The organism is Streptomyces sp. NPDC088553 (assembly GCF_044752965.1).
GTDB lineage: Bacteria > Actinomycetota > Actinomycetes > Streptomycetales > Streptomycetaceae > Streptomyces.
Genome location: NZ_JBIVMG010000015.1, coordinates 1 through 55,277, shown reverse-complemented (window position 1 = coordinate 55,277; position 55,277 = coordinate 1). Strand labels below are relative to the sequence as shown.

General features: G+C 71.4%; 55 protein-coding genes (1 of these 55 running past the window's edge). 22 read left to right on the top strand and 33 right to left on the bottom strand.

The genetic code is table 11. The annotated features are described in order from the left end of the window. Window positions 1-4, bottom strand: the start of a protein-coding gene (locus ACIP8Z_RS35380) for a hypothetical protein (RefSeq protein ID WP_402090744.1). It extends 356 nt beyond the left edge of the window; only the first 4 of its 360 coding nucleotides appear in the window; the start codon lies at window positions 2-4; its stop codon lies beyond the left edge, outside the window. A gap of 150 nt (window positions 5-154) precedes the next feature. On the opposite strand from ACIP8Z_RS35380, the gene ACIP8Z_RS35375 reads away from it, so the two are divergent. The 5 genes from ACIP8Z_RS35375 to ACIP8Z_RS35355 all read left to right on the top strand — a co-directional run bounded on the left by ACIP8Z_RS35375 (window position 155) and on the right by ACIP8Z_RS35355 (window position 5,634). After that, on the top strand, window positions 155-439 hold the full coding sequence (locus ACIP8Z_RS35375) for a GntR family transcriptional regulator (RefSeq protein WP_402090742.1): 285 nt from the start codon (window positions 155-157) through the stop codon (window positions 437-439). 31 nt (window positions 440-470) lie between these two features. Further along, on the top strand, window positions 471-923 hold the full coding sequence (locus ACIP8Z_RS35370) for a nucleoside deaminase (RefSeq protein ID WP_402090740.1): 453 nt from the start codon (window positions 471-473) through the stop codon (window positions 921-923). Beyond that, window positions 916-1,875: an isopenicillin N synthase family dioxygenase gene (locus tag ACIP8Z_RS35365; protein WP_402090738.1), complete on the top strand. Its 960-nt coding sequence runs from the start codon at window positions 916-918 to the stop codon at window positions 1,873-1,875. Before ACIP8Z_RS35370 ends, ACIP8Z_RS35365 begins: the two co-directional genes overlap by 8 nt. 89 nt (window positions 1,876-1,964) lie before the next feature. Further along, complete coding sequence (locus ACIP8Z_RS35360; protein ID WP_402090736.1) at window positions 1,965-4,058, top strand: hypothetical protein; 2,094 nt, start codon at window positions 1,965-1,967, stop codon at window positions 4,056-4,058. Between the two features lie 4 nt (window positions 4,059-4,062). Continuing rightward, the gene (locus ACIP8Z_RS35355) at window positions 4,063-5,634 is read left to right on the top strand and encodes an ABC transporter substrate-binding protein (protein WP_402090734.1); all 1,572 of its coding nucleotides are present in this window, start codon (window positions 4,063-4,065) and stop codon (window positions 5,632-5,634) included. A 41-nt stretch (window positions 5,635-5,675) separates the two neighbouring features. Here ACIP8Z_RS35355 and ACIP8Z_RS35350 read toward each other — a convergent pair whose 3' ends face one another. From ACIP8Z_RS35350 to hemL, 8 genes are all read right to left on the bottom strand, one after another. Continuing rightward, window positions 5,676-6,209, bottom strand: a complete 534-nt coding sequence (locus tag ACIP8Z_RS35350) for an SRPBCC domain-containing protein (protein WP_402090732.1) — start codon at window positions 6,207-6,209, stop codon at window positions 5,676-5,678. 57 nt (window positions 6,210-6,266) lie between these two features. Continuing rightward, on the bottom strand, window positions 6,267-7,352 hold the full coding sequence (ccsB, locus tag ACIP8Z_RS35345) for a c-type cytochrome biogenesis protein CcsB (RefSeq protein ID WP_402090730.1): 1,086 nt from the start codon (window positions 7,350-7,352) through the stop codon (window positions 6,267-6,269). Next, the gene (locus ACIP8Z_RS35340) at window positions 7,349-9,244 is read right to left on the bottom strand and encodes a cytochrome c biogenesis protein ResB (RefSeq protein ID WP_402090728.1); all 1,896 of its coding nucleotides are present in this window, start codon (window positions 9,242-9,244) and stop codon (window positions 7,349-7,351) included. The genes ccsB and ACIP8Z_RS35340 overlap by 4 nt, the downstream gene beginning before the upstream one ends. Window positions 9,245-9,249: 5 nt before the next feature. After that, the gene (locus tag ACIP8Z_RS35335; RefSeq protein ID WP_030324331.1) at window positions 9,250-9,987 is read right to left on the bottom strand and encodes a cytochrome c biogenesis CcdA family protein; all 738 of its coding nucleotides are present in this window, start codon (window positions 9,985-9,987) and stop codon (window positions 9,250-9,252) included. Between the two features lie 4 nt (window positions 9,988-9,991). Then, window positions 9,992-10,597 carry a TlpA disulfide reductase family protein gene (locus ACIP8Z_RS35330; protein WP_319319495.1) on the bottom strand — a complete coding sequence of 202 codons (606 nt, stop codon included), beginning with the start codon at window positions 10,595-10,597 and terminating at the stop codon, window positions 9,992-9,994. 145 nt (window positions 10,598-10,742) lie between these two features. After that, window positions 10,743-12,029 (bottom strand): hypothetical protein, encoded by a 1,287-nt coding sequence (locus ACIP8Z_RS35325; protein WP_402090913.1) that lies wholly within the window; start codon window positions 12,027-12,029, stop codon window positions 10,743-10,745. 286 nt (window positions 12,030-12,315) lie between these two features. After that, window positions 12,316-13,044 carry a histidine phosphatase family protein gene (locus ACIP8Z_RS35320; protein WP_402090726.1) on the bottom strand — a complete coding sequence of 243 codons (729 nt, stop codon included), beginning with the start codon at window positions 13,042-13,044 and terminating at the stop codon, window positions 12,316-12,318. Next, on the bottom strand, window positions 13,041-14,387 hold the full coding sequence (gene hemL, locus ACIP8Z_RS35315; protein WP_319319497.1) for a glutamate-1-semialdehyde 2,1-aminomutase: 1,347 nt from the start codon (window positions 14,385-14,387) through the stop codon (window positions 13,041-13,043). Before hemL ends, ACIP8Z_RS35320 begins: the two co-directional genes overlap by 4 nt. A gap of 230 nt (window positions 14,388-14,617) precedes the next feature. Between hemL and ACIP8Z_RS35310 the strand changes: the two genes are divergently transcribed. Next, window positions 14,618-15,250 carry a hypothetical protein gene (locus ACIP8Z_RS35310; RefSeq protein ID WP_402090724.1) on the top strand — a complete coding sequence of 211 codons (633 nt, stop codon included), beginning with the start codon at window positions 14,618-14,620 and terminating at the stop codon, window positions 15,248-15,250. A gap of 80 nt (window positions 15,251-15,330) precedes the next feature. Here ACIP8Z_RS35310 and ACIP8Z_RS35305 read toward each other — a convergent pair whose 3' ends face one another. Continuing rightward, window positions 15,331-17,319 carry an APC family permease gene (locus tag ACIP8Z_RS35305; protein ID WP_402090722.1) on the bottom strand — a complete coding sequence of 663 codons (1,989 nt, stop codon included), beginning with the start codon at window positions 17,317-17,319 and terminating at the stop codon, window positions 15,331-15,333. Window positions 17,320-17,445: 126 nt separating this feature from the next. On the opposite strand from ACIP8Z_RS35305, the gene ACIP8Z_RS35300 reads away from it, so the two are divergent. Then, a complete protein-coding gene (locus tag ACIP8Z_RS35300) occupies window positions 17,446-17,865 on the top strand; it encodes a MerR family transcriptional regulator (RefSeq protein WP_402090911.1) in 420 nt (139 codons plus the stop codon). Window positions 17,866-18,090: 225 nt separating this feature from the next. Here the strand turns inward: ACIP8Z_RS35300 and ACIP8Z_RS35295 are convergent, their stop codons facing one another. Then, window positions 18,091-18,939 (bottom strand): ABC transporter substrate-binding protein, encoded by an 849-nt coding sequence (locus ACIP8Z_RS35295; RefSeq protein ID WP_402090720.1) that lies wholly within the window; start codon window positions 18,937-18,939, stop codon window positions 18,091-18,093. Between the two features lie 268 nt (window positions 18,940-19,207). Here ACIP8Z_RS35295 and ACIP8Z_RS35290 point away from each other — a divergent pair, with 268 nt between their 5' ends. Further along, entirely contained in the window at window positions 19,208-19,456 is a 249-nt protein-coding gene (locus tag ACIP8Z_RS35290; protein ID WP_402090718.1) for a hypothetical protein, read from the top strand. Between the two features lie 78 nt (window positions 19,457-19,534). Here ACIP8Z_RS35290 and ACIP8Z_RS35285 read toward each other — a convergent pair whose 3' ends face one another. Then, entirely contained in the window at window positions 19,535-20,155 is a 621-nt protein-coding gene (locus tag ACIP8Z_RS35285; protein WP_402090716.1) for a TIGR03086 family metal-binding protein, read from the bottom strand. 84 nt (window positions 20,156-20,239) lie between these two features. On the opposite strand from ACIP8Z_RS35285, the gene ACIP8Z_RS35280 reads away from it, so the two are divergent. Further along, entirely contained in the window at window positions 20,240-21,163 is a 924-nt protein-coding gene (locus ACIP8Z_RS35280) for a DUF6597 domain-containing transcriptional factor (RefSeq protein WP_402090714.1), read from the top strand. Window positions 21,164-21,177: 14 nt separating this feature from the next. Next, on the top strand, window positions 21,178-21,720 hold the full coding sequence (locus tag ACIP8Z_RS35275; protein ID WP_402090712.1) for a GNAT family N-acetyltransferase: 543 nt from the start codon (window positions 21,178-21,180) through the stop codon (window positions 21,718-21,720). Window positions 21,721-21,726: 6 nt separating this feature from the next. On the opposite strand, the gene ACIP8Z_RS35270 is transcribed toward ACIP8Z_RS35275, so the two are convergent. Further along, the gene (locus ACIP8Z_RS35270; RefSeq protein WP_402090711.1) at window positions 21,727-22,176 is read right to left on the bottom strand and encodes a GNAT family N-acetyltransferase; all 450 of its coding nucleotides are present in this window, start codon (window positions 22,174-22,176) and stop codon (window positions 21,727-21,729) included. A 123-nt stretch (window positions 22,177-22,299) separates the two neighbouring features. Between ACIP8Z_RS35270 and ACIP8Z_RS35265 the strand changes: the two genes are divergently transcribed. Next, a complete protein-coding gene (locus ACIP8Z_RS35265; RefSeq protein ID WP_402090709.1) occupies window positions 22,300-23,151 on the top strand; it encodes an NAD(P)H-binding protein in 852 nt (283 codons plus the stop codon). A gap of 51 nt (window positions 23,152-23,202) precedes the next feature. Beyond that, window positions 23,203-23,943, top strand: a complete 741-nt coding sequence (locus tag ACIP8Z_RS35260) for a Mut7-C RNAse domain-containing protein (protein ID WP_319319519.1) — start codon at window positions 23,203-23,205, stop codon at window positions 23,941-23,943. Window positions 23,944-23,966: 23 nt separating this feature from the next. Here ACIP8Z_RS35260 and ACIP8Z_RS35255 read toward each other — a convergent pair whose 3' ends face one another. Both ACIP8Z_RS35255 and ACIP8Z_RS35250 read right to left on the bottom strand, forming a co-directional pair. After that, complete coding sequence (locus ACIP8Z_RS35255; RefSeq protein ID WP_402090707.1) at window positions 23,967-24,458, bottom strand: MarR family winged helix-turn-helix transcriptional regulator; 492 nt, start codon at window positions 24,456-24,458, stop codon at window positions 23,967-23,969. Window positions 24,459-24,528: 70 nt separating this feature from the next. After that, a complete protein-coding gene (locus ACIP8Z_RS35250; protein WP_402090705.1) occupies window positions 24,529-25,089 on the bottom strand; it encodes a TetR family transcriptional regulator in 561 nt (186 codons plus the stop codon). Between the two features lie 115 nt (window positions 25,090-25,204). Here ACIP8Z_RS35250 and ACIP8Z_RS35245 point away from each other — a divergent pair, with 115 nt between their 5' ends. After that, window positions 25,205-26,683: an FAD-dependent monooxygenase gene (locus ACIP8Z_RS35245; RefSeq protein ID WP_402090703.1), complete on the top strand. Its 1,479-nt coding sequence runs from the start codon at window positions 25,205-25,207 to the stop codon at window positions 26,681-26,683. On the opposite strand, the gene ACIP8Z_RS35240 is transcribed toward ACIP8Z_RS35245, so the two are convergent. Then, the gene (locus ACIP8Z_RS35240; RefSeq protein WP_402090701.1) at window positions 26,671-27,129 is read right to left on the bottom strand and encodes a hypothetical protein; all 459 of its coding nucleotides are present in this window, start codon (window positions 27,127-27,129) and stop codon (window positions 26,671-26,673) included. The two genes, ACIP8Z_RS35245 and ACIP8Z_RS35240, sit on opposite strands and share 13 nt — an antisense overlap. 185 nt (window positions 27,130-27,314) lie before the next feature. Here ACIP8Z_RS35240 and ACIP8Z_RS35235 point away from each other — a divergent pair, with 185 nt between their 5' ends. Continuing rightward, window positions 27,315-28,079 (top strand): SDR family NAD(P)-dependent oxidoreductase, encoded by a 765-nt coding sequence (locus ACIP8Z_RS35235; protein WP_402090699.1) that lies wholly within the window; start codon window positions 27,315-27,317, stop codon window positions 28,077-28,079. Between the two features lie 125 nt (window positions 28,080-28,204). Here the strand turns inward: ACIP8Z_RS35235 and ACIP8Z_RS35230 are convergent, their stop codons facing one another. Continuing rightward, the gene (locus tag ACIP8Z_RS35230; RefSeq protein WP_402090698.1) at window positions 28,205-29,398 is read right to left on the bottom strand and encodes an RtcB family protein; all 1,194 of its coding nucleotides are present in this window, start codon (window positions 29,396-29,398) and stop codon (window positions 28,205-28,207) included. Between the two features lie 174 nt (window positions 29,399-29,572). On the opposite strand from ACIP8Z_RS35230, the gene ACIP8Z_RS35225 reads away from it, so the two are divergent. From ACIP8Z_RS35225 to ACIP8Z_RS35215, 3 genes are all read left to right on the top strand, one after another. After that, window positions 29,573-30,538: a DUF3558 domain-containing protein gene (locus tag ACIP8Z_RS35225; protein ID WP_402090696.1), complete on the top strand. Its 966-nt coding sequence runs from the start codon at window positions 29,573-29,575 to the stop codon at window positions 30,536-30,538. An 87-nt stretch (window positions 30,539-30,625) separates the two neighbouring features. Beyond that, window positions 30,626-31,363 carry a DUF3558 domain-containing protein gene (locus ACIP8Z_RS35220; RefSeq protein ID WP_402090695.1) on the top strand — a complete coding sequence of 246 codons (738 nt, stop codon included), beginning with the start codon at window positions 30,626-30,628 and terminating at the stop codon, window positions 31,361-31,363. Between the two features lie 145 nt (window positions 31,364-31,508). Then, the gene (locus tag ACIP8Z_RS35215; RefSeq protein WP_402090693.1) at window positions 31,509-32,738 is read left to right on the top strand and encodes a DUF2637 domain-containing protein; all 1,230 of its coding nucleotides are present in this window, start codon (window positions 31,509-31,511) and stop codon (window positions 32,736-32,738) included. Between the two features lie 79 nt (window positions 32,739-32,817). On the opposite strand, the gene lysS is transcribed toward ACIP8Z_RS35215, so the two are convergent. Beyond that, window positions 32,818-34,542, bottom strand: a complete 1,725-nt coding sequence (lysS, locus tag ACIP8Z_RS35210) for a lysine--tRNA ligase (RefSeq protein WP_402090691.1) — start codon at window positions 34,540-34,542, stop codon at window positions 32,818-32,820. Window positions 34,543-34,759: 217 nt separating this feature from the next. Here lysS and argS point away from each other — a divergent pair, with 217 nt between their 5' ends. After that, window positions 34,760-36,556: an arginine--tRNA ligase gene (gene argS, locus ACIP8Z_RS35205; RefSeq protein WP_402090689.1), complete on the top strand. Its 1,797-nt coding sequence runs from the start codon at window positions 34,760-34,762 to the stop codon at window positions 36,554-36,556. A 65-nt stretch (window positions 36,557-36,621) separates the two neighbouring features. On the opposite strand, the gene ACIP8Z_RS35200 is transcribed toward argS, so the two are convergent. After that, entirely contained in the window at window positions 36,622-36,891 is a 270-nt protein-coding gene (locus tag ACIP8Z_RS35200; protein ID WP_319319613.1) for a DUF1876 domain-containing protein, read from the bottom strand. Between the two features lie 110 nt (window positions 36,892-37,001). Here ACIP8Z_RS35200 and ACIP8Z_RS35195 point away from each other — a divergent pair, with 110 nt between their 5' ends. After that, the gene (locus ACIP8Z_RS35195; RefSeq protein WP_402090687.1) at window positions 37,002-37,778 is read left to right on the top strand and encodes a DUF4253 domain-containing protein; all 777 of its coding nucleotides are present in this window, start codon (window positions 37,002-37,004) and stop codon (window positions 37,776-37,778) included. Window positions 37,779-37,784: 6 nt separating this feature from the next. Here the strand turns inward: ACIP8Z_RS35195 and hemB are convergent, their stop codons facing one another. The 6 genes from hemB to ACIP8Z_RS35165 form a co-directional block, all read right to left on the bottom strand. Then, window positions 37,785-38,789 carry a porphobilinogen synthase gene (gene hemB, locus ACIP8Z_RS35190; protein ID WP_402090685.1) on the bottom strand — a complete coding sequence of 335 codons (1,005 nt, stop codon included), beginning with the start codon at window positions 38,787-38,789 and terminating at the stop codon, window positions 37,785-37,787. Window positions 38,790-39,037: 248 nt separating this feature from the next. Next, window positions 39,038-40,708: a uroporphyrinogen-III synthase gene (locus tag ACIP8Z_RS35185; RefSeq protein WP_055599618.1), complete on the bottom strand. Its 1,671-nt coding sequence runs from the start codon at window positions 40,706-40,708 to the stop codon at window positions 39,038-39,040. Further along, window positions 40,705-41,691, bottom strand: a complete 987-nt coding sequence (hemC, locus tag ACIP8Z_RS35180; RefSeq protein WP_402090683.1) for a hydroxymethylbilane synthase — start codon at window positions 41,689-41,691, stop codon at window positions 40,705-40,707. Before hemC ends, ACIP8Z_RS35185 begins: the two co-directional genes overlap by 4 nt. Continuing rightward, window positions 41,688-43,052 (bottom strand): glutamyl-tRNA reductase, encoded by a 1,365-nt coding sequence (locus ACIP8Z_RS35175; protein ID WP_319319549.1) that lies wholly within the window; start codon window positions 43,050-43,052, stop codon window positions 41,688-41,690. The genes hemC and ACIP8Z_RS35175 overlap by 4 nt, the downstream gene beginning before the upstream one ends. Then, complete coding sequence (locus ACIP8Z_RS35170) at window positions 43,049-43,840, bottom strand: redox-sensing transcriptional repressor Rex (RefSeq protein WP_319319551.1); 792 nt, start codon at window positions 43,838-43,840, stop codon at window positions 43,049-43,051. Before ACIP8Z_RS35170 ends, ACIP8Z_RS35175 begins: the two co-directional genes overlap by 4 nt. Window positions 43,841-44,112: 272 nt before the next feature. Further along, window positions 44,113-44,394 carry a glutaredoxin family protein gene (locus ACIP8Z_RS35165; protein ID WP_402090681.1) on the bottom strand — a complete coding sequence of 94 codons (282 nt, stop codon included), beginning with the start codon at window positions 44,392-44,394 and terminating at the stop codon, window positions 44,113-44,115. 93 nt (window positions 44,395-44,487) lie between these two features. On the opposite strand from ACIP8Z_RS35165, the gene ACIP8Z_RS35160 reads away from it, so the two are divergent. From ACIP8Z_RS35160 to ACIP8Z_RS35150, 3 genes are all read left to right on the top strand, one after another. Further along, a complete protein-coding gene (locus tag ACIP8Z_RS35160; protein ID WP_402090679.1) occupies window positions 44,488-45,447 on the top strand; it encodes an HAD family hydrolase in 960 nt (319 codons plus the stop codon). A gap of 435 nt (window positions 45,448-45,882) precedes the next feature. Continuing rightward, window positions 45,883-46,671: an ECF subfamily RNA polymerase sigma factor, BldN family gene (locus ACIP8Z_RS35155; RefSeq protein WP_055599624.1), complete on the top strand. Its 789-nt coding sequence runs from the start codon at window positions 45,883-45,885 to the stop codon at window positions 46,669-46,671. A 298-nt stretch (window positions 46,672-46,969) separates the two neighbouring features. Next, the gene (locus ACIP8Z_RS35150) at window positions 46,970-48,214 is read left to right on the top strand and encodes a DUF5667 domain-containing protein (protein ID WP_402090676.1); all 1,245 of its coding nucleotides are present in this window, start codon (window positions 46,970-46,972) and stop codon (window positions 48,212-48,214) included. A 68-nt stretch (window positions 48,215-48,282) separates the two neighbouring features. Here the strand turns inward: ACIP8Z_RS35150 and ACIP8Z_RS35145 are convergent, their stop codons facing one another. From ACIP8Z_RS35145 to ACIP8Z_RS35110, 8 genes are all read right to left on the bottom strand, one after another. Further along, complete coding sequence (locus tag ACIP8Z_RS35145; RefSeq protein ID WP_402090674.1) at window positions 48,283-49,350, bottom strand: lysophospholipid acyltransferase family protein; 1,068 nt, start codon at window positions 49,348-49,350, stop codon at window positions 48,283-48,285. Window positions 49,351-49,365: 15 nt separating this feature from the next. Further along, complete coding sequence (locus ACIP8Z_RS35140; protein ID WP_402090673.1) at window positions 49,366-50,478, bottom strand: NAD-dependent epimerase/dehydratase family protein; 1,113 nt, start codon at window positions 50,476-50,478, stop codon at window positions 49,366-49,368. Between the two features lie 138 nt (window positions 50,479-50,616). Beyond that, entirely contained in the window at window positions 50,617-50,715 is a 99-nt protein-coding gene (locus ACIP8Z_RS35135; RefSeq protein WP_003948845.1) for a 30S ribosomal protein bS22, read from the bottom strand. 164 nt (window positions 50,716-50,879) lie between these two features. Next, on the bottom strand, window positions 50,880-51,089 hold the full coding sequence (locus tag ACIP8Z_RS35130; RefSeq protein ID WP_015034391.1) for a helix-turn-helix domain-containing protein: 210 nt from the start codon (window positions 51,087-51,089) through the stop codon (window positions 50,880-50,882). 127 nt (window positions 51,090-51,216) lie between these two features. Continuing rightward, window positions 51,217-52,032, bottom strand: a complete 816-nt coding sequence (locus ACIP8Z_RS35125; RefSeq protein ID WP_383855663.1) for a phosphatase — start codon at window positions 52,030-52,032, stop codon at window positions 51,217-51,219. 96 nt (window positions 52,033-52,128) lie between these two features. After that, a complete protein-coding gene (locus tag ACIP8Z_RS35120; RefSeq protein ID WP_402090670.1) occupies window positions 52,129-53,304 on the bottom strand; it encodes an acetoin utilization protein AcuC in 1,176 nt (391 codons plus the stop codon). After that, window positions 53,273-54,478: an MFS transporter gene (locus ACIP8Z_RS35115; RefSeq protein WP_402090668.1), complete on the bottom strand. Its 1,206-nt coding sequence runs from the start codon at window positions 54,476-54,478 to the stop codon at window positions 53,273-53,275. The genes ACIP8Z_RS35120 and ACIP8Z_RS35115 overlap by 32 nt, the downstream gene beginning before the upstream one ends. A gap of 43 nt (window positions 54,479-54,521) precedes the next feature. After that, window positions 54,522-55,169: an HAD family hydrolase gene (locus ACIP8Z_RS35110; protein ID WP_402090666.1), complete on the bottom strand. Its 648-nt coding sequence runs from the start codon at window positions 55,167-55,169 to the stop codon at window positions 54,522-54,524. Window positions 55,170-55,277 lie beyond the last annotated feature (108 nt).

Sequence of the window (55,277 nt, the reverse complement as noted above, 5' to 3'; positions counted from 1 at the left end):
GCACGTCATCAACTCCGTTGGTAGTTGGTGGCCATGCCCCGGGAGGTCTAGCCACCTCGCCGGGGTCTACGTGTCTGACGACCTTATGAGGCATGTATAGCTCTGCATAGCTCAACACTGGTTAGCACAGGTCTTCGATGCCTACGTTGGTCGTGTGAACGACCACGGCGAGATCCCCGAGTTCAACCCGCAGGGCCCCCAGCTGCTCTACGTCGCGGTGGCCGACCACATCGCCGCCCGCATCTCGGCGGGAGAGCTGCCCCCGGGTGCTCGCCTGCCCGCCGAACGCGACCTGGCCGAGGAGTACGGCGTCGCCTACCTCACGGTCCGCCGCGCCGCCAGGGTCCTGCGCGAGCGGGCCCTGATCCTGACCGTGCACGGCAAGGGGACCTTCGTCGCCGATCCGCTGCCGACGGACGAGGGCCACCAGCAGGTGTGACGACCCGGCCCCGGCGGGGAAGGCTCCCCGCATGGACCAGGAACAAGCCCGCAGGTGGCTCGCGACCGCCGTCGCCGAGGCCCGCGCCGGGCTCGCCGAGGGCGGGATCCCGATCGGGGCCGCGCTGTACGGGGCGGACGGCGCGCTGCTCGGGCGCGGGCACAACCGGCGTGTGCAGGACGGGGACCCGTCGGCGCACGCGGAGACCGCCGCCTTCCGGGCCGCCGGCCGGCAGCGCTCGTACCGGGGTACGACGATGGTGACGACCCTCTCCCCCTGCTGGTACTGCTCCGGCCTGGTGCGGCAGTTCGGGATCTCGCGCGTGGTCGTCGGGGAGGCGGAGACCTTCCGCGGCGGGCACGACTGGCTGGCGGAGCACGGGGTCGAGGTCCTCGTGCTCGACGACCCCGAATGCACTGCGCTGATGCGGGAGTTCATCGCCGAGCGGCCGGCTCTCTGGAACGAGGACATCGGCGATGAGTGACGGGACGAGCGAAGGGACGAGCGGCGGGGCGAGCCGGGAGGATTCCCGTACAGCGGCCCTCCCCACCATCGACCTGACCCGCGACGCGGCCCCGCAGCTGCCCGCCGTCGACCGCGCCCTCCGCGAGGCCGGTTTCCTCCTCGTCACCGGCCACGGCGTCGACCCTGAGCTCCGGGCCGGGATCCGCGCGGCCGCCCGCCGCTTCTTCCACCTCCCGCCCGCCGCGAAGGAGCCGTACGCCGTGCGGGTCGGCGGCCGGGGCTGGCTGGGGCCCGGCGCGGAGGCCAACGGGTACGCGGAGGGTACGGCGACGCCGCCCGACCTGAAGGAGTCGCTGTCCTTCGCCGCGGACGAACCGACCGGCGATCCGGCCGTGGACGCCGAGTGGTTCCTGCCGAACACCTGGCCCGCCGAGATCCCCGAGCTGAAACCGCTGGTGGAGACGTATCTGGCACAGATGAAGACGCTCTCGGACCGGGTCCTCGACCTGCTCGGCGTGGCCCTCGGCGAGGAGCGGGACTTCTTCACCCGGCACACCGGACACCCCACCTTCGGCTTCAACATCAACTGGTACCCGGGGCGGGAGCGGACGGGCGAGCCGGAGCCGGGCCAGTTCCGCATCGGCCCGCACACGGACTTCGGCACGGTCACCGTCCTGGACCGGGAGGCCGGCAAGGGCGGACTGCAGGTCTTCACCGACGCGGGCGGCTGGCAGGACGCCCCGTACGATCCCGCCGCCTTCACCGTCAACATCGGGGACCTGATGGCCGGTTGGACGGGCGGGCGGTGGCGTTCGGGACGCCACCGGGTGCTGCCGCCACCGGTCGACGCCCCCACGGAGGAGCTGATGTCGCTCGTGTACTTCTACGAGTGCACGCCCGGGACGACGATCCACGGCATCGAGTCGCACGGATACCTGCGGGCCCAGCTCGACGCGATCGCCACGGACTGACAACAGGTGCGGAACAGACTCGAAAAGCCGACCGCTTTCCCAACACACCGTCGATATCCTTGAGTTGACTGTGACGGGGGTGGCAGGTCGTGGACAGGGAGCTGTACGGCCGCGAGGCGGCCTTGCACGATGCCGGACTGGTCGCGCGCCTCAGCGGCCTCACGAAGTACGGCACCTCCCGGGTGCCGTTCGAGCACGGTGACGATCCGCCGGTCACCGTCTTCACCGGCGGGCGCGGTACGGGCAAGACCGCCCTGCTCAAGGAGGTCCGCAACCGCTACAAGGGGTACACGCCACTGGCGCTCCTCGACTGCGCGCACATCGAGCCGCCCGCCGACCACGGCCCCGGCTGGACCCCGCTCACCGGGGCCCTCGCCGAGCTCGCCGTACAGCTGTCGCCGAAGGTGCTCGGCGCGCGGCCGGTGAGGTTCCCCCGGGTGTCGCTCGGGCTCGTCGCGGTCGCCTCGCTCGGCTGGTCGCAGGAGGACGACGAGCGGGCCCGGCGCGACCTCCAGCGGCTCGGGCCGCTGCTCGCGACCGTCGACCCGACCAGGGGCGCGGCCACCCACTGGGTCGGCAAGGTGCTGGCCAAGCTGGCCGCCACGTTCGCCGAGGCCACCGTCCCGCTCGCCGGACTCCTTGCCGAGGCGACCGTGGAGACCGTCCTCGAGGAGGTGTTCGGCCGCCTCCAGCGCACCTCGGAGAGCTGGTACGGCACCTATCGCAACGCGGGCGGACGCGGCAAGGCGGGGCTCCAGCAGCTCGCGATCGACTTCGAGCAGGGCGGCCGGCGCCGCGCCGAGGCCGAGGGCTTCCTCGTCGGCGCGCTGACCGAGGACCTCCTCCACCCGTACGTGGGGATCCGGCGCGGCGGCCGGATCGGCCGCCCGCTGGTCCTCCTCGACAACGCCCACGAACCGCTCGGCCGGCAGCTCGTGGAACCGGTCCTGCGCGCCCGCGCCGAGGGCCGCCGCGACCGGGTCGTCGTCCTCGCCACCTCCCGGGTCCGTGAGCACGAGGGGTTGCGCAACGCCACCAGGACCCGGCTGCCGGAGACCGCGCACCGGGCGCCCAGCCCGCGCGACGCCCGCGTCGGCTCCGGCATCCTCGCCGTGGAGCTCACACCGCTCTCCCCCTCCCAGACCCGCTCCGCCTTCGACCACCACGACCCGGCCGGCCGGACACCCACCGAACTCGCCCGCGCCGTCCACCGGTTGACCGGCGGCCGCCCGCTCGGTGTCGCCCTCCTCGGCCGGGCCGCCGGAGAGGCGCCGGCGCGGCTGCGGGCCGGCCTCACCCCAGGCGGGCTGCTCGACCTGACCGTGGAACTCCGCGAGGACACCCCGCCGGTGCCCGTCGCCCCCACCCTCCTCGCCGAGCTCCTCCCGGTGCGGCGGCCCGGCCCGTACGCCGTGCTCGCCGCCGCCCACGACGAGGAGTCCGCCCGGATGCTCGCCCACGCCCGGCTCCAGGGCGAGTCCCTGGACGGGGACGTGGCGCTGCGCGTCCGCGACCACCTGCGCTCCGAGGACTGGGCCGCCTCCGAACCGGGCTCGGGCCACTTCGTCGCCGACCCGCTCCTGCGCGCCCTGCTCCTGCACCGCCTCCGCTTCGAGGACGGCGACCATCCCCGGTACGCGGCCTGGCACGCCGTCCACGAGACCCTGCACCGGCACTACGGCCCCGAGCCCGGCCCGTACCGCCTCCATCACGACCTGGCCCTCGGCCGCACCGAGGAGGCCGTCACCCAGCTGCGGCTCACCTTCCCCGAGCGGGACGTCCTCGGCTGGCTGGGGCGGCTGCGGTTCATCGGCTCCGCCCCGTACCCCCGCGAGCACGGCAGGACCGGGCCGGACCCGCGCCGGGCGATCGCCCTCGGCCAACGGCCGCAGGAAGGAGCGGGAAGGGCGACGGCCGACGGCCTCCCGCCCGGACTCGACCACGACACCACCGAACTCCACCTGTCCGTACGGCGACTGCTGCACGCCGTATGGCTGCTCACCGATCCGCTCGCACTGCCCGACGACGAGGTGGCCGACCGCCTCGCGCACGAACTGCGCCGGCTCTCCGGCCGTCATCTGACGGGCAGCGGTTCGCTCTGGGACGCGGCCACCCACTGGCCGCGCGACATCCGTGCCTGGCGGGAGCTCTCGCTGCCGCCGGGCCGCGAGGACGGAGTCTGACGCCATGCCCGACCGCCCGACCGCCCCGCGCATCGGCCGACCGCTCGACCGGGTGCGGCGCCGCGTCCGCACCCCCCGCCAGAAGCTCGTCGCGTCCGTCGTCACCGCCGCCGTCGTCCTCGGTCTCGGCGGGTACGCCCTGGCCCGGCTCACCACCCCGGAGGATCGTTCCTGCGCGGCGGGGGTCGAAAGACCGGAGGGCAGCGACGAGTGCGTCGGCGTCAACGGCGACGGCCACGCCTTCGGCATACCCGAACTCGCCGAGGCCGCCCGGGCCATCGGCGCCGAGAACGCCACGCTCAAGCCCGGCGAGTACGCCACCGTCGCCGTCCTCCTGCCGCTCACCTCCACCGACAGCGGCATGCGGGTCAAGGTGCTGCACGAGGTCCAGGGCGCGTACGCCTACCAGTACCGGGCCAACCACGAGTCCAACAGCGAGACCCCGAAGATCCGCCTCGTCCTCGCCAACACCGGCAAGGGCAACGCCCACTGGCGCGGCACCGTCGACCGGCTGATCGCCATGACCGGCGCCCCCGACCGGCTGCGGGCCGTCTCCGGCGTCGCCACCTCCTCCACCGAGGTACGCGAGTCGGTGACCGCCCTCACCGGCGCCGGGATCGCCGTCGTCGGCACCACCATCACCGCCGACGACATCGCCAACGGCCCGGGCCCCGGACACAACCGCTACCCCGGCCTCGCCCGCGTCTCCCCCACCAACAACGACGAGGCCAAGGCCCTCGCGAACTTCGGCCGCGTCGACGCCGCCAAGGCCCTCCTCGTCCAGGACACCCGCAGCGGCGACCACTACACCGACACCCTCAAGTCCGCCTTCGCCGCGTCCCTCAAGGGCGCGCCCTACGAGCCGCAGCTCTTCACCTCGCCCGCCGACCCCACCGACGAGGGCACCACCGCCAACACCTTCCGCCAGATCACCCATCTGATCTGCGACACCCGCGCCGAGACGGTCTTCTTCGCGGGCCGCCACACCCAGCTGCGCCAGTTCATCAACGCGCTCGGCGCGCGCGGCTGCCTCGACCGCTCCTTCACGGTCCTGACCGGCGACGAGGGCTCGTACCTGGGCGCGGACGAGAAGCTCGACCCGAACGCCCTGAAGGCGAAGCTGACCGTGCGGTACGCGGCGCTCGCCCACCCGGACGCGTGGAAGCCGGCGGCGGGGCGGAAGGTCCCGGCGACGGGCGGTTCGGTGGTGGCGTACTCGACGTTCGTGACGGACATCGCCCGCGCCTCGAAGGAGCCGGTGCCGCTCGCGGACGGCCAGGCGATCGTCGCGTACGACGCGATGGCGACGGCGGTGCACGCGATCCGGCAGGCGACCCCGCAGGGCTCCCAGTACCCGGAACTCGCCGACGTGGTCACCCAGTGGCCGCAGGTCAAGGGCTCCCTGCGGGTGCAGGGAGCGAGCGGCTGGATCTGCCTGGACAACTACGGGAACCCGTACAACAAGGCGGTCCCGATCGTGGAACTGGCCCAGGACGGCAGCCAGCGCTTCGTCCAGATCGCCTGGCCGGAGGGCAAGCCACCGACCACGTCCTGCCTGCCGCCGAAGCAGGGGTAGCGGCGCCTACGGCCTGACCGGCGGATCGGGTCGGACAGGCCCTACGGCACCCACTTGGGCCAGGGCGCCTCGTCCCGCTCGTAGAGGTCACGCAGGTGCTGCCACCGCTCGGGCGACCAGGCGGCCCAGTCGGACGGACGCCCGTCCAGCGCGGCGGCGAGCCGCTCGAAGTGGTCGTGCCACCCCGCGAGACAGTCCAGCCGGTACTCCCGGTCCGCCCGCAGTTCGTTCATGAAACGCAGCACGGTCGACCCGCCGCCCCCGGGCGCCCCCGGTTCCAGATGGAACCGGATGCGTCCGTGCGTCGGATCGACCGTGTACTCGGCCACGTACTCGGGGTCCCAGGCGGTCACCCGCCCCGACACCACCGTGTCCCCGTTGAGCCAGCGGAGGGTGACCCGGCCGCCGAGCCGGGGTTCCAGCGGGTCCGCCGCGCAGAGCCAGCCCTCCAGGCCCTCGGGGGTGGCGACGGCCTCCCAGACCTCGGGCAGCGGATGGGACAGCTCCACGGCGAACCGCAGCAGCTGCGCGTCCCCGTCGTGGGTCTCGCACCTGCCCCGGGATATCTCGCTCATACCTCAAGCGTCACCCAGGGGCAGGCCCCGTGCCAGCTCAGACGGCCCGGTGCCGGCTCAGACGCCCGCGTACGAGTGCTTGCTGTTCACGAAGATGTTCACGCCGTAGTAGTTGAACAGGAAGCAGGCGAAGGCGATGAGCGCGATGTACGCGGCCTTCCGCCCCTTCCAGCCGGCCGTCGCACGCGCGTGCAGGTACGCGGCGTAACCGACCCAGGTGATGAAGGACCAGACCTCCTTGGCGTCCCAGCCCCAGTAGCGGCCCCACGCGTCGCCGGCCCAGATCGCGCCCGCGATGATCGTGAAGGTCCAGAGCGGGAAGACGGCCGCGTTGACCCGGTACGAGAACTTGTCGAGCGAGGCCGCCGAGGGCAGCCGCTCCATGACGGAGCGGGCGAAGGCGCCCGGGTTCCCGCCGGTCGCGAGCTTGTTCTCGTACGAGTCGCGGAAGAGGTACAGCAGGGTGGCGGTGGCGCCCAGGTAGAAGACCGCGCCGCAGAAGATCGCGGTGGAGACGTGGATCCACAGCCAGTACGAGTCGAGCGCGGGGACCAGCTGGTCACTGGGGGTCTTCAGCCAGGTGGTGGCCATGCCCAGGTCGAGCAGGACCGTGGTGACCAGCGGCAGGCCGAGCCAGCGCACGTTCTTCTTGGCGACGAGGAAGCCGAGGTACGCGCCGACCGCCACCGTCGAGAAGGTGGTGGAGAACTCGTACATGTTGCCCCAGGGGGCCCGCTGCACGGAGAGCGCCCGGGTGACCACGCCCGACGCCTCGACCAGGAAGGCGAGGACGGTCAGCGAGACGGCGATACGGCCGTACAGATCGCCCTTGACGGTGCCGCCGGCGGCGCCGGGGCCGTCCGGAACGTCCCGGGTGCCGGCCGCGGAACGGGTGACGACCTTCGGCTTCTCCAGGACGGCGGTGCCGCCGGCCGCCTGCTTGACCTGGACCGTCACGGCGGGGCCGGCGGCCGGGGCGCGGGAGGTGAGCGCGGCGGCGGTACGGCCGACCTTGCTGCGGCTGCCCAGCACCCACTCGGCGATGTGGGCGAAGAAGGCGAGGGTGTAGACGGCCATCGAGGAGTAGATGAGCAGGTCGCTCATCCGCGCCATGCTCTCGTTGGTCGTGGCGGCGAGGATCACTTGTCGGCCTCTCCAGAAGGGGCAGGGTCTTCTGCGGGTTCTTCCGCGGGTTCCGGTACGTCTTCCGGATCGGCGTGGGGTGCGGGTTCGCGGCCGGCCTGGCGTGCGGATTCCGCATCAGGGTGGGGTGCGGGTGCGGGGGCCGCATCGGCGTCCGGCGTGGCATCCGGATCGGCGTCCGGCGCCGGCGGAGCGTCCGCCGTGAGCGCGACCGCGAGGTCGCCCAGCTCCTCCGGCAGCTTCGCGGACTCGCTGCGGCCCAGGCCCGCCATCTCGACGACGGTCACGCCGTCCTCACCGCGTACGGCCCGGACCCAGACGCGGCGCCGCTGGATGAAGAGCGAACCGGTCAGACCGGCGATCGCGGCGATCGCGCCCGCGAGGGCGAGCCCGTTGCCGGGCTGCTGCGAGATCTGGAAGCTCGCCCACTCCTTGACGTCCTTCTCGAAGGTGATCGAGCCGGCGCCGTCGGGGAGCGTCATGGTCTCGCCGGGCAGCAGCCGCTCGGCGAGCTTGTTGCCGGACGCGTCCGTGAACTGCTTCATCTTGGACTTGTCGAGCTGGTACACGTTCTGCGGAAGACCGGAATTGACCCGCAGGTCGCCGTGGAGCCCGGTGAGCGCCATGACGGGGAAGTCCAGCGCCGGGAACTGGGAGAACATCGTGCCCGCGCCGGCGCCCGCGAACGTCGGCACGAAGAAGGCCTGGAAGCCCAGCTGCTCCTTCTTCCCGTTCTTGTCGCGGTAGCCGTCCATCACCTTGATGGCGCCGGTGGACGTGATGTTGTTGTCGATGGGGAGCAGCGGTACGGCGCCGTGGAAGACGACCTTGCCGCGGCCGTCCTTGACGGTGACGACGGGCGCGTAGCCGTGGGCGATCAGATAGACCTTGGAGTCGCCCACCTTGAGCGGCTCGTTGACCCGAATGACGGCCTTCTTGTCCGTGCCGCCCTGCGAGTAGGAGACCTTCGCCTCGAAGGTGCGGGGCGTGCCGCGCTGGGGGCCGTTCTTCTCGTACGTGCCGTCGAAGGCGTCGAGCTTGAAGCTGAACGGTTCCAGTTCGTCGATGCCGAACTGGGAGCCGGACTTGAAGTCGTCGTACTGGGTGAGCGTGTTGGAGAAGCCGTCGCCCTCAACGATCAGCTTGCCGCCCTCGGACTTGAAGAGCTGGCCCCAGGCGAAGGCGACGAGCATGACGATCAGGGCGACGTGGAAGGCCAGGTTGCCGGCCTCGCGCAGGTAGCCCTTCTCGGCGGCGATCGCGTTCCCGGTGGGGGCCCCTCCCTGCTCGAGCGAAGCCGAGAGCTTGGGGGAGTGGGCGCGGAAGCGGCGTCCCTTGAGGAGGGTGAGCGCGGCCGCGCGGACCTGCTCGGGCTCGGCCTCGGTGCGCCACGTGGTGTACGCGGGGAGCCGGTCGAGGCGCTTGGGGGCGCCCGGCGGGCGGCTGCGGAGCTGGCCGACGAACTGCCAGCTGCGGGGCACGATGCAGCCGATGAGGGAGACGAACAGCAGTATGTAGATCGCGGAGAACCACACGGAGCTGTAGACGTCGAAGAACTGGAGCTTCTCGTACAGCGGCGTCAGCGTCTTGTGGGCGTCCTTGAAGGCCTGCGCCTTCATCTCGTCCACGCTGGTCTGCGGGATGAGGGAGCCGGGGACGGCGCCGAGGGAGAGCATGAAGAGCAGGATCAGCGCGACCCTCATGGAGGTCAGCTGCCGCCAGAACCAGCGGATCCAGCCGATGACACCGAGGGTGGGGCCGCCGATGACGGGCGGCTCGGCGCGGTCGTCGAGGGGGGCGGTGGACAGCTGGGCCCCGGCCTCACCGAGGTTCTCCTGCTGCTCCGTCGCATCGGAGGTGTCCGTCGTGCCGGACGTGTCGGTCGTGCTCATGGAACTCAGATCCCCACCGTGAAACCGCTGGACCAGCCCTGCATCGTGGCGACCATGCTGTCCCACGCGCCCGTGAGGAGCAGGACACCGGTGACGAGCATCATGCCGCCGCCGATCCGCATGACCCACACATAGTGCTTCTTGACCCACCCGAACGCCCCGAGTGCCTTGCGGAAGGCTATGGCGGCGAGCACGAACGGCACGCCGAGGCCGAGGCAGTACGCGAAGGCGAGCAGCGCGCCGCGGCCGGCGCTGGCCTGCTCCAGGGCGAGCGCGTTGACCGAGGCGAGCGTCGGGCCGATGCACGGGGTCCAGCCGATGCCGAAGAGCGCGCCGAGCAGCGGCGCGCCGACCAGACCGGCGACGGGCTTCTTGTGGAAGCGGAACTCGCGCTGGGTGAACCAGGGCATCAGACCGAGGAAGAACACGCCCATGAGGATCATGAGCACGCCGAGGATCGTGGTGAGCGTCTCGCGGTACTCCTGGAGGGTCGACCCGAAGTAGCCGAAGAGCGCCCCACCGGACACGAACACGGCGGTGAAGCCGAGGACGAAGAGGACGGCGCCCGCGGTCATCCGGCCGCGGCGGCTCTCGGCGAGGTCGGTGCCGGAGACGCCGGTCACGTACGACAGGTAGCCGGGGACCAGCGGGAGGACGCAGGGCGAGAAGAAGGAGACCAGGCCGGCGAGCAGGGCGACGGGCAGCGCGAGGAGCAGGGCTCCGCTGGTGACGGTCTCGTTCACCGGCTCACTTCTCCTTGAGGAGGGGGTCGATCATCGACCGCAGCTTCTCCTCGTTGAGCGCCATGAGCGAGCGGGCCGCGATCCGGCCCTCCTTGTCGAGGACGACGGTGGAGGGGATGGACTGCGGGGAGAGCGTGCCCTTGGGGAAGCCGAAGAGGATCAGCTTGCCCTGCGGGTCGTAGAGGCTCGGGTAGGTGACCCCGTAGTCCTCCTCGAAGGCGAGGGCGGGCTGCTTGTTGGGGTCGCGGGTGTTGAGCCCGACGAACTCGACGCCCTTGCCCTCCAGGTCCTTGGCGACCTTCGCGAAGTGCGGGGCCTCGGCGCGGCACGGGGCGCACCAGGAGCCCCACACGTTGAGGACGACGACCTTGCCCTTGAGGTCGGCGACGTCGAGCTGCTTGCCGTCGAGGGTCTCGCCCGCGAGCTCCCCGGTGGCCGCGCGCTCGCCCTTGGGCGCGGTGGCGATCCCACCCGTGTTGGTCACGAAGTTGGTGTTGCCACCGCCGCCGGACTTGCCGTTGCTGTCGCCGCCGCAGGCCGAGAGCGTGAGGGCGGCGGACAGCACTCCGACGGCGAGCAGGGTGCGTCGAGGGGCACGGCTAAGGCTCATGTGAAAAGTTTCGCATGGGCGTTTGGGGGATCTTGGGCACCCCCCTACGTGCCCGTAAAGCCCCTTGTCAAGATCGCCTAAGCGAACACGGCGTACGACTGTGCGGACGGCTGCCGGACGACAGCGCGGAGGGCCGCGCGGACGGCTACGCGGACGGCGTCGACGAGGCGGTCGAACCGTTCGGCGCGGGCTTGAGGAAAGCATTCCAGCCGCCGGCCGGCTTCTGTCCCACCTCCAGCGAGCGGAGCTTCTGGAGGATCTTCGGGTCCTGGACGTCGAGCCAGTCGACGAACTGCTTGAAGGAGACGAGCCGGACGTCCTTCTTGCCGGCCATTCCCTTGAGCGCGTCCTCGACGGCGTCCATGTAGATGCCGCCGTTCCACTGCTCGAAGTGGTTGCCGATGAAGAAGGGCGCGCGGTTCGACTCGTACGCGCGCGTGAAGCCGCCGAGGAGCGCCTCGGTGGCCTGCTTGCGCCAGCCCGGGTAGCGCGAGGGCATGCCCTTCGTCGTGTTGTTCGACTGGTTGGCGAGCATGTTGTAGTCCATCGACAGGACCTCGAAGGAGTGCCCGGGGAAGGGCACGGCCTGCAGCGGGAGGTCCCAGATGCCCTGGCGCTTGGTGGGCCACATCTGCCGGCCGCCGGGCGAGCTGGCGTCGTAGCGCCAGTTGAGCCGCTTGGCGGTGGGCAGCAGGTTGTCCTGGCCGAGGAGGCAGGGCGTACGGCCGCCGATGAGCTCCTTCGAGTAGTCGAAGGGCAGCGGGTCGAGATCGGTCCAGCCGCTGTTCGTCTTCCATTCGGTGACGAACTTCATGGCCTGGTCGATCTCGCTCTGCCACTGGGCCGGGGTCCAGTTGCCGACGGAGCCGGAGCCGCCGCAGAAGTGCCCGTTGAAGTGGGTGCCGATCTCGTGGCCTTCGAGCCAGGCCTGCCGGACGTACTTCAGGGTGTCCTTGATGTGGCCGTCGGTGAGGTAGCCGATGTCCGAGGCGCCGACGCGGTTGTTCGGCGGGCGGTAGAGGTTCTTCTTCGACTCGGGGAGGAGGTAGATCCCGGAGAGGAAGAAGGTCATCGCCGCGTCGTGGTTCTTGGCGAGTTCGAGGAAGCGCGGGAACAGGCCGTTGCCGACCTCGCCGGCACCGTCCCAGGAGAAGATCACGAACTGGGGCGGGGTCTGGCCGGGTTCGAGCGGGACGGGGGCGTCGGGCTGGTGCGGCTGCTTTCCGGTGTCGGCGGTGGAACCGTCGCCGATGAGCTTGACGTCGTCCTTGGTCGGGGTGTTCGTGCTCGGCTCCGCCGAGACGTCACCCCCCTTGCCCGGTCCGGAACGTCCGGGCTTGTCCTGGTTTCCACTGCTACATGCGGCGATGCCCATCGCCGCCGCGGCGCCAACGCCCGCTCCGAGCAGCCCCCTTCGACTGATCCCACTGATCCCGCGCATGACATCCCCATTCGCGCTGACGTATTAACGAAACGTCATCCAAACCGACAATGAGTGAGATGCTGGGAGGAACACGGAGGTTCCGGAAAATCGCACAAAAATTTCAGGGCGACCGGTTGGCATGAACACCACCCGATCGCCCTGAACTGTGGACCTCGAACTCCCGCTCTGTCCAGCGGGGACGTAATCCTTCACCGAAGGACTACACACGGCTCCGGAAGAGCCACCGCGGCGCTGCGGAAGAACCACGCCCCGCTGACGTACCGCTCAAGAAGGATTACGCTCCGAAAGCCTTCGACTTCCCCTTGACCGGCTTCGCGCCGGCCAGCAGATGCGCCGGGACGAGGTCCCGGGCCGGCTCGCTGTACCCGACCGAGACGATCTTGTCGCCCTTGTACGTGAACGAGGTCAGCGAGGCGAGCGTGCACTGGCGCCGCCGCGGATCGTGCCAGAGCCGGCGCTTCTCCACGAAGCTGCGGACGATCCAGATCGGCAGCTGATGGCTGACCAGCACCGCCTCGTGCCCCCGGGCCGCGTCCTTCGCCGCGTCGAGCGCCCCCATCATCCGGACGACCTGCTCGACGTACGGCTCGCCCCAAGACGGCTGGAACGGGTTCGTCAGGTGCTTCCAGTTCGCCGGCTTGCGCAGCGCCCCGTCACCGACGCCGAACGTCTTGCCCTCGAAGACGTTCGCCGCCTCGATCAGCCGCTCGTCCGTGGCCAGATCCAGACCGTGCGCCTTGGCGACCGGCGTCGCCGTCTCCTGCGCCCGCTCCAGCGGGGAGGCGACGACGTACGTGATGTCCCGGTCGGCCAGGCTCTCCGCGACCCGGTCCGCCATCTGCCGGCCGAGCTCGGAGAGGTGGTAGCCGGCGCGGCGCCCGTAGAGGACACCGTCGGGGTTGTGCACCTCGCCGTGCCGCATCAGATGGACGACGGTGATGTCCTGGCCGCTCTCGGGGGTGATGTCCTGGTTCCTCTCGGGGAGGCCCGTGGTGTCGCTCATGCCGTCGCCTCCGCGGCGGCGCGGGCGGCGGCCGGCAGGGCGGCGGCGATCCGCTCGACCGCCCGCTCGTCGTGGGCGGCCGACACGAACCAGGACTCGAAGGCGGACGGCGGCAGGTAGACGCCGTCGGCCAGCATCGAGTGGAAGAAGGCGTTGAAGCGGAAGGCCTCCTGCTGCTTCGCCTCGTCGTAGTTCCGCACCTCGTCGGCGGTGAAGAAGACCGAGAACATGTTGGACGCGGTCTGCAGCCGGTGCGCCACGCCCTCCTTGGCGAGCGCGTCGGTGACCAGGCCCTGGATCGTCTCCGAGACCGCGTTCACCGTGGCGTACGCCGCGTCGTCGAGCAGCCGCAACTGCGCGAGCCCGGCGGCCGTCGCGATCGGGTTACCGGAGAGGGTGCCCGCCTGGTAGACCGGACCGGCCGGGGCGAGGTGCCCCATGACGTCGGCGCGGCCACCGAACGCGGCGGCCGGGAAGCCACCGCCCATGACCTTGCCGAAGGTCAGCAGGTCGGCCTTGACTCCGTCGACGCCGTACCAGCCGGCCTTCGACGTACGGAATCCGGTCATCACCTCGTCGGAGATGTACAGCGCGCCGTTCTCCCGGCACAGGTCCGCGAGGCCCTGGTTGAAGCCCTCGGCCGGCGGCACGACGCCCATGTTGCCGGGCGAGGCCTCGGTGATGACACAGGCGATCTCGCCCGGGTGCGCGGCGAACGCGGCCCGGACGGCCTCCAGGTCGTTGTAGGGGAGCACGATCGTGTCCCCGGCCTGGGCGCCGGTCACGCCGGGCGTGTCGGGAAGCCCCAGGGTGGCGACACCGGAACCCGCCGCGGCGAGCAGCGCGTCCACGTGGCCGTGGTAGCAGCCCGCGAACTTGACGACCTTGGCGCGCCCGGTGAACCCGCGGGCGAGCCGGATCGCGGACATCGTGGCCTCGGTGCCCGAGGAGACGAGCCGTACCTGCTCGACGGGCTCGACGCGCGCCACGATCTCCTCGGCGAGCGCGACCTCGCCCTCGCCCGGCGTGCCGAAGGAGGTGCCGCGGGCGACGGCCTGCTGCACCGCGGCGGTGACCTCGGGGTGCGCGTGGCCGAGGATCATCGGCCCCCACGAGCACACCAGGTCGACGTACTCACGACCGTCCGCGTCGGTGAGGTAGGGACCGGAACCGGACACCATGAACCGGGGCGTTCCGCCCACGGCCCGGAAGGCACGCACCGGTGAGTTCACGCCGCCGGGCGTCACGAGGGAAGCGCGGTCGAAAAGCGTCTGTGAGACTGGGGCTTCGTATGAATACGGCACTGTGATCCTGACCTGCGAGAACGACTTCGGGCACGACATCGGGGACAGAGGGAGGGTGTGAACATCCTGAGTATTACGCCGGGGCGTTCGCCCTCCGCGTCTGCGAAACTGGGGCGTCATAGGGATGGCTCACGGAATCCATGGTGTCAGAGGCCACGGCGTTCTTGCGGACAGGTGTTTCACCGTACGAACGCGGGGGAGGTCACTGACACGATGATCGGGTTGCGCGGCGGGGTCGTGTTGCCGAGAAAAAGCAGTCGGGTGGAGATATGCATCGCGGTGGCGGACCGGGCGAGGGGACGGACGATCTGGGTCCGGAGTCTGCCCGCCGGGGGAGGCACCGGCGCCGGCGGAGCGAGGACTCGGCCTCCGGAACCCCGAGCACTTCAGGCATTCCCGGCATCCCCGACACATCGGGCCCACCGGGAGATCCGGTCAACGGAAGCGCGAGCGGGAGTGGCCGGTTGGGGGTGACGTACAAGTACTTCGGGGCGCCCGACGGCGCCACGGCGGCCCGCGTCCCGATCTCGATGCGCCCGGAGGAGCTCGGCGGTGACGAGCTCGGCATGGGCGGCATGTTCACCAAGATCAAGCCGGAGACCATAGCGGCCATGGTCCTGACCGGGATCCAGGGCATGCCCCTGAACAAGGTGCCGCCGCTCGAGCTGGTCGTCCTGCACCCGGACTACGCGGTGGTGAAGCTGCCGATGACCGTGGTCGACCCGCTGCGCGCGATCGGCGAGGAGTCGGTCGGAGCCGCCGCCTTCATCTGGTCCACGGTCCCGGACCGCGGCGGCCCGCGCGACGCCTTCGACGTCTACCAGCTGCTCCACGAGTGGCAGGACTTCTCGGTCCGCCTCCACGAGGCGGGCCACCAGCCGTACTGCTTGGTGTGGCCGTAGGGACCGGCCCCGCGTCGGTGTGGCCGTAGGGACCGGCCCCGCGATCGGGTACGGGACGCGCACGGACGGATCAGGTCCGATCAGCTGCGGCCGGGGCCGGTCCGGTCCTCGGCCGCTCTCGCGGCGTCCGCCGCCTTCGCGCGCTCGGCGGCCAGCTCGCGGGCGGAGGCGAGCCGGTACGGCACGTCGATGACGACGACGTTCTTCATGAACAGCAGCCGGGTCTTGAGGCGCAGCGCGCTCTGGTTGTGGAGCGGCTGCTCCCACCAGTGGCCCACCACGTACTCGGGGATGACCACCGAGATCACCGCGTCCCCCGTCCGCTCGGGCGCCTCCCTGACGTGCCGCAGGACCGGCTGGACGATCGAGCGGTACGGGGAGCCGAGCACCCGCAGCGGTACGTCGATGCCGTGGGCCTCCCAGGTCGCGCGGAGCACCTCCGCCTCGGCCGGGTCCTCGGCGACCGTGACCGCCGTGAGCGAGGTGGGGCGCAGGGTCTTCGCGTAGGACAGGGCCCGGAGACTGGGCGCGTTGACCGAGGCCACCAGGACGAGGACGTGGTTCTCGGCGACGGCGTGGGGCCGCTGCCCGGGGGCGACGGCCACCTCGGCGGCGACGGCGTCGTAGTGCCGCCGCACCCCCTTCATCCCGGCGAAGAGCACCGGCATCGCGATGACGACGAGCCACGCGCCGTGGGTGAACTTGGTGATGAGGACGATGACGAGGACGACCGCCGTCAGACAGGCGCCGAAGGCGTTGATCGCGAGACGGCGGTGGATGTTGTGACGGTCGGCGGCGCCCGCGGGCGTGGCGAGTTCTCGCCGCCAGTGCTTGACCATGCCGGCCTGGGAAAGGGTGAAGGAGACGAAGACGCCGAGGATGTACAGCTGGATGAGGCGGGTCAGCTGCGCGTCGAAGGCGACGATGAGGAGGATCGCGGCGAGCGCGAGGAGGACGATGCCGTTGGAGTAGACGAGCCGGTCGCCGCGGTGGAAGAGCTGGCGGGGCGCGTAGCGGTCGCGGCCCAGGACGGAGGCCAGCATCGGGAAGCCGTTGAAGGCGGTGTTGGCCGCCAGGATCAGGACGCCCGCGGTGACGGCCTGGAGCGCGTAGAAGAGGATGTGCCAGTCGCCGAAGGTGGCCCGTCCGATCTGCGCGAGCGCGGTGGACGTCGGGGTGCCGGGCGGGAGCCCGAGTTCGGTGGGGTCCTCGGCGACATGGACCTCGTAGACCATCGCGAGCACGGTGATCCCGAAGAACATGGTCACCGACAGCCCGCCCATGATCGCGAGCGTCATCGCCGCGTTGCGGCTCTTGGGCTTGGCGAACGCCGGTACGCCGTTGCTGACGGCCTCGACGCCGGTCAGCGCGGTACAGCCGGAGGCGAAGGCGCGCAGCGCGAGCAGCACGAGCGCGATCCCCGAGTAGGTGGAGACCGCCTCGACGGGCAGGTCGGCGGACTCGGCCCGGATCGTCGCACCGGTCGCCATCCGCACCGCGGCCACCGCGAACATCAGATAGATGACCGCGATGAAGGCGTACGTCGGGACGGCGAACCAGCGCCCCGACTCGCGCACTCCGCGCAGGTTCAGCCAGGCCAGCACGGCCACGAAGAACACCGACATGGCCACGGCGTGCCCGTCGAGCGAGGGGACGGCCGAGGTGATCGCGGCGACCCCGGAGACGACGGAGACGGCGACGGTCATCACGTAGTCGATCAGCAGCGCGGAGGCGGCGGTGAGCGCGGCGGTCTGCCCGAGGTTCTCGGCGGAGACGACATAGGCCCCGCCGCCGCCCGGATAGGCGTAACAGGTCTGCCGGTAGGAGGCGACGACGACCAGGAGCAGGATCACGATGCCGACCGCCGCGTACCAGGCCAGATGGAGCACCGCGAGGCCGCCGAGGGCCAGGATCAGCAGGATCTCCTCGGTGGCGTACGCGACCGAGGAGAGCGGGTCACTGCAGAAGATCGGCAGGGCGACCCGCTTCGGCAGCAGGGTCTCCCCGAGCCGGCCGCTGTCCAACGGACGACCTACGAGCAGGCGTTTCGCCGCACTTCCAGCTCTCATAAGTGCTGAAGTTAGGACGAATGGTATGTAATGCGCGGAAGCCGCGCCCTGTGGGGACCCCGTACGCCCGGTGGGAGCCCCGTACGAGGAAGGACCTGACGCGTGAGCGGAGTACGAGGAATGCGGATGGCCGGCGAGCCCATGCAGATCGGTGAGGTCGCCGCACGGACCGAACTGTCCCTGCGCACGATCCGGCAGTACGAGGACAGCGGACTGGTCGTGCCGTCCGCGGCCTCGCCGGGCGGCTTCCCGCTCTACACGGACGCGGACGTGTCCCGGCTGATGGTCGTCCGCCGGATGAAGCCGCTCGGCTTCACCCTCGACGAGACCCGCGAACTCCTCACGGCCGTGGACCTGCTGGCCGCCGAGCGCGCGGGCACGGACACCGAGCTCGACCCGGACGAGCGGGCCGGGCTGGTGGCCCGCGTCCGCGGCTACGAGCAGGCCGCCGCGGAACGGGTCGCCGAGCTGCGGGCCCAGCTCTCGCGCGCGGAGGAGTTCGCCGACTCGCTCCGCAGGACCCGCCTGACGGCGACCCCGGCCTGAGGCCGACGGCCGCGCCGGCCCGGGGTTGATTGCCGCGTCGGCCAGAGGTCGACGCCGGAGCCGGCCCGGGGGCGACGGCCGCGCCGGCTCGGGGCCGACGGCCGCGCCGGCCTCCCGCCCTGGCCTGACATCGACGGCCGCGCCGGCCAGGGGTCGACCACCACGCCGGCCTGGGGTCGACCACCGCGGCCGGCCTGGGGCCGCCCCCCGCGTCCCCGCGTCGGTTCAGTCGGCGAGCGCCCCCGCCAGCGTGCGGAAGAAGCGCGCGTACGCGGCCGGGCTGGGCGGGGTCTCCGGGTTCCACGGCGTGAACCGGACGCCGGACAGGGCCTCGCCCGGCACCGTGGCGTGCGCCCTGCTGTCGAAGAGGACCAGGTCGGGCCGGAGCCCGGCGGCCCGGTCCCAGTCACCGGTGAGCCAGTTGGCCCCGGGCCCCGGGCCCGGGTCGACGAGCCGGACGCCGAGCTCGGCGAGCCTCGCCAGCTCGGGCCAGGCGAGCGGCCGGGCGAGGTGCACCTGGTCGGGACCGGCCCCGGAGAGGGCGAGTACCCCGAGCCCGGTCCGCGCGGCGACCTCCCGGAGCTCGTCCTCGGCGGCCCGGAGATCGGCCGGGGACCCCTCGGCGGCCGTCCCGTCGCCCGCCGCCGCCCCCAGGCTCACCGCCAGCGCGCCGAATCGGTCGAGGATGGCCGGCAGGCTGAGCTCGTTGCCGACGGAGAGCGCGACGAGCGGCACCCCGAGCCGTTCGGCGACGGCCTCGTCGAGCGCATAGGGGCTCTTGCCGTCGTAGGTGACATCGACGATCACGTCGGGCCGCAGCTCCCGCAGCAGCCCCTCGTCGAGGACCCGGCCCGGACCGAGGTAGGTCACCGCGGCCGCCGTCAGTCCGCCCTCCTTCGCCGGGTCGAGGACGTCCCCGTCGTGCCCGGAGCCGTACACCGCGACCGGCGTCACGCCCAGGTCGCACAGGGCGGCCCCGGCCCGCACGTACGCGACCACCCGCCGCGGCACGCGGGCCGCCCCCAGCTCCGTACCTCTGTCGTCCGTGAATCCCCATGTCTGCGTCCCGGACATACGGCTGCTCCCTCCCCGGCCGGAAATGTGCCTCTTCCGAGCACCTTGGAGCGGTTCCCCGGCCCACACAAGAGGGCCTGTCGGCTGCGCGGGCCACCGGGACGGCCGGGCCCGGGACCAAGGTCCCGGGCCCCCTGCCGAAAGTCCCCCAGGGTGGTGTTAACTGAACAGGTCGGGAGGAAGCAGTAGGAATCGTCGGGCCTTCGTGCCCGCGCGCCACCTGCCGGGGCGCGCGGCGACGGGCGGCCCTCACGCCCTGGAGTGAGTCATGTCGTTGCCCGGCCAGTTCTCCGATCCCCGTGTGATCACGCTCTTCGGCCTGCTCGCCGTCTCGACGGTGGTGTGGCTGTCGCTCGGTCTGCGCGCCCGCACCCGTGACCGCCGCGACCGGGCGCGGCGCCCGCTGGAGCGGGTCTGGCATCCGCAGGAGTCGATACCGCTGACGCCCGCGGAGGAGCACGCCTTCGGCCAGGTCGTCTCGCGGCTCTCCCCGGGCTCGGCGGGCCGCCTGCGCTGAGCGCCGGGTCCTCGGTCACCCACCGGCAGACAGGCCTCGGGCCGCGAGCCTCATGCCACAGGCCTCGTACCTCGGACCTCAGGCGCCCCAGCCGCGCGGATCGCGGCCCGTCGTCGCGAGCAGCCGCTCGAAGACGGTGGCATCACCGGGCAGGTCGACGGCCTCCCCGAAGACACCCATCTTCCGGGCCATGGGTGCCATCCGCTCCACCTCCTCGACGAGCCCGTCGACCACGCCCGGGTCGGGCGTGAAGCCCTGCCCGGTGGCGCGGGCCAGGTCCCAGGCGTGCACGGTGAGGTCGAGCAGCACCATGGACCCGACGGTCCGCGCCGGCATCGCCATGCCCCCGGTGGTGCCCTCCTCGGCACCGGGCGCCGACCAGGCCTCGACGAGCTTCCCGGTCTCGGCCTCGAAGCGGTCCCGCCAGTCCGCGTCGGCGAGCCAGTCCGTGGTGGCGGAGAGATCGGCGGGCTGCTTGGCGGCGAGCGCCTGGAAGTGCACGACGACGCCGAGAAGATGGTTCAGCAGGGCGCGCACGTCGTACTCGGCGCAGGGCGTGGGCGCACCGAGGGACGTGTCGGCGATGCCCCTGACCAAGGGCGTGGCCTGCGCCGCCGCGCTGCGGAGCAGGTCACCGATGCGGGGCGGGGCACCGATGCGGGGCGGGGCACCGGTGCGGAGCGGGTCCTGGTTCGTCATGGGGGCGACGTTAGGAGAGGCTGCCCACCCCCGTCTTGAAGAAACACGCCAGGACGGAAACGCGTCCCGGCCTAGCATCGGAGCATGTCCGACCCCGCTCCCCGCAAGGACACCCGCGGCATCGTCGACCCCGCCGAACTGCTCTCCCGCGTCCGTTTCCGCCGCCACGCCCCGGCGCCGGAGCTGCGGCCCTATCTGGAGCACTACTGGCTGATCGACTGGGAGCTGCCGGAGCCGTACGCGACCCATGTCGTCCCGCACCCGTCGATGAACATCGTCTTCCAGCGGTACGGGGCGCTCGGCGCCCCGGCGGCGGACGCGCGCGCGTCCGCCGAGGTCTCCGGGATCGGGCTCGGTCTGTTCACCCAGAAGCTGACGGAGACGGGCCGGGTCTGCGGGGTCCAGTTCCGCCCCGGCGGCTTCCGCCCCTTCGCGCCCGCGTGGCCGGTGTCGACCTGGACGGGTCGCCGGGTCCCCCTGGAAGAGGTCTTCCCGGACGCGGGCACGGACACGGGCACGGACGGGCGCGTCGGGACGGGCACGGAGGCCGAGGCGGGTCACGCGGGCACGGACGCCGGCGTCCTGTCCGCCGTCCTCTCCCCCGGCACCGACCACGCGCGCGTGGCGGCCCTCGACGCCTTCCTGCTCGCCCACGGCCCCGCGCCCGATCCGGCCGCCGACCGGGCCATGGAGCTGGTGGACCTGATCCGGGAGGACCGTACGGTCCGCAAGGTCTCCCAGCTGGTCGCGGCGACCGGTCTGTCGGCGCGTTCGCTCCAGCGCCTCTTCGCGAGCCACGTCGGCGTCGGCCCTAAGTGGGTGATCCTGCGCTATCGCATCCACGAGGCCCTGGAGCGCGCCGAGGCCGCGGGCGCGGCGGGCGGCCCGGACTGGGCGGCCCTGGCGGTGGAGCTGGGCTACAGCGACCAGGCCCATCTCGTACGGGAGTTCACCGCGACGATCGGGGTGCCGCCGACGGCGTACGCCCGGGGCGTGTCAGCGCCCTGACCTACCGTACGGAGATGGACACCGACACCACCTCGCCCGTACGGCTCGAACCCTGGTCCGAGGCCGACGCAGGCCTGCTGCGCGCCCTGAACGCACCGGAGTTGATGGATCACCTCGGCGGCCCGGAGACGGAGGAGCAGCTCGTCCGGCGCCACCGGCGGTACGTGGAGCTGAGCGCCGACGAACCGGGGGCGGGGCGCATGTACCGGATCGTGCTGCTGCCGGAGGAGGCCGTGGTCGGCAGCATCGGCTTCTGGGTGCGGACCGGCGACGGCGAGCCGGTGTACGAGACCGGGTGGGCCGTGCTACCGGGCTTCCAGGGCCGGGGCGTGGCGAGCGCCGCCACGCGCGCGGTGACCGAGGAGGCCCGGGCGGCGGGCCTCCATCGCTTCCTCCACGCGTTCCCGTCGACGGAGAACGCCGCGTCGAACGCGGTGTGCCGCAAGGCCGGGTTCGAGCTGCTCGGCGAGCGGGACTTCGAGTACCCGCCGGGGCGCCCGATGCGCTGCCACGACTGGCGCCTCGACCTGGAGGAGCCGGCCCGGGGAGCGCGCTAGGGGCGTTTAGGAGGCGTCGTCCGGTGCGGTGAGCGGCCGGGTGAAGTTGAAGGCCGTGATGTCGAAGCGCTCACGCAGGTAGAAGCGGTGGGCTCCGGTGCGGTGGGTGCCGGAGTCCAGGTTGAGCTCGTGGCAGCCGGCCGCGCGGGCGTGGCCGTCCAGGTGGGCGATGAGCGCGTGGCCGACACCGGTGGAGCGGGTGGCGGCGGCGGTCACGAGGTCGTCCACGTAGAGCTTGCGCAGGGAGCTGGTGCTGATGACGATCCGCCAGCCGGCCGCGCCGACGCAGCGGCCCTCCTCGGTGTAGGCGGCGCTGAAGCGCAGGCCCTGGGAGTGCCCGGTCTCGTACACCTCGCGGAAGAGCTCCGGGGTGAGGTGGGGGCGGAGTTCGGAGAGGACGGGCAGGAGGTCGTTCTCCAGCCGGGGGTCGCCGGGCTCGAGGTCGATGATCTTCATGCCAGGACGGTACCTCAGGGTTTTATCCGGGTTGACGGACGCGGCACGGGGCTGGATATTTATCTGCGTGACGCAGATGATGCGTCACGAAGGAAATAGGTCACCTCTCCGGAAGGAACTCCCATGACCGTTCTCGTCACCGGCAGCCGCGGCCGCGTCGCCTCCACCCTGCTCGGCCTTCTCGACGCCGCCGGCATCAAGGCGAAAGCCGCCTCCAAGAACCCCACGGACCTCTCACCACCGCCCGGCGTCGACACCGTGCGCTGCGATCTCAGCGACCCGGCCACCTTCGACACCGCCCTGAACGGCGTCGACTCCGTCTTCCTGTACGCCGAGGCCACCCACGCCGAGGCCTTCGCCGACCGGGCCCGCGCCGCCGGCGTCGAGCACGTCGTCCTGCTCTCCTCCAGCTCCGTCCTCGCCCCGGACGCCGCCGGGAACCCGATCGCCGCCTCCCACCTCGCCGCCGAGCGCGCCCTCTCCGCCGCCGCGGACGCCGGGGCCTTCGAGGCCACCCACCTCCAGCCGGGCGCCTTCGCCACCAACGCCCTGCAGTGGGCCCGGGCCCTCAAGGCAGGGCGGGGGCCCGCCCTCCCCCACCCGCACGCGTGCGGCGACCCGATCCATGAGCGCGATGTCGCCGAGGCGGCCTTCGCGGTCCTCACCGAGCCCCGGCTGCGCGGCTCCTCGTACCTCCTGACGGGCCCCGAGTCACTGACCTTCGTCGAGCAGCTGGCCATACTCGCCGAGGTGACCGGACGGCCCGCACCCCACACCGTCGTGACCCCCGAGGAGTGGAAGGAGTCGGTCACCGGCTTCATGCCGGAGCTCTTCGCCGACGCCCTGCTCTCCTACTGGGCCGCGCACGACGGCCGGCCGGCACCGCTGACCCGCACGGTCGAGGAACTCACCGGCCGGCCCGCCCGCACCTTCGCCGCCTGGGCCGCCGACCACGAGGAGGACTTCCGCCCCTGACGGCGCCGAATTGCCTGGCAGCCCGTCCCGCCCCGGTGCCATCCTGTCCCCGTGAACGGACCGGAGATCCACATCAGCTTCGCCCCCGACCTGGGGCTCTTCGTCTCAGCCGACCGGCGCTCGGGCCGCACCCCCGTGACCACCGACGGTGCCTCCTCACTCGGCCACGTCGTGGAGTCCCTCGGCGTACCGCTCACCGAAGCCGGCCGGCTTCTGGTCGACGGACGGCCCGTCGACGTCTCCTACGTCCCCGCGGCGGGCGAGACGGTCGAGGTGGAGGGCGTCGCCCGCCCTCAACCGGTACGCCCGGGCGCGCCGCTCCGGTTCCTGCTCGACGTGCACCTCGGCACGCTGGCCCGGCGGCTTCGGCTGCTCGGGGTGGACGCGGCGTACGAGAGCGAGGACATCGGCGACCCGGCCCTGGCCACGCTCTCCGCGCGCGAGCGGCGCGTCATGCTCTCCCGGGACCGCGGCCTGCTCCGCCGCCGCGAACTGTGGGCGGGGGCCTACATCTACAGCGACCGCCCGGACGACCAGCTCCGCGACGTCCTGGAGCGCTTCGCGCCACCGCTCGCGCCCTGGACGCGGTGCACGGCGTGCAACGGGCGGCTGAGCGACGCCGACAAGGACACGGTGCGCGAGCGCCTGGAGCAGGGCACGGAGAAGTCGTACGACGTGTTCGCCGAGTGCGTGGAGTGCGGCCGGGTCTACTGGCGCGGCGCCCACCACGCCCGCCTGGAGGCGATCGTCTCCGACGCGGTGCGCGAGTTCGGCGGCGCGACGGCCGGCTGAGCTCCGGAGCTCGGTCGCACCTACTACGGTCGGTCCAGGCCGCCGCCGCGCAGCCGCTCGATCTGCGCGGCGCTGATCTCGACGGTGCGCCGCATATGGGCGATGAGCAGGGCGAGTTCGGCGTCGCTGTAGACGTCGAACATCGTGCCCCACGTGCTGTTGAGCTTGCGCCACAGGGCGCCCAGTTCGGCGATGCGCTCGGGCACGAGGGCCACCAGGACCCGGCGCCGGTCCTCGGTGTCCCGTTCGCGTGTGACGTAGCCGGACCGCTCCAGGCGGTCGACGAGTCGGGTCGCGGAGCCGGTGGTGAGCCCGGTCAGCTCGGCGACCCGCCCGGTGGTCACCGGGGCCTCCTCCAGGCTGAGCAGGTTCAGGCACTGCACATCGGTCGGGTGGAGCCCCAGATGGTCGGCGACGGCCTGATTGAACAGGGCGTACGCCGCCATGTAGCGGCGGGCCTCCCCGTACAGCTCCGCCATCAGCGTCTCGCGCCGCCCTGAACTCTTCTGCGTCATGCAGAGATTGTACGGACCAGGCACCGGCCCGCACGGGGTGCACGATCGCACCGGCACACCCCGGCCGCCCTCAGGGCGCCTCAGCGGTCAGATAGCGCTGCACGGTCGGGCCCAGCCAGGCCACGATCTCCTCGGGCGTCATCTCGGCGACCGGCGGAAGCCGCAGCACATAGCGGGTGAGCGCCATGCCGAGGATCTGGGACGCGACGAGCGCCGCCCGCTGCGGCGCCTCCGCCGGGTCGGGGCAGACACCCCGGGTGACGGGCCCGAGCTGCTGGGCGAAGATCGCCCGCATCCGCTCCGCCCCGGCCTCGTTGGTGACCCCCACCCGCAGGAGCCCGGTGAGGACGTCGTCCCGCTCCCAGCGCTCCAGGAAGTGGGTGACCAGGACGGCCCCGATGTGCCGCGCGGGCAGACCGCCCAGCTCGGGCAGGTCCAGCTCGATCTCCGAGGCGGCGGCGAACAGGCCCTCCTTGTTGCCGTAGTAGCGCATGACCATCGACGGATCGATCCCGGCGTCGCGGGCGATGGCCCGGATGGTGGCGCGGTCGTATCCGTCGGAGGCGAAGCGCTCGCGGGCGGCCTCCAGGATCGCGGCTCTGGTGGCGTCGGAACGGCGGGCGGTCGTCATACCAACAACTGTAGGCCAACGGGCGTTGACATTCCATCAAAGCCGCCCCTACAGTTGCCAACAAGCGTTGACCAACGGCCGTTGGCAAACGGCCGCGGGCACCCCGGAGGCAGCCATGAGCACCGCGGAGACACCGAAAACCACCCAGCCCAGCCGGACCACCGACCCGACGGACACCCAGGTCCTCGTCATCGGCGCCGGCCCCACCGGCCTGCTCCTCGCCGGAGACCTCGCCACCGCCGGCGTCGACGTCACCCTCGTCGAGCGCCGCCCGCACGGCCTCGCCAACATGACCCGCGCCTTCGGCGTCCACGCCCGCACCCTGGAGCAGCTCGACGCCCGCGGCCTCGCGGACGAGCTCGTCGCCACCGGCACCACCCTCGGCACCGCACGGCTCTTCGGCCGGCTGGACCTCGACCTCACCCGGCTGCCCAGCCGCTTCAACCACCTGCTCGTCACCCCGCAGTACGAGGTCGAGCGCCTCCTGGAGCGCCGGGCGGTGGCCGCCGGAGTCACCTTCCGCTACGACACGGAGCTGCGCGGACTGCGCCAGGACGCCGACACGGTCACGGCGGAGTTCACCGACCCCGACGGAGCCCCGCTCACCCTCACCGCACGCCACCTGGTCGGCACGGACGGCGTCCGCAGCGCCGTCCGCACCGCCCTGGGCCTGCCCTTCCCCGGCGGCTCCGTGATCCGCTCCCTCGTCCTCGCCGACGTCCGCCTCACGCAGGAGCCCGCCGACGCGTTCAGCGTCAGCGGCTCCGGCGACACCTTCGCCTTCCTCGCCCCCTTCGGCGACGGCTGGTACCGGGTGATGGGCTGGAGCCGCACAAGGCAGGTCCCCGACACCGAACCCGTCGACCTGGACGAGGTCCGCGAGATCACCCGCCGCGCCCTCGGCACCGACCTCGGCATGCACGACCCCCGCTGGATCTCCCGCTTCCACAGCGACGAGCGCCAGGTCCCCTCGTACCGCGTGGGCCGGGTCTTCCTCGCCGGCGACGCCGCCCACGTCCACTCCCCCGCCGGCGGCCAGGGCATGAACACCGGCCTCCAGGACGCCGCCAACCTCTCCTGGAAGCTCACCGCCGTCCTGCGCGGCGACACACCCACCCCCGAAGCCCTCCTCGACAGCTACCAGTCCGAGCGCCACCCCGTCGGCGCCACCGTGCTCCGCACCAGCGGCGCCCTCGTACGTCTCGCGATGGCCCACACCCCCCTCACCCGAGCCGCCCGCTCCCTCACCGCCCGAATCCTGAGCGCGGTACGGCCCGCCTCCACCCGCGCCATGAGCATGATCAGCGGACTCGGCATCGCCTACGCGCCCCCGGCCGGCTCCCAGCGCCCCGCGGGCCGCCGCGCACCGGACGTACGACTGCGCGAAGGCCGTCTCTACGAACTGCTACGAGCGGGCGAGTTCGTACTGATCACCCCGGAGGGCGGACTCCCGACCCTGCCCGGAACCGCCCCGGTCTCCCCCGAGCACCTCATCCACGCCACCTGGACGGACCCGACACGAAGGACCGCGGTACTGGTCCGCCCCGACGGCTACGTCCACTGGACGAGCGACCGAACCCTTCAGAAGACGTAAGGATCGCCGGTGGCGAGCACCAGAACCCGATGCCGGTCGTTCCGCGGATTCCGGTCGGCCACCCCGTCCCGCCAGGCGGTGGTGATGTCCACGGTCAACTCGTCCGGAAGGCCCACGGTCCGCAGACCGAGCGCCAGCTCACCGGCACCCCCCGCGGCCGGCAGCTCGCCCGTCCGACAGGAGACCACCCGGTCGCTGCTCCACAGACAGGCCTCCGGCAGCTCCTGCCCACCCGCCATCGGCACGGAGAACGCGATCCGGACCGTCGCCTGCGCGAGATCGGCGGGACCGAAGTTCTCACTGACCAGCCAGACCCCGACCCGCCCGCCCCACAGGGAGGCATGACCGTGATGGGACAGATCCGCCTCGGGCCCCACCGGCCCCACCGCACCGGCACTCGCACCGGCGCCCATCACCACCGCGGCCGCGAGAGCGACCCCGAGCACAGCCTTCCGCAATCCACACATAGCCACAAAATACCCACAGACCATCAGATCTCCTGATAATCCATCAGTCAGCGTGTCTCCCCGAACGGACCGGCCCTCACACTCACCACGCCCCCGAGATCGACGCCGCCTATCCTGGCCGGGCGATCGACGTAATCGACCACCTGCGCGAGGAGCACGACGTCATGACTGCCCCCGGTACCCCCATCGCCGTCATCACCGGAGCGAGCAGCGGAATCGGCGCCGCCACGGCCAGGCAGCTCGCCGCCGCCGGCTACCGCGTGGTCCTCACCGCCCGCCGCAAGGACCGCATCGAAGAACTGGCCGCCGAGATCAACAAGGCCGGCCACCAGGCCACCGCCTACGCCCTCGACGTCACCGACCGCACCGCCGTCGACGAGTTCGCCACGGCCTTCCAGACCCTCGCCGTCCTGGTCAACAACGCCGGCGGCGCCCTCGGCGCCGACCCCGTCGCCACCGGCGACCCGGCCGACTGGCGCCAGATGTACGAGGTCAACGTCATCGGCACGCTCAACATGACCCAGGCCCTGCTCCCCGCCCTCACCGCGAGCGGCGACGGCACGGTCGTCGTCCTCTCCTCGACCGCCGGCCACTCCACCTACGAGGGCGGCGCCGGCTACGTCGTCGCGAAGAACGGAGCCCGCGTCCTCGCCGAGACCCTCCGCCTGGAGATCGTCGGGACCCCCGTCCGCGTCATCGAGATCGCCCCCGGCATGGTCAAGACGGACGAGTTCGCCACCACCCGCTTCCGCGGCGACACCGAGAAGGCCGCCAAGGTCTACGCCGGCGTGGCCGAACCCCTCACCGCCGACGACGTCGCCGACACCATCACCTGGGCCTGCACCCGCCCCCCGCACGTCAACATCGACCTCCTGGTCGTCCGCCCCCGCGCCCAGGCCTCCAACACCAAGGTCCACCGCGAGCTCTGAGCCGACCGAACGGTTCGAGCGGACCGGGCTGACGGACGGGAGAGGCCGGCGCACCGCGCCGGCCCCTCCCGCTGACTCCCCCTGCTTATCCGCTCCCGCTGCTCGCGCCCCCGTGCGGGAACGGCTCAGCCCTTCACGCAGATGACCTGCTTCAGTTTGGCGACGACCTCCACCAGGTCCCGCTGCTGGTCGATGACCTTCTCGATCGACTTGTACGCACCCGGGATCTCGTCCACGACGCCGGAGTCCTTGCGGCACTCCACACCCCGCGTCTGCTCCTCCAGGTCCTGCGTCGAGAAGCGCCGCTTCGCCGCGCTCCGGCTCATCTTCCGGCCCGCGCCGTGCGAGGCGGAGTTGAACGACGACGCGTTCCCCAGGCCCTTCACGATGTACGAACCCGTGCCCATCGAACCCGGGATGATCCCGAACTCCCCGGAGCCGGCCCGGATCGCGCCCTTCCGCGTGACCAGCAGGTCCATGCCGTCGTACCGCTCCTCCGCCACGTAGTTGTGGTGGCAGGAGATCACCTGGTCGAAGGTCACCCGGGCCTTGCGGAACTCCCGGCGGACGACCTCCTGGAAGAGGGCCATCATGATCGCGCGGTTGTACTTCGCGTACTCCTGGGCCCAGAACAGGTCGTTCCGGTAGGACGCCATCTGAGGGGTCTCCGCGACGAAGACCGCCAGGTCACGATCGACGAGCCCCTGGTTGTGCGGCAGCTTCTGCGCCTCGCCGATGTGGTGCTCGGCAAGCTCCTTGCCGATGTTCCGGGACCCGGAGTGCAGCATCAGCCAGACCGCGCCCGACTCGTCGAGACAGAACTCGATGAAGTGGTTTCCGCCCCCGAGCGTCCCCATCTGCTGCCGCGCCCGTTCCTGGCGGAACTTGACCGCGTCCGCCACCCCGTCGAACCGCGACCAGAAGTCGTGCCAGCCCGACGTCGGGAACTGGTAGAGCCGCCCCGGGTCGACCTCCGACCGGTGCAGACCCCGGCCCACCGGAATCGCCTGCTCGATCTTCGAGCGGAGCCTCGACAGGTCACCCGGCAGGTCGTTCGCCGTCAGCGAGGTCTTGACCGCCGACATGCCGCAGCCGATGTCCACACCGACCGCCGCGGGACAGACCGCACCCTGCATCGCGATCACCGAACCGACCGTCGCACCCTTGCCGTAGTGCACGTCCGGCATCACGGCGAGGCCCTTGATCCACGGCAGCGTCGCCACGTTCTGCAGCTGTTGCATGGCACCGCCCTCCACCGTGGCGGGGTCGGCCCACATGCGGATGGGTACTTTCGCCCCAGGTACCTCTACGTACGACATACTCCCTCGATTCCCCCGAAAAGTCTGATAACGCAAAAACCGGAGCCAAAGCCCGTACAGGTGACAGCGGACCGGCATCAACAGCTGCGTGTGCGATAGACATTGTGTCCATCGGCCGGGTTCGCGCGGCAAACAGTTTTCGGGAAAGACCTTGGGAGAAGGGAGCCTGGGAGCGTGCAGCGAAAGAGGTACACCCCCGGCCGCACCGGGTCCACGGCTCGTACCGCCGTCGTCCTCACACTCGGCCTCGGCCTCGGAATCGGCCTCACGGGCTGCTCGTCCGGCACCCCGGCCGACGACATCGCCGTCGACGCCAAGGCCGGCCCCGTCGCGCCCGTCGCGCCCCCGGGCCGCTACCGCACGCTCTTCGAGCCCTGCGGCGCCGTCCCGCAGGCGACGCTCAAGGACCTGCTCCCGGGCGCCGCGGCCCTCGCGGACGCCGAGCGCGACAAGGCGTACCGCGGCGTCGCGTCCGTGACGTACGACACCGATCGGCGGGTCGGCTGCACCTGGAAGGCGGACACCCCGGACATCTCGCACCGGCTGGTGCTCGACATCGAGCGGGTGGTCTCGTACGACACCGCCGTCAGCGACGACGACCGGGCGCAGGAGGTGTACGTCCGCAAGCAGCTCGCGGCGGGCATCCCATTGCCCCCGACCGCGCCCCCGACCACCGCGCCGTCGGCGACGACGACGACGCCCTCGGCCCCGGCGACGCCCGGCAGCCCCACGGCGAGCGGCCGGCCCCCGGGCGCGACGCAGGGCACGACCCCGCCGTCGGCCGCGACGGCGGGTGCGCCCAAGCCCGGTGACGCCGCCGACGCTCCGTCGGGCAAGCCTCCCGCCGGGGGCACCGTGCCCCCGTCCGGGGCCACCCCCTCGAACCCGTCCCCCACGGGCCTCGAACCTCGTGTCCTCGAAGGCCTCGGGAACGCCGCGTACCTCGACGACGCCCTGAGCACGGTGGGCGCGGACGGTCATCAGCGTGCCGTCAGCGTGGTGTTCCGCACATCGAACGTCATCGTGACCGTGTCCTACCGGGAGCAGACGACCGGTTCGGCCGAGGCCCCCGACAGCACGGAGCTGCAGGAAAAGGCCCGGAACCTGGCTCGGTTGCTCGCCGAGCGCCTGGAGGAGTAGCCGCTCGCATCCGCTCCGTGAGGGGACGGACACCACGTAACGTGTCGGCGTACCGGCCGGATCGTACGACAAGCGACTGAAGGAACCATGCAGCGAACAGCCCCGCGACTCACCCGCATTCTCGCCTGCGCCGCCGTCCCGGTGATGCTCGTCGTCGCAGGCTGCTCCTCGGACTCCGGCGACAGTGGTTCGGGGGCGACGGGTTCGAAGGACAAGGCGGCGTCGTCGGCCTCCGCGACCCCGTCGCCGTCGCAGACGACGAAGGCGGTCGAGCCGGCGAGGTTCGGGAAGCTGCCGGAGGCGTGCAAGGCGATCACCGCGAGGACGACGTCGGCGCTGGTGCCGAAGGCGAAGACCAAGAACGGTACGCCGGCGGTCTCCAGCGATCTCGGGAGCCGTAGCGGCTGCTCGTGGAACGGTCTGGACGACAAGGGCGTGAAGGGTTCGCAGTACCGCTGGCTCGACGTGTCGTTCTATCGGTACGAGTCGGACGCGGCGCTCGGCAGCGGTCAGGAGCGGGCGCAGGAGAATCTGGCGAAGGAGCTCGCCAAGATCGAGGAGACCCCGGGCGCGGCGAAGCTGCGTACGACGACGGCGACGGGTATCGGCGACGAGGCGAAGTCCGTCGCGTATCAGTTGCGCAAGACGAACGAGGATTTCGTCTACGGCTCGATCGTGGCGCGTACGGGCAATGTGCTGGTGCTGCTGTCGTACAACGGCGCGGGGTACGCGGGTGCGGTGACGCCGTCGGACAAGACGATCATGGATGGTGCGGTGGCGGCGGCCAAGGAGGCCGTGGCCGCGGTCGCCGCTGCGAACAAGTAGGCGCGGGTGAAGGCCGACAACTAGTCGCAAACCGACGCAGAGTGGCTGGTCGATGCGGAGCCCGTCCCTCCCCCGGGGGCCGGGCTTCGCGCACATGTGCCAGTCTGTGCGCGCGAGATGTCGATTGACGGGGAGGGGATCGCGGGTGGCCGCGATGCAGCTGACACGCACACACCGGATACTCATCGGCCTCGTCATCGCCGGTGCGCTGATCATCGCGGGGATCGGTTTCGCGGGTTCGTACGCGGCCGTGCGCGAGCTCGCGGTGCAGAAGGGCTTCGGCACCTTCTCGTACTTCTTCCCGATCGGCATCGACGCGGGCATCTGTGTGCTGCTGGCGCTGGATCTGCTGCTGACGTGGCTGCGGATCCCGTTCCCGCTGCTGCGGCAGACCGCGTGGGTGCTGACGGCGGCGACGATCGCGTTCAACGGCGCGGCCGCCTGGCCCGACCCGCTGGGTGTCGGGATGCACGCGGTGATCCCGATTCTGTTCGTGGTGGCTGTCGAGGCCGCGCGGCACGCGGTGGGCCGGATCGCGGACATCACCGCGGACAAGCACATGGAGGGCGTGCGGCTGACCCGTTGGCTGTTGTCGCCGGTGCCGACGTTCCGGTTGTGGCGCCGGATGAAGCTGTGGGAGCTGCGCTCGTACGAGCAGGTGATCAAGCTGGAGCAGGAGCGGCTGATCTACCAGGCGCGTCTTCAGGCCCGTTTCGGCCGGAGCTGGCGCCGTAAGGCGCCGGTGGAGGCGTTGATGCCGCTGCGTCTGGCGCGGTACGGGGTGCCGCTCGCGGAGACGGCGGCGGCGGGTCTCGCGGCGGCGGGTATCGAGCCGGCTGTGCTGCCCGCGCAGCCGCAGGGCGCGTCGGCGTTGTTGCCTCAGCCGCCGCAGCCGCTTCAGTCGACCCAGCAGCCTCAGCCGCCGGTGCAGCTTGCGCCCGCGCCGCAGCCGCTTCCCGATGCGGCGGAGGATCCCGAGGGCAGCCCTTGGTTCGCGGGCCAGGCGCGGCCGGACGGCTATCAGGGCTCGTACAACCCTCAGATCGTCGATGGTCTGGAGCCGATCCCGGTGCCGGTGCCGCTCGGCCCGGAGGACGTTCCCCCGTCGGGGCCGGAGGAGTTCGTCGAGTACCCGGAGTACGTGGAGGAGCAGCCGGAGCCGCAGGAGGTCGAGGAGTTCCGCGAGGTCGTCTACAAGCAGACCTGGGCGTACGCCGTGGAGAACGACCGCTTCCCGGAGACGCAGGAGCTCGAGCGGCTGGTGGCCGACGCCTATGGCGTCGAGCAGCTGCGTAACCCCGAGCTGCTCCATCGGATGATCCCGGGGATCCAGCAGCAGATCCAGCAGGACATGCAGGAGTACCGCACTCCCTGAGTGGCGCGGGGGTACGGGAAGGGGCCGCCGCCCGGCATCCGGGTGGCGGCCCCTTCGCGTGTTCAGTTCACTCGTGCGTTCACGCGCCGAGCAGCTTCCTCACCCGGTCCGCGCCCACGGCGAGCAGCAGGGTGGGCAGTCGCGGCCCGGTCTCGCGGCTGACGAGGAGCTTGTAGAGCAGGGCGAAGAAGGCCCGCTGGGCGAGCTTCAGCTCAGGGGTGGGCTTGGCGTCGGCGTCGAGTCCGGCCATGACCTTGGGGACGCCGTAGACGAGGGTGGTGAGTCCGTCGAGCGACCAGTGGGTGTCGAGGCCTTCCAGGAGGAGGCGGAGGGACTCGCGGCCCTCGTCGTCCAGGGTGCCGAGGAGCTCGGTGTCGGGCTCCTCGCGGACGATGGTGCGCTGGTCGGCCGGGACCTGGCTGGTGATCCAGTTCTCGGCGCGGTCGAGGCGCGGCCGGACCTCGTCGAGGGACGCGACCGGGTTGTCGGGGTCGAGTTCGGTCAGGATCCGCAGAGTCTGCTCGTCGTGGCCGGCGGTGATGTCCATGACCGAGGCGAGCGTGCGGTACGGGAGCGGGCGCGGGGTGCGGGGAAGCTCGCCGGCGGCCGTGCGGGCGGCCCGGCTGTGGGCGGCGGCGTCGGCGGGCAGCACGCTGCCGTCGGCGACCTTGGCCTCCAGCTTGTCCCACTCGTCGTAGAGCCGCTGGATCTCCTGGTCGAAGGCGATCTTGAAGGACTGGTTGGGGCGGCGGCGCGCGTACAGCCAACGCAGCAGCGGCGCTTCCATGATCTTCAGCGCGTCGGCGGCGGTCGGGACGCCACCGCGCGAGGAGGACATCTTGGCCATGCCGCTGATGCCGACGAAGGCGTACATGGGGCCGATCGGCTGGACGCCGTCGAAGATCTCGCGGACGATCTGGCCGCCGACGACGAAGGAGGAGCCGGGCGAGGAGTGGTCGACGCCGGAGGGCTCGAAGATGACGCCCTCGTAGGCCCAGCGCATCGGCCAGTCGACCTTCCAGACCAGCTTGCCGCGGTTGAACTCGCTCAGCTTCACGGTCTCGGAGAAGCCGCAGTCGGTGCAGGTGTAGGCCAGCTCGGTGGTGTCGTCGTCGTACGAGGTGACCGTGGTGAGGTCCTTCTCGCACTGTCCGCAGTACGGCTTGTACGGGAAGTAGCCCGAGGTGCCGCCGGAGCCGTCGTCCTCGCTCGCCGCGCCGGAGCCCTCCTCGGCTTCCAGCTCGGCCTCGTCGAGGGGCTTCTGCGACTGCTTCTTCGGCGCCTTCTTCGTCCGGTACTGGTCGAGGATGGCGTCGATGTCGCCGCGGTGCTTCATGGCGTGCAGGATCTGCTCGCGGTAGGTGCCCGCGGTGTACTGCTCGGTCTGGCTGATCGGGTCGTACTCGACGCCGAGCTCGGCCAGCGACTCGACCATGGCGGCCTTGAAGTGCTCGGCCCAGTTGGGGTGGGGCGAGCCGGCGGGGGCGGGGACCGAGGTCAGCGGCTTGCCGATGTGCTCGGCCCAGGACTCGTCGATGCCCTCGATGCCGTTCGGCACCTTGCGGAAGCGGTCGTAGTCGTCCCAGGAGATCAGGTGCCTGACCTCGTGTCCGCGGCGGCGGATCTCGTCGGCGACCAGGTGCGGGGTCATGACCTCGCGGAGGTTGCCCAGGTGGATCGGGCCGGACGGGGAGAGGCCGGAGGCGACGACGACCGGTTTGCCAGGCGCACGTCGCTCCGACTCGGCGATGACCTCGTCCGCGAAACGGGAGACCCAGTCGGTCTCTGTGCTGCTCTGAGCCACGGTCGGTACGTCCTTCTTCCTGGGTGGGTTCTGCCTGAGGGCCCTACGTGAGCCATTCTCCCAGACGGAAGCGGGCTCCCCGAGGTTGTCCACAGGCAGAGATCGCCCGCGTCCCCCGGTTGTCCACAGGCGGGGAAATCACGTTGCGCTCCCATGGGACACTTGACAAGCGATTTAGACGCACAGAACTCCCCGAACTCAACAGGAACGGAAGCTCATGGCCTCGGTCCCTTCCCTCGCTTCGACCGTGCAGCAGCGCCTCACGGACGGCCTCTCGGCAGCTCTGCCGGACGCCGCGTCCGCCGACCCGCTGCTCCGACGAAGCGACCGGGCCGACTTCCAGGCCAACGGCATCCTGGCGCTCGCCAAGCGGCTCAAGGGCAACCCGCGTGAGCTGGCCACCCAGGTCGTCGCGGCGATCCCGGAGAACGACGTCCTGAAGGAGATCGAGGTCTCGGGCCCCGGCTTCCTGAACATCACGGTCACGGACGCGGCGATCGTGCGGACCCTCGCGGCCCGTGCCGCCGACGCCCGGCTCGGGGTGCCGTTCAACGAGTCGGCCGGCACGACGGTCATCGACTACGCCCAGCCGAACGTGGCGAAGGAGATGCACGTCGGGCACCTGCGTTCCGCCGTGATCGGTGCCGCGATGGTCGAGATCCTGGAGTTCACCGGTGAGAGCGTGGTCCGCCGCCACCACATCGGCGACTGGGGCACCCAGTTCGGCATGCTCATCCAGTATCTGATCGAGCACCCGCACGAGCTGGACCACAAGGCCGAGGACGGCGCCGAGGTCTCCGGTGAGGAGGCCATGTCGAACCTGAACCGGCTCTACAAGGCCTCGCGCGCGCTCTTCGACTCGGACGAGGACTTCAAGACGCGGGCCCGCGCGCGTGTCGTCGACCTGCAGGCCGGTGACGAGCAGACCCTGGCTCTGTGGCAGCGGTTCGTCGACGAGTCGAAGATCTACTTCTACTCGGTCTTCGACAAGCTCGACATGGACATCCGGGACGGCGACGTGGTCGGCGAGTCCGGCTACAACGACATGCTGGTGGAGACCTGCCGGATCCTTGAGGAGTCGGGCGTCGCCGTCCGCTCCGAGGGCGCGCTGTGCGTGTTCTTCGACGATGTGAAGGGCCCGGACGGCAACCCGACCCCGCTGATCGTCCAGAAGTCCGACGGCGGCTTCGGCTACGCGGCGACGGACCTGTCCGCGATCCGCGACCGCGTCCAGAACCTGAAGGCGACGACCCTGCTGTACGTGGTCGACGCCCGCCAGGCGCTGCACTTCAAGATGGTCTTCGAGACGGCCCGCCGGGCCGGCTGGCTGAACGAGGACGTGAAGGCCGTCCAGCTGGCCTTCGGCACGGTCCTCGGCAAGGACGGCAAGCCGTTCAAGACCCGTGAGGGCGAGACGGTCAGGCTCGTGGACCTGCTGGACGAGGCGGTGGACCGGGCGACGTCGGTCGTGCGCGAGAAGGCGGACGACTTCCGTGAGAAGACCGGGCAGACGCTCCTGACCGAGGCGGAGATCGTCGAGAACGGCCAGTACGTGGGCATCGGCGCCGTGAAGTACGCGGACCTGTCGACGTCCGCCGCGCGCGACTACAAGTTCGACCTGGACCAGATGGTCTCGCTGAACGGCGACACCTCGGTGTACGTGCAGTACGCGTACGCGCGGGTCAGGTCGATCTTCGGGAAGGCCGGCGACCGCACCCCGCTCGCCCACCCGGAGCTGGAGCTGGCCCCGGCCGAGCGTGCGCTCGGCCTGCACCTGGACCAGTTCGGCGAGGTGATCGCCGAGACGGCCGCGGAGTACGCCCCGCACAAGCTGGCCGCGTACCTGTACCAGCTGGCGTCGCTGTTCACGACGTTCTACGACCAGTGCCCGGTCATCAAGCCCGCGCCGGCGCAGGACGTCGCGGAGAACCGTCTCTTCCTGTCCGACCTGACGGCCCGCACGCTGCACCAGGGCATGGCCCTGCTGGGCATCCGGACGCCCGAGCGCCTCTGACGGTCCCGCAGCGTCATCCGAAGGCGAAGCCCCTGGTACGGATCACCGTGCCGGGGGCTTCGTCGTCAACGGATGGTGTGCGAGGTCCGGCCCGAGACCTCGTCGATCTCCGTGTGGGCCTTCTGCAGCAGCTGCGAGGCGAGGTCCATCAGCGCGCGTGCGCCGGCGATCTCCTCGCCCACCCTGAGCTGCTCCGGGTCGGAGGGGTGACGGTTGGCCGTGCCGTGGGCGCGGAACTCGGTGCCGTCGGTGAGCCGCACCATGGCCGCGGCCCGTGTCCGGTCACCCTCCTCCTGGAACTCCATCTCCACATGCCATCCGACAAGCGTGTTCATCATGAGGACCACCTCCAGCGAGGTACCTGTCGGCTACCTCTCCAGGGTGCGCCGACGTGTGCCGCGCCACCACTCGCCCCGTTGTCAGTGGCGCCCCGTACGTTCTCCGCATGGCGATGATCCCCAACCAGCTGCCCCGGCTCGCAGCCGATCCGACCGGCCGTTCCCTCGGCCTCGACCTGCCGCCCGGCGCCGTCACCGGCCCGGCGGACTCCCCGTACATCTGGTCGGGGCACGGCGCGGCGGGCCCTTCCGCGTGGGGCGCGCTGCGCCCGGCGGCCCGTACGGCGGGTCTGCTGCCGGTGCTGCTGGGCGGTGACTGGGGCCTGGACCGGTGGGAGCTGATGCCGGAGGAGATGAGCGACCCGGCCGACCACGAGGCCGAGGAGGTCCTCTCCGAGTTCTGGGACGCGAACGCGCCGGAGGAGATAGCCGGAGGCGCCGGTTGGCCGGGCCTCGCCCCGGCGCAGCCGTGCGACACGGACCCCGACGAGGCGGCGGCCGTCGTCGCCGAGATGCTGACGGAGCCGGGCTTCTGGCTGGAGGACGCCCGCCCGGCCCTGGTTCCGGCACGGCGCAGCGCGGACATACCGGCGGTGATCGGCTGGACCGGGCCGCTGAACCACGAGAACGACGTGGCCCGGTTGTGTGCGGTGCTTCGGTCCTGGGAGGACCGGTTCGGGGCGCGTGTCGTCGCGCTCACCTTCGACCAGCTGGTGGTCTCGGTCGCGGCGCCGCCCCAGACGCCGGAGGAGGCCGAGGCGCTGGCGGCGGAGCATTTCGCGTTCTGCCCGGACAACGTCGACCAGGGCCCCCACGGCGGCCTGCGCCAGTACGCCCGGACGGGGCTGCTGGACAGCCCCGTCTGGACCTTCTGGTGGGACTGAGCCCGGCTAGCGGCGCACGTCGGACAGCTTCTGGGCGACCTCGGTGGCCCAGTAGGTGAGGATCAGCTGCGCGCCGGCCCGCCGGATGCCGGTCAGGGTCTCGAAGATCGCCCGGTCGCGGTCGATCCAGCCCTTCTCGGCGGCGGCCTCGACCATCGAGTACTCGCCACTGATCTGGTACGCGGCGACGGGCACCTCCACGGACTCGGCGACCTTGGCGACCACGTCGAGGTACGGCCCGGCCGGCTTGACCATCACCATGTCGGCGCCCTCCTCCAGGTCGAGGGCGAGCTCGCGCAGGGACTCCCGCAGGTTGGCGGGGTCCTGCTGGTAGGTCTTGCGGTCCCCCCGGAGGGAGGAGCCGACGGCCTCGCGGAAGGGGCCGTAGAAGGCGGAGGAGTACTTCGCGGTGTACGCGAGGATCGCCACGTCCTCCTTGCCGATGGTGTCCAGGGCGTCCCGGACGACGCCGACCTGGCCGTCCATCATCCCGGAGGGGCCGACGACGTGGACGCCGGCGTCCGCCTGCACCTGGGCCATCTCGGCGTAACGTTCCAGCGTGGCGTCGTTGTCGACGCGGCCGTCTGCGTCGAGGACACCGCAGTGGCCGTGGTCGGTGTACTCGTCGAGACAGAGGTCGGACATGATCACGAGCTCGTCGCCGACCTCGGCGCGGACGTCCCGGATGGCGACCTGAAGGATCCCGTCGGGGTCGGTCCCGGCCGTCCCCGCCGCGTCCTTCTTCTCGTCCTCGGGCACGCCGAAGAGCATGATGCCGGAGACCCCGGCCTCGACGGCCTCGGCCGCGGCCTTCCGCAGGGTGTCGCGGGTGTGCTGGACGACACCGGGCATGGCCTGGATCGGCACGGGCTCGGTGATCCCCTCGCGCACGAACGCGGGAAGGATCAGATCGGCGGGATGCAGCCGCGTCTCGGCCACCATCCGCCGCATGGCGGGCGTCGTCCGCAGCCGCCGCGGCCGCGCCCCGGGAAAGGATCCGTACGAGTTCATAGCCCCGAGGCTACGCCCGCCCAAAGAGTGCTTTTACCGACACGATGTTGCCGCCCCAGGGCACCCTCCGTGCGGCCAACCGTCCCGCAGGACGGCACCCCACCCACACGAGCCCCCGCTACCGCCCTCGCCCCGTGCGGGGCCCTCGCCCCGCCCCGTGGGGGCGCGGACCCGCCCCCAGCAAACGGCACCGCCCCAGACAAAACAGAGGTGCGGGCCCCCGCAGGGACCCGCACCCCAAGAACCCGCTACGTCGTACGACGCCTCCGCGCCCCCGGCCGCCGCTCACTGGGCCGAGTGACAGGATCCCCCGCCTCCAGCGCAGCCTCCCGCCGCCGCAGCCCGAAGTCCGCCAGCGCCTCCGCCAGCTTGTGCACCGACGGCTCGGGCGACAGCACGTCCACCCGCAGCCCGTGCTCCTCGGCGGTCTTCGCCGTGGCGGGACCGATGCACGCGATGACGGTCACGTTGTGCGGCTTCCCGGCGATACCGACCAGGTTCCGCACCGTCGACGACGACGTGAACAGCACGGCGTCGAACCCGCCGCCCTTGATCGCCTCACGCGTGTCCGCCGGCGGCGGCGAGGCCCGTACGGTCCGGTACGCGGTGACGTCGTCGACCTCCCACCCGAGCTCGATCAGCCCCGCGACCAGCGTCTCCGTCGCGATGTCGGCCCGCGGCAGGAAGACGCGGTCGATCGGGTCGAAGACCGGGTCGTACGGCGGCCAGTCCTCCAGCAGACCCGCCGCGGACTGCTCCCCGCTCGGCACCAGGTCCGGCTTCACACCGAAGTCGACCAGCGCCGCGGCGGTCTGCTCGCCCACCGCCGCGACCTTGATCCCGGCGAAGGCACGCGCGTCGAGCCCGTACTCCTCGAACTTCTCGCGTACGGCCTTCACCGCGTTGACCGAGGTGAAGGCGATCCACTCGTAGCGCCCGGTCACGAGCCCCTTGACCGCACGCTCCATCTGCTGGGGCGTGCGCGGCGGCTCGACGGCGATGGTCGGCACCTCGTGCGGCACCGCGCCGTACGAACGCAGCTGGTCGGAGAGCGACGCGGCCTGCTCCTTGGTACGCGGCACGAGCACCCGCCAGCCGAACAGCGGCTTCGACTCGAACCACGACAGCTGGTCCCGCTGCGCCGGGGCGCTGCGCTCGCCGACCACGGCTATGACCGGCCGGTGGCCCTCGGGCGAGGGGAGGACCTTGCCCTGCTTGAAGACCTGGGCGATGGTGCCGAGCGTGGCGTTCCAGGTCCGCTGCCGGGTGGTCGTACCGGCGATGGTGACGGTGAGCGGGGTGTCCGGCTTACGGCCCGCCGCCACCAGTTCACCGGCGGCCGCGGCCACCGAGTCGAGCGAGGTGGACACGACGACGGTGCCGTCGGAGGCGCCGACCTCGGTCCAGCACCGCTCGTCGGCGGTGCGGGCGTCGACGAAGCGCACGTCGGTGCCCTGGGCGTCGCGGAGCGGGACACCGGCGTACGCGGGTACGCCGACGGCCGTGGCGACGCCGGGGACGACCTCGAAGGGGATGCCCTCGGCGGCGCAGGCGAGCATCTCGGCTCCCGCGTTGCCGTCGAGGCCGGGGTCGCCGGTCACCGCACGGACGACCCGCCTGCCGCCCCTGGCGGCCTCCATGACAAGATTGGCCGCGTCCCTCAACACGGGGACACCGGCGGTTGTTGACGCCTCGTCAACCACCGTCAGCTCCGGCGTGCTCACCCCCGCGCGCGCGTGGCCGCGAACGACCTCGAGCACCTCCGGCTCGGCGATCAGGACATCCGCTCCGGCGAGGGCCTCCACGGCCCTGAGGGTCAGGAGACCGGGGTCACCGGGGCCTGCGCCGAGGAATGTGACGTGTCCATGGCCCGCGAAGGCCGGGGACAGCGGGCTGGTGGTCGGGCTGGTGGGGTTCAAAGTGCTCGCTCCCCCATAAGACCGGCCGCACCCTTGGCGAGCATCTCGTCCGCGAGTTCGCGTCCGAGCGCCATGGCCTCGTCGTGCGAGGTGGGTACGGGTCCGGTGGTGGACAGCTGAACCAGCGTCGAGCCGTCGGTGGTGCCGACGACGCCGCGCAGGCGCATCTCGGTGACAACCTGCCCGTGACCGGGGTCGTCGGCCAGCAGGTCGGCCAGCGCACCCACGGGTGCGGAGCAGCCGGCCTCCAGGGCGGCGAGCAGGGATCGCTCAGCGGTCACGGCGGCCCGGGTGAGCGGGTCGTCGAGCTCGGCGAGCGCGGTGACGAGTTCGGCGTTCGACGCCAGGCACTCGATCGCCAGGGCCCCCTGGCCGGGGGCGGGCAGGACGGAGTCGACCGACAGGTGGTCGAGCGACAGGGAGCCGGTGAGCTCCGCCGTCCCGCCGATGCGGTTGAGGCCTGCCGCGGCGAGAACCACCGCGTCCAGTTCCCCGCTGCGCACGTAGCCGACCCGGGTGTCGATGTTGCCCCGGATCGGGACGCAGGTGATCTCCAGGCCGTGGTTGTGCGCGTACGCGTGGAGCTGGGCCATGCGCCGCGGCGATCCGGTGCCGACCCGGCTGCCCGCGGGCAGCCGGTCCAGCGTCAGTCCGTCGCGGGCGATCAGCACGTCGCGCGGGTCCTCGCGCTCCGGGATCGCGGCCAGCACCAGGTCAGGGTGCTGCGCGGTCGGCAGGTCCTTCAGGGAGTGGACGGCGAAGTCCACCTCGTCCGCGAGCAGCGCGTCACGCAGGGCGGCGACGAAGACGCCGGTGCCGCCGATCTGCGCGAGGTGCTCCCGGGAGGTGTCCCCGTACGTCGTGATCTCCACGAGCTCGACGGGCCGGCCGGTCAGCTGCCGGACGGCATCGGCCACGTGCCCGGACTGGGCCATGGCGAGCTTGCTGCGCCTGGTCCCGAGCCTCAGTGCCCTCTCGGTCATACTCGCCCTCGGTTCTTGACGTCGGCGTCATTCAGGTCGGCCCGGCTGACAGAAGCCACCGTCTCCGGGTCGAGGTCGAAGAGTGTCCGCAGCGCGTCCGCGTACCCGGCACCGCCGGGCTCGCTCGCCAGCTGCTTGACCCGCACGGTCGGCGCGTGCAGGAGCTTGTCGACCACGCGGCGCACGGTCTGGGTGATCTCGGCGCGCTGCTTGTCGTCGAGGCCGGGCAGCCGGCCCTCGAGCCGGGCGATCTCGCCGGCCACCACGTCGGCAGCCATGGTGCGCAGGGCGACGACGGTGGGGGTGATGTGGGCGGCGCGCTGGGCGGCGCCGAAGGCCGCGACCTCGTCGGAGACGATGCCGCGCACCTGGTCGACGTCGGCGGCCATCGGCGCGTCGGCGGAGGCCTCGGCGAGCGACTCGATGTCGACGAGCCGGACACCGGGGATGCGGTGGGCGGCGGCGTCGATGTCGCGGGGCATGGCGAGGTCGAGCAGGGCGAGCGGGGTGCGGCGGCCCTGGACGGCGGTCTCGATGTCGTCCCCGGTGAGGACGAGTCCGGTGGCGCCGGTGCAGGAGACGACGACGTCGGCACGTGTCAGTTCGTCGCCGACGGCAACCATCTCGACCGCGTGCGCGGCCACCCCGGTGCCCCCGGGCTCGTTCAGGATCTGCGCGAGCCGCTCGGCGCGGGCCAGGGTGCGGTTGGCGATGACGATCTCGGAGACGCCGGAACGCGCGAGCGTGGCGGCGGCGAGCGAGGACATCGAGCCGGCGCCGATGACGAGCGCCTTCTTGCCCTTGGCCCAGGTGTCGACGTCGGTGCCGTCCGTGCCGTCGACGAGTCGCTCCAGGCCGAAGGTGACGAGCGACTGCCCGGCCCGGTCGATCCCGGTCTCGCTGTGGGCCCGCTTGCCGACCCTCAGGGCCTGCTGGAACAGGTCGTTGAGGAGGCGGCCGGCGGTGTGCAGCTCCTGGCCGAGGGCGAGGGCGTCCTTGATCTGGCCGAGGATCTGGCCCTCGCCGACGACCATCGAGTCGAGGCCGCAGGCCACCGAGAAGAGGTGGTGGACGGCCCGGTCCTCGTAGTGCACGTAGAGATAGGGGGTGAGCTCGTCCAGGCCGACGCCGCTGTGCTGCGCGAGCAGCGTGGACAGCTCGGCGACACCGGCGTGGAACTTGTCCACGTCGGCGTAGAGCTCGATGCGGTTGCAGGTGGCCAGGACGGTGCCTTCGGCGGCCGGTTCGGCGGCGAGGGTGTCCTGGAGGAGCTTGGCCTGGGTGTCCGCCGCGAGTGCCGCCCGCTCCAGGATGGAGACGGGGGCGCTGCGGTGGCTGAGACCGACGACGAGGAGGCTCATGCCGGCATCACGGCGGGGACGTCCCCGTCGGGTCCCTTGCGGCTGCCGCCCGTGGCGCCACGGGGGGCCGGCGGCGCGACGGCCGCGGCGGTCTCCGCCTCGGCGTCGGCCTCGGCGTTCGACTCCTCGCCGGCCTTGCGCTGCTCATGGAAGGCGAGGATCTGCAGCTCGATGGAGAGGTCGACCTTGCGTACGTCCACGCCGTCGGGCACGGAGAGCACGGTCGGGGCGAAGTTCAGGATGGAGGTGACTCCGGCGGCCACGAGCCGGTCGCAGACCTGCTGGGCGACGCCGGCCGGGGTCGCGATGACGCCGATGGAGACGCCGTCCTCCTCGATGATCTTCTCGAGGTCGTCGCTGTGCTGGACGGGGATCCCGGCGACCGGCTTGCCGGTCATGGCGGGGTCGGCGTCGATCAGCGCGGCGACGCGGAAGCCGCGGGAGGCGAAACCGCCGTACCCGGCGAGCGCGGCACCGAGGTTACCGATACCGACGATGACGACCGGCCAGTCCTGGGTGAGCCCCAGCTCACGGGAGATCTGGTAGACGAGGTACTCGACGTCGTAGCCGACCCCGCGGGTGCCGTAGGAACCCAGGTAGCTGAAGTCCTTGCGCAGCTTCGCGGAGTTGACCCCCGCCGCGGCGGCGAGCTCTTCGGAGGAGACCGTGGGTACGGAGCGCTCCGAGAGCGCGGTGAGTGCGCGCAGATACAGCGGAAGCCGGGCGACGGTGGCCTCGGGAATTCCTCGGCTACGGGTCGCCGGTCGGTGAGTTCGGCCAGTTGCCACGGTGCTCCTGCGGGATGAGCGGGGCTGCAGGCGGCCATATGTCCCAAGACCGCCCCGTCGAATGCAGGCTATGTCTTTGTGAACGCGTGCACAAAGATGGTGTCCGTTTTGTCCGCCCAAAGTGACCGGGGTCACGCGGCCGGTTCGTATCGTCACGGAACCGCGCGGCGTGTCAGCGCGTTGAGAACCCGAAGGGGGCAAAACCGCACACACTCCTCACGACACCGCCCCCGAAGCCCAACAAAACGTCCACGATGGTAGCCGTCTTTCGGTCAGGCACCCAGTTCGCGACGGAGCCGCCCGGCGTCGACACGCCAGAAGGTGTGCTGCTCGCCGTCGACCAGGACGACGGGAATCTGCTCCCAGTACGCCCGGTGAAGCTCCGCGTCCTGGGTGATGTCCTTCTCCTCCCAGCGCGCCCCCGTCTCCGCGCACACCGCCTCGATCACCGCGCGGGCGTCGTCGCAGAGATGACAGCCCGGCTTGCCGATCAGCGTCACGGTGCGCGACGCGGCGTCCGTCTTCTTCTTCGTCCGTCCGAACATGACGTCCATTCTGTCCCTGATTAACAGGGGAGCCCCACAGTGTTCACGCCGCGGCATCGCCACAAGTCGGGAAGTACCGAACAGACTGGCTATGCTCACGGCATGGCCGCTCTGGGATGGCTCACCCCCCGTAGGCGCTCCGCCACCGCGCGCAGCGTGCTCGCAGGCGAGGCCGCTGCCGAGGCAGCGCGCAAGTCCTCGCTCCAGCTGGAAAGGGAGCGGGAGGAGGCGGCGGCCCAGGAACTCGCGGAGGCCGAGACCCCGGCCGAGCCCGAGTTCCCTGTCGTCGGCGACGTACGGGCGGCCGCGTTCTTCGATCTCGACAACACCGTGATGCAGGGCGCGTCGATCTTCCACTTCGGCCGCGGCCTGTACAAGCGGAAGTTCTTCCAGCGCCGTGAACTCGCCCGCTTCGCCTGGGCGCAGGCCTGGTTCCGGATCGCCGGCGTCGAGGACCCCGAGCACATCCAGGAGGCCCGCGACAGCGCCCTGTCCATCGTCAAGGGCCACCGCGTCTCCGAGCTGATGTCGATCGGCGAGGAGATCTACGACGAGTACATGGCCGACCGCATCTGGCCCGGCACCCGCGACCTGGCCCAGGCGCACCTGGACGCGGGCCAGAAGGTGTGGCTGGTCACCGCGGCCCCGGTCGAGACGGCCACGATCATCGCCCGCAGGCTCGGCCTGACCGGCGCGCTCGGCACGGTCGCCGAGTCCATCGACGGCGTCTACACGGGCAAGCTGGTCGGCGAGCCCCTGCACGGCCCGGCGAAGGCCGAGGCGGTACGGGCCCTGGCCGCCGCCGAGGGCCTCGACCTGAGCCGCTGCGCCGCGTACAGCGACTCGCACAACGACATCCCGATGCTCTCGCTCGTCGGCCACCCGTACGCGATCAACCCGGACACCAAGCTCCGCAAGTACGCGAAGGCCCGGGACTGGCGGCTGCGCGACTACCGGACCGGCCGCAAGGCCGCCAAGGTCGGCATCCCCGCCGCCGCGGGTCTGGGCGCCCTGGCCGGCGGCACGGCGGCCGCGGTCGCCCTGCACCGCCGCCGTCACTGAGGTCCGGCTCCGCACCTCTCTCCCGGTGCGCCGGAACGGTCTGCCGATACGTTTCGGCTGCGATCATCTGCGACCCCGGACCAGGCACCCTCACCCGTCCGTGGTCGAACACCACCGCACAGGTCGACTCCCAGGCATTCGGGGCTCCTTACCCCGCAGCGGCCCCGATCACTCACCGGTCCCGCACTTGAGCACAACGCAACCCCCGCGCAGTCACACTCGGAAGCAAACCGATCAACAACCGGTCACCAATCACACCTTGATCCGACTCCAAGCAGTAACAGAACCGACGGAACCGGTGATTTGAGCAACTGGGTGTAGTGCTGCCTGTACGAAGCGTTATTCTCCTGGGACGCACAAAGGACCCCTCACGTCGCCACGACGGGTGAACGGTCCCGCACTGCACGTGATGGAAGCTCTGCCTCTGGGAGTCCCGTGTACCCACACGTCGGGGTTGACACCTCGGGCCTGGCTACGCTGCGCGCAACGGTCCTCGACCGTTTGCGCGGCTTCGTCCCCACCGCGTACGCCGGCCCTGTCCCCGCCTTCGCCTTCGCCGCACCGGCACCCGCCGGCCCTTGCTATGCCCTGGCCGACGGTGGCGCCGCCGTGGGCAGACGCGGTGCCCGGTCCGGAACCTCGACCACCACCCCCCGCCGCCCCACCGCCGACAGCGACAGCGCCCGCATGATGGACCTGGTCGAGCGCGCCCAGGCGGGCGAGGCCGAGGCCTTCGGCCGGCTGTACGACCAGTACAGCGACACCGTCTACCGCTACATCTACTACCGCGTCGGCGGGAAGGCGACGGCGGAGGACCTCACAAGTGAGACGTTCCTGCGCGCCCTGCGCCGGATCTCCACCTTCACCTGGCAGGGCCGCGACTTCGGCGCCTGGCTCGTCACGATCGCCAGGAACCTGGTCGCCGACCACTTCAAGTCGAGCCGCTTCCGCCTGGAAGTGACCACCGGCGAGATGCTCGACGCCAACGAGGTCGAGCGCAGCCCCGAGGACTCCGTCCTGGAGTCGCTCTCCAACGCCGCACTCCTCGACGCGGTCCGCCGCCTCAACCCCCAGCAGCAGGAGTGCGTCACCCTGCGCTTCCTCCAGGGCCTCTCGGTCGCCGAGACCGCCCGCGTCATGGGGAAGAACGAGGGAGCGATCAAGACCCTCCAGTACCGGGCCGTCCGCACCCTGGCCCGCCTCCTCCCGGACGACGCCCGCTGACCGGTTCGCGCCCCCCACACACGCCCCCGCGGACCGGACCGCGCCCCGACCCCCGCCGTTCCCCCCACATCCCCACGACCCCCGCCCAACTCACAGTCGGTGACGCCTCGATGACGCACTGGTCCGATCATCTTTCGCGCGTAACCCAAGTGCCGCGCCGCTCGTTGTGCGGGATGCAGGCTCCCTGTGGACACGCCATGTCCGCAGCCACTCACTCTTTCGTGTGGATGCGCTCAAGGTGTGCAACCTTCCGGACACCCCGGGGAGTCGACCGTCATGACGAGAGGAGGTGCCGCCAGTGATCGCGAACGTATCGGCGCACCGGCGGACGAACGCCTTCGCCCAGGCCCTGGAGGACCGGGAGTCCGAGGGCGCGGCGGCCGAACAGCCGGAGACTCCGGCAGAACCGGCCGAACAGGGGCGGCTGTTGGCCGTGGCGAGTGGCCTCGGCGAACTGCCGAAGCCACAGCTGGATCCCGAGGTCAAGGTGGTGCAGCGAGCCCAGCTCGTCGCCGCCATGGAAGCGATGCTCATGGAAGGGAGCGCGGCCGGGGCCCCCGCGGTGCCCGAGCAGCGCACCGCCGGCGGCAAGGGCGCCCACCGGGCGTCCCCCCTGCGGAAGCTACGGCCCCGCTCCCGCTGGTCCAAGGGCCTCGCCGCCGGTGGCCTCACGGTCGGCGTCGCTGCGGGCGCCTTCGGCGGCGTAGCGGCCGCCAGCTCCGACGCGCTCCCCGGTGACTCGCTCTACGGGCTCAAGCGAGGCATGGAGGACATCAAGCTGGGCATGGCGGACGACGACGCGGACCGCGGCGGCATCTACCTCGACCAGGCGTCCACCCGGCTCAGCGAGGCCCGGAGACTCATGGAACGGGGCCGCGTCGGCGACCTCGACCACGAGTCGCTCACCGAGATCCGCCGGGTCCTGGGCGGGATGAAGCACGACGCCACCGAGGGCCACCGGCTGCTCCGCCAGGCGTACGAGCGGGACGGCGAGATCGCCCCGATGGCCCGGCTCAACTCCTTCGCGCAGGCCCACCGGGACACCTGGAACGGCCTCCGCGACCGGCTCCCCGTCCAGTTGTCGGACGTGGGCAGCGAGGTCACGCACGTCTTCGACGCCATGGACGAAGAGGTCGAACCCCTCCAGTCGGTGCTCCCCCGCACCCCCGAGAAGGGCGCGATCGGCTCGGAGAGCCCCAGCGGCCGCCCGAGCACTCCGCAGACCTCCCAGGGCAAGGACACCCAGCGTCCGCCGTCCGGCCACGAGGCCCCGCCCTCGGGCAGGCACTCCGCACCGCCCCGTCCGTCGGGCCCCAGCACGGGCACCAGCCCGAGCGCGGACAGCGGCACCGATTCGCCGGAGGAGGACGGTCTCCTCGGCGGCAGCACCGGCGGGCTGCTCAAGCCCCCCGCCTCCCCGACCGGCACACCGACCGCCCCCGCGGACGGTCAGGCGCCGACCGAGATGCCGGACGTCACCATTCCGCCCATCTTGCCGGGCCTGCTTCCAGGCCTCGGCATCGACAGCGAGGACGCTCGCTAGCAAGAAGAAGGGGCGCCCCCACGGACGGGGGGCGCCCCTTCTTCTTGCTCCGGACGAACGACCCGGGGTCAGAAGAAGACCGACCGCCGCTGCACCAGCAACTTGTAGAGCGTGTGCTGGATCTGTTCCCGCACCTGATCCGTCAGGTTGAACATCAGCATCGGGTCCTCCGCCGCCTCCGGCGCGTACGAGTCCGTCGGGATCGGCTCACCGAACTGGATCGTCCACTTCGTCGGCAGCGGCAGCGCCCCGAGCGGCCCCAGCCAGGGGAAGGTCGGGGTGAGCGGGAAGTACGGGAAGCCGAGCACCCGCGCCAGCGTCTTGGCGTTCCCGATCATCGGGTATATCTCCTCGGCCCCGACGATCGAGCAGGGCACGATCGGCACCCCGGCCCGCAGCGCCGTCGACACGAAGCCGCCCCGCCCGAACCGCTGGAGCTTGTACCGCTCCCCGAACGGCTTCCCGATCCCCTTGAAGCCCTCCGGCATCACACCGACGATCTCGCCGGAGCGCAGCAGCCGCTCCGCGTCCTCCGCACAGGCCAGCGTGTGCCCCGCCTTGCGGGCCAGCTCGTTGACGACCGGCAGCACGAAGACCAGATCGGCGGCGAGCAGCCGCAGATGCCGCCCGGCCGGATGGTGGTCGTGGACGGCGACCTGCATCATCAGCCCGTCCAGCGGCAGGGTCCCCGAGTGGTTGGCGACGATGAGCGCCCCGCCCTCGGCCGGGATGTTCTCGACGCCCTTCACCTCGACCCGGAAGTACTTCTCGTACAGCGGGCGGAGCAGCGACATCAGGACCTGGTCGGTGAGCTCCTCGTCGTAGCCGAACTCGTCGACCTCGTAGTCGCCGGTGATCCGGCGCCGCAGGAACGCGAGCCCGCCCGCGAGCCGCCGCTCCCAGTCACCGGGCCCCGCGCCCGTCCCGGTCTCGCCGCCGGCTCCCACGTCGCCGCCAGGGGCCTCCGCGGCCGTGCCGGGAGCCGGGCCCTCCTGGCCCCCCTCAGGCTCCTGGGGGCCCTGCTGCGGCCCCGGCAGGGCCCGTACGGCCGCCGCCTCGCCGTCGGCGCGGCCGCCGGGCCGTCGCCGGGCCCGCGACCGGTCGTCGTCGAACGGAATGACCTTGGCGTCCGCCATCGCTGTCCGGTCTCCTCAGGCGCCGTCGTGAACAGAGTGAACAGAGCGCACCTCGTGCGCAGGGGGTACGGCGGACACGGGGTCGCCCGGCCGCGCGGTCGACGAGCCCAGCCGCCCCGCGATCCGGTCCACCGCCCCCGCCAGCATCTCTGGCGGCAGCAGCCCAGGCCCCCGGCCCCGCGCGAAGTCCGCGAGGGCCTCCGCCGTGGTGTAGCGCGGCGCGAAGCCGAGGACCTCACGCGTCTGCACCGTCGACACGACCCGGCCGTGGGTGAGCAGCCGGATCTGCTCCGGGGCGAAGTCGGTGATCCCGACGGTCCGCAGCGCCGTCCCCACCCAGGTGACGGCCGGCAGCAGCACCGGCACGGTGGGCCGCCCGAGCCGCCGCGCGCACTGCGACAGCAGCAGCACCCCGTCGCCGGCGACGTTGAAGGTGCCGCTGTTCAGGGTGGCCCTGCGGGGCTCGTGCGCCGCCAGGCGCAGCACGTCGATGACGTCGTCCTCGTGGACGAACTGCAGCCGCGGGTCGTAGCCGAGGACGGTCGGCAGCACCGGCAGCGCGAGGTACTCGGCGAGCGGCGAGTCGATCCGGGGCCCGAGGATGTTCGCGAACCGCAGCACGCACACGGCCACGTCCGGGCGGCGCCGGGCGAACCCCCGCACATACCCCTCGACCTCGACGGCGTCCTTCGCGAAGCCCCCGCTGGGCAGCGACTTCGCGGCCGTCGTCTCGGTGAAGACGGCCGGGTCGCGGGGAGCGGAGCCGTAGACGCTGGTACTGGACTTGATCACGAGCCGGCCGATCCGCGGCGACTTCTGGCAGGCGCCGAGCAGCTGCATCGTGCCGATGACGTTGGTCTCCTTGACCGACGTACGGCCACCACCGCCGAGCGCCGTACCGGTGACGTCCAGATGGACCACCGTGTCGACGTCGTGCTCGGCGAGAACCTTCGCGATCTCCGGCCGGCGGATGTCCGCCCGGACGAACTCGGCGGCGCCGAGCTGGTGCGCGGGGTCGACCGCGTCCACCGCGATCACCCGGTCCACCTCCGGATCCCGCTGGATCCGCCGCACGAAGCGGCCCCCGAGATGCCGGGCGGCACCGGTGACGAGCACGACCTTGCCCAAGATCAGCGCCTTCCGTCCGTCTTCCGTTGGTCGCCACCGTAGCGCCTCGAGATTTCCGCGCAAATAAAACGTGGCCCTTCACCGCGAACGGTGAAGGGCCACGTCTGACGCACAGAACGCTGCGGAGCAGCTGTCGCCTTACTTCTTGTTGCGACGCTGAACGCGCGTGCGCTTGAGCAGCTTGCGGTGCTTCTTCTTGGCCATCCGCTTACGCCGCTTCTTGATAACAGAGCCCACGACTACCCTCGCTCACTTCTCGGAACATCCCCGCCTCCCGGCGGGGATCGGTGCGGGGCGTCTGGGCCCACACGACCTACGTCGGCCTAGCCTACCGTCCCGAGCACCGCGCTTGTAATCCGAGGGACATACGGAGCTTTCCCGGCGTCGTCGCCGCGCTCGCGCTACGCGGTCCCCACCCCCACGAAGGACTCCCGCAGGTACTCGTGAACCGCCTGTTCCGGCACCCGGAAGGACCTGCCCACCCGGATCGCCGGCAGATGACCGCTGTGCACCAAGCGGTACACGGTCATCTTGGACACGCGCATCACCGAGGCGACTTCCGCCACGGTCAGAAACTTGACCTCGTTGAGAGGTCGTTCGCCAGCAGCCATGACCCACCTGTACCTTCCGCCGCGACGCCCACCGGCTTCCCCTCCGGTGACTCTTCGTCGCCGAGCGCTCACGCTCCAGACTAGGGGCGGGTGGTACGAGTGGGGAAGAGGAGCTACCACCTGCCGTTTACCGTGACAGACACGCTCGATTGAGTACATAGCGCGTCAGCGGACGGTAGTAGTCGGAGCGCACGCCGTCATCAAGCGGAACGGCCACCGACACCTGCCCCTCCGCCTCACCGACGAACAGCGCCGGATCATCCGTATCGGCGAGACCGATGGCCTCAATACCCAGCTGACCAGCCCCGCAGACCCAGCCGTGGTCTCCGACGACGAGCTCCGGCAGCGGTCCGCCGGCCTCCGCCGCACTCTCCAGAGCCGCCCTAACCGGCAGCGGAGAGTGGGAGTGCGCCCCCGGCTCGCGCCCGCCCCCCGACGGCCCCGGCTCTCGCACCAGTGCGACCCCCCGTACGTAGTCGAGAAGGTACGTGCGTACGCCGAACCGGGTCGTTATGTCGACACATCGCCCCTGCGCCGGTGTGAGAACAAGACATCCCGCCGCCGACAAAGCGTCTGCGAGAGCGACGTAGAAACCGAGCAGCCGGTGCGGATGACCCGTCCCGAGGAGCACCGGAACCCGCCGCGCGGCCGCCGCGCCCAACCGCGCCGCGAAGGCGTCGAGCCCCCTCAGCGTCCGCTCGGGATCGATGACGTCGGGCCCCGACCGATGCGCCGGATCGTCCGACACCCCACACTTGTCGGCCATCAGCCGCAGCAGATCGGCCTCACCCCACCCCCAGGTGGGATCGAGTCCAAGGAGCACCCGCGGATCCCGCGCCGCGAAGAGCCGATAGCTCCGCAGGCTCTCCTCCCGCGACGTCGCCACCGTTCCCGCCAACCCCGCCGCCAACAGATGCGCCCGCAGCGCCCCGGTACTCAACACCCTCCCGATGCTGCCGGAACACCCCTCCCCCGGAGCCCAAACCCCCGGCACACCCCACAGTCGGCGTAACGCCCGCCAGAACGTTCCGGCAGCTGCCTAAGCGAGCATCCCCCGCAGCGGAAAAGCCGCCTTCCGGGTCGCGAGCACCGCCTGGTCCAGCCGGTCCGCCGGGTCGTATCCCCCGGACCAGTCCCGGAAGTCCACCGGCCACAGCCCGTCCGTCATCCGCCCGGGCCCCAGCTGCCGGGTCCGCGCGTACACCTCGTCCCGCCAGGACGACGGGATCACCGACTCCGGATCCACCGGAGCGTGCGCCGCGATCCCCACCAGATGCGTCCACGACCGCGGTACGACGTCGACCACCGCGTACCCACCACCGCCCAGGGCCAGCCAGCGCCCCTCGGCGTACTCGTGCGCCAGCTCGTGACAGGCCTCCTGCACCGCCCGCTGCGCGTCGAGCGACACCGCGAGATGGGCCAGCGGGTCCTCGAAGTGCGTGTCCGCCCCGTGCTGCGTGACGAGGACCTGCGGCCGGAAGTCCGCGAGCAGCTCCGGTACGACCGCGTGGAACGCCCGCAGCCACCCCGCGTCCCCCGTCCCGGCCGGCAGCGCCACGTTCACGGCCCCACCCTCACCGGCCCCAGCCGCTCCGGTCTCCTCCGGCCAGCCCGTCTGCGGGAACAGCGTCCGCGGATGCTCGTGCAGCGACACGGTCAGCACCCGGGGGTCCTCCCAGAACGCCGCCTGCACCCCGTCCCCGTGATGCACGTCCACATCCACGTACGCGACCCGCTCAGCCCCCAGCTCCAGCAGCCTCGCGATCGCCAGGGAGGCGTCGTTGTAGATACAGAACCCCGACGCGGCGCCCGGCATCGCGTGATGCAGACCGCCCGCGAAGTTCACCGCGTGCGCGGCCTCCCCGCGCCACACCGCCTCCGCCGCGCCCACCGACTGCCCGGCGATCAGCGCCGACGCCTCGTGCATCCCGGCGAACGCCGGATCGTCGACCGTACCGAGCCCGTACGACTGGTCGGCGTGCCGCGGATCGGCCGAAGCCGCCCGCACCGCCGCCACATAGTCCTCACGGTGGACGAGACGCAGCGTCGAGTCCCCGGCCGGCTTCGCCGCGACCACGTCCACGGCCCGGTCGAGCCCGTACGCCCGCACCAACGACATCGTCAGCGCGAGCCGTACCGGATCCATCGGATGCTCGGACCCGAAGTCGTACTGCGTGACAGCTTCATCCCACATCAACAGTGCGCGGCCGCTCATGCCCGCCACCGTATCGGGCCGGTCGCGCACCGAACGACGTGGCATACACCACCGTCACCAGGACAAGCACCATCGGCACCAGCATGGCCCCCCGGTAGCTCCACGCGTCACCCAGCGCCCCCACCAACGGGGAGCCGATCAGGAACCCCACGTAGTTGAAGACATTGAGCCGCGCCACCGCCGCGTCGCTGGCCCCCGGGAACAGACGCCCGGCCGCCGCGAAGGTCTGCGGCACGATCACGCTCAGCCCGAGCCCCAGCACCGTGAACCCGACGATCCCCGCCCACGCCCCCGGCGACACCGCCACCACAGCGAACCCCAGCGCCCCCAGCACCGCGCCGGCCCGCACCACCGTCGCCGCCCCGAACCGCCGCACCCCGAAGTCCCCCACGGCCCGCCCGAGCAGCGTCGTCACCATGTACGCGTTGTACGGCACGGTCGCCAGCTCCTCCGAGCTGCCCAGCACGTCCTGGAGGTACTTGGCACTCCAGTTGGAGACGGTCGAGTCCCCGATGTACGCGAAGGTCATCACCAGACAGAGCGGCAGCAGCAGCTTGAAGGCGACACCGCTCCCCTTGCCGTCCCCCGCCTCCGCCACCGCGTCGGCCCCGTCGCCCCCGGCCGCGTACCACCGGCTCCCGACGAAGGCCAGGGGCAGCAGCACCGCCACCACCGGCAGGTACGACGCGAAGAGCGACAGATGCCAGTGCGCCCCCACCCAGGCCAGCGAGGCCCCCGCGATCCCGCCGAGGCTGTACGAGGCGTGGAAGCCGAGCACGATGCTCCGCCCGTACGCCCGCTGGAGGCTGACCCCCAGCATGTTCATGGAGGCGTCGAGCGCCCCGACCGCCAGCCCGAAGAGCCCCAGGGCCAGGGCCGCGTGCCACAGCTGGTCCCCCACTCCCACGGCGAGCAGAGCGAGAAGAACGAACGGCTGGGCCCACCGCAGCACCACCGCGGGCCCCACCCGGGCGACGACCTTCTCGGTCAGCACACTCGCGACACCGGCCAGGATCGGCACGGCGGCCAGGAAGGCCGGCAACAGCGCGTCCGAGATCCCGTACCGGTCCTGGATCGCCGGTATTCGGGTCACGAGCAGGGCGAAGGTCACCCCCTGCACGAAAAAGCTGACCGCCAGGGATCCCCGCCCACGCCGCAACCGCGCATCCGTCATGGCGGCACAGCGTACGGCCGGAACCTACCCGGGGGTAGATGGATCACAGTCCCAATATCGCCGGCAGCTCGTCCATGGCCCCGAAGAACCCCTTGGCCCCCGCGAGCTTCTCCTCGGGCGTCATCGCGGTGAACCCGTACACGTCCATCCCGGCCGCCACGGCGGCCTGCACTCCGAGCCGACTGTCCTCGACCACCACACACCGCTCGGGCGCCACTCCCATCCGCGAGGCGGCGTGGAGAAACAGATCGGGCGCCGGCTTCCCACGGCCGACGTCCTCGGCACTGAAGACGAGCTCGTCCGGGAACCAGGCGTCGAGCCCGGTCTTCCGGTGCCCCACCCGGATCCGCTCATGACTCCCCGAGGAGGCCACGCAGTACGGAACCCCCGCCTCGGCCAGCTGCTTGAGCACCTCCCGGGCCCCGGACACGGCCTCCAGCTCGGCCTGGAAGGCGGCGAAGACCCGCGCGTGGAACGTCTCGTCGAACCCGGCCGGCAACCGCTGCCCACTCCGCTCCTCTACGAGCTCGTGAATGCGGTGCATGGCGGAACCCATGTAGTCGCGTACGGATTCCTCGTACGTGGTGGGATGCCCGAGCTCCGTCAGATAGCCGGCCAACAACGTGTTGGAAATCGGCTCGCTGTCCACGAGCACACCGTCGTTGTCGAAGATCACCAGGTCGTAGCGCATGAACCCAGCTTAGAACGCAAAAATGCCTCAACCCCCGGACAAGGTCCGGGGGTTGAGGCTAAAAATTGTTCGGCGGCGTCCTACTCTCCCACAGGGTCCCCCCTGCAG

Bases quoted from the DNA above. Each gene is read 5' to 3' on its own strand.
- ACIP8Z_RS35370 (WP_402090740.1), top strand. From the start codon at position 471: ATGGACCAGGAACAAGCCCGCAGGTGGCTCGCGACCGCCGTCGCCGAG.
- ACIP8Z_RS35365 (WP_402090738.1), top strand. From the start codon at position 916: ATGAGTGACGGGACGAGCGAAGGGACGAGCGGCGGGGCGAGCCGGGAG.
- ACIP8Z_RS35355 (WP_402090734.1), top strand. From the start codon at position 4,063: ATGCCCGACCGCCCGACCGCCCCGCGCATCGGCCGACCGCTCGACCGG.
- ACIP8Z_RS35350 (WP_402090732.1), bottom strand. From the start codon at position 6,209: ATGAGCGAGATATCCCGGGGCAGGTGCGAGACCCACGACGGGGACGCG.
- ACIP8Z_RS35340 (WP_402090728.1), bottom strand. From the start codon at position 9,244: ATGAGCACGACCGACACGTCCGGCACGACGGACACCTCCGATGCGACG.
- ACIP8Z_RS35330 (WP_319319495.1), bottom strand. From the start codon at position 10,597: ATGAGCCTTAGCCGTGCCCCTCGACGCACCCTGCTCGCCGTCGGAGTG.
- ACIP8Z_RS35320 (WP_402090726.1), bottom strand. From the start codon at position 13,044: ATGAGCGACACCACGGGCCTCCCCGAGAGGAACCAGGACATCACCCCC.
- hemL (WP_319319497.1), bottom strand. From the start codon at position 14,387: ATGTCGTGCCCGAAGTCGTTCTCGCAGGTCAGGATCACAGTGCCGTAT.
- ACIP8Z_RS35310 (WP_402090724.1), top strand. From the start codon at position 14,618: ATGCATCGCGGTGGCGGACCGGGCGAGGGGACGGACGATCTGGGTCCG.
- ACIP8Z_RS35305 (WP_402090722.1), bottom strand. From the start codon at position 17,319: ATGAGAGCTGGAAGTGCGGCGAAACGCCTGCTCGTAGGTCGTCCGTTG.
- ACIP8Z_RS35300 (WP_402090911.1), top strand. From the start codon at position 17,446: ATGGCCGGCGAGCCCATGCAGATCGGTGAGGTCGCCGCACGGACCGAA.
- ACIP8Z_RS35295 (WP_402090720.1), bottom strand. From the start codon at position 18,939: ATGTCCGGGACGCAGACATGGGGATTCACGGACGACAGAGGTACGGAG.
- ACIP8Z_RS35290 (WP_402090718.1), top strand. From the start codon at position 19,208: ATGTCGTTGCCCGGCCAGTTCTCCGATCCCCGTGTGATCACGCTCTTC.
- ACIP8Z_RS35285 (WP_402090716.1), bottom strand. From the start codon at position 20,155: ATGACGAACCAGGACCCGCTCCGCACCGGTGCCCCGCCCCGCATCGGT.
- ACIP8Z_RS35280 (WP_402090714.1), top strand. From the start codon at position 20,240: ATGTCCGACCCCGCTCCCCGCAAGGACACCCGCGGCATCGTCGACCCC.
- ACIP8Z_RS35275 (WP_402090712.1), top strand. From the start codon at position 21,178: ATGGACACCGACACCACCTCGCCCGTACGGCTCGAACCCTGGTCCGAG.
- ACIP8Z_RS35270 (WP_402090711.1), bottom strand. From the start codon at position 22,176: ATGAAGATCATCGACCTCGAGCCCGGCGACCCCCGGCTGGAGAACGAC.
- ACIP8Z_RS35265 (WP_402090709.1), top strand. From the start codon at position 22,300: ATGACCGTTCTCGTCACCGGCAGCCGCGGCCGCGTCGCCTCCACCCTG.
- ACIP8Z_RS35255 (WP_402090707.1), bottom strand. From the start codon at position 24,458: ATGACGCAGAAGAGTTCAGGGCGGCGCGAGACGCTGATGGCGGAGCTG.
- ACIP8Z_RS35250 (WP_402090705.1), bottom strand. From the start codon at position 25,089: ATGACGACCGCCCGCCGTTCCGACGCCACCAGAGCCGCGATCCTGGAG.
- ACIP8Z_RS35245 (WP_402090703.1), top strand. From the start codon at position 25,205: ATGAGCACCGCGGAGACACCGAAAACCACCCAGCCCAGCCGGACCACC.
- ACIP8Z_RS35235 (WP_402090699.1), top strand. From the start codon at position 27,315: ATGACTGCCCCCGGTACCCCCATCGCCGTCATCACCGGAGCGAGCAGC.
- ACIP8Z_RS35230 (WP_402090698.1), bottom strand. From the start codon at position 29,398: ATGTCGTACGTAGAGGTACCTGGGGCGAAAGTACCCATCCGCATGTGG.
- ACIP8Z_RS35220 (WP_402090695.1), top strand. From the start codon at position 30,626: ATGCAGCGAACAGCCCCGCGACTCACCCGCATTCTCGCCTGCGCCGCC.
- argS (WP_402090689.1), top strand. From the start codon at position 34,760: ATGGCCTCGGTCCCTTCCCTCGCTTCGACCGTGCAGCAGCGCCTCACG.
- ACIP8Z_RS35200 (WP_319319613.1), bottom strand. From the start codon at position 36,891: ATGAACACGCTTGTCGGATGGCATGTGGAGATGGAGTTCCAGGAGGAG.
- ACIP8Z_RS35195 (WP_402090687.1), top strand. From the start codon at position 37,002: ATGGCGATGATCCCCAACCAGCTGCCCCGGCTCGCAGCCGATCCGACC.
- hemB (WP_402090685.1), bottom strand. From the start codon at position 38,789: ATGAACTCGTACGGATCCTTTCCCGGGGCGCGGCCGCGGCGGCTGCGG.
- hemC (WP_402090683.1), bottom strand. From the start codon at position 41,691: ATGACCGAGAGGGCACTGAGGCTCGGGACCAGGCGCAGCAAGCTCGCC.
- ACIP8Z_RS35175 (WP_319319549.1), bottom strand. From the start codon at position 43,052: ATGAGCCTCCTCGTCGTCGGTCTCAGCCACCGCAGCGCCCCCGTCTCC.
- ACIP8Z_RS35165 (WP_402090681.1), bottom strand. From the start codon at position 44,394: ATGGACGTCATGTTCGGACGGACGAAGAAGAAGACGGACGCCGCGTCG.
- ACIP8Z_RS35160 (WP_402090679.1), top strand. From the start codon at position 44,488: ATGGCCGCTCTGGGATGGCTCACCCCCCGTAGGCGCTCCGCCACCGCG.
- ACIP8Z_RS35145 (WP_402090674.1), bottom strand. From the start codon at position 49,350: ATGGCGGACGCCAAGGTCATTCCGTTCGACGACGACCGGTCGCGGGCC.
- ACIP8Z_RS35130 (WP_015034391.1), bottom strand. From the start codon at position 51,089: ATGGCTGCTGGCGAACGACCTCTCAACGAGGTCAAGTTTCTGACCGTG.
- ACIP8Z_RS35120 (WP_402090670.1), bottom strand. From the start codon at position 53,304: ATGAGCGGCCGCGCACTGTTGATGTGGGATGAAGCTGTCACGCAGTAC.
- ACIP8Z_RS35115 (WP_402090668.1), bottom strand. From the start codon at position 54,478: ATGACGGATGCGCGGTTGCGGCGTGGGCGGGGATCCCTGGCGGTCAGC.
- ACIP8Z_RS35110 (WP_402090666.1), bottom strand. From the start codon at position 55,169: ATGCGCTACGACCTGGTGATCTTCGACAACGACGGTGTGCTCGTGGAC.